Origin of the sequence: Acetivibrio cellulolyticus CD2 (assembly GCF_000179595.2) — a bacterium.
GTDB classification, from domain to species: domain Bacteria; phylum Bacillota; class Clostridia; order Acetivibrionales; family Acetivibrionaceae; genus Acetivibrio; species Acetivibrio cellulolyticus.
Genome location: NZ_JH556652.1, coordinates 19,392 through 69,146 on the forward strand (window position 1 = coordinate 19,392; position 49,755 = coordinate 69,146).

Annotated in this window: 60 protein-coding genes; 17 read left to right on the forward strand and 43 right to left on the reverse strand. The window is 32.0% G+C overall.

Annotated elements, in window-relative coordinates; translation table 11 throughout:
* Positions 1 to 9: 9 nt before the first annotated feature.
* The 9 genes from ACECE_RS0201925 to ACECE_RS30530 form a co-directional block, all read right to left on the reverse strand.
* The gene (locus ACECE_RS0201925; RefSeq protein ID WP_162862454.1) at positions 10 to 1,518 is read right to left on the reverse strand and encodes a hypothetical protein; all 1,509 of its coding nucleotides are present in this window, start codon (positions 1,516 to 1,518) and stop codon (positions 10 to 12) included.
* A gap of 49 nt (positions 1,519 to 1,567) precedes the next feature.
* The gene (locus ACECE_RS0201930) at positions 1,568 to 1,969 is read right to left on the reverse strand and encodes a TadE/TadG family type IV pilus assembly protein (protein ID WP_010243677.1); all 402 of its coding nucleotides are present in this window, start codon (positions 1,967 to 1,969) and stop codon (positions 1,568 to 1,570) included.
* Positions 1,970 to 2,887, reverse strand: a complete 918-nt coding sequence (locus ACECE_RS0201935; protein WP_162862455.1) for a type II secretion system F family protein — start codon at positions 2,885 to 2,887, stop codon at positions 1,970 to 1,972.
* A gap of 23 nt (positions 2,888 to 2,910) precedes the next feature.
* Positions 2,911 to 3,477: a PilZ domain-containing protein gene (locus ACECE_RS0201940; RefSeq protein ID WP_026073662.1), complete on the reverse strand. Its 567-nt coding sequence runs from the start codon at positions 3,475 to 3,477 to the stop codon at positions 2,911 to 2,913.
* A 20-nt stretch (positions 3,478 to 3,497) separates the two neighbouring features.
* Positions 3,498 to 4,850 carry a CpaF family protein gene (locus ACECE_RS26300; protein WP_010243683.1) on the reverse strand — a complete coding sequence of 451 codons (1,353 nt, stop codon included), beginning with the start codon at positions 4,848 to 4,850 and terminating at the stop codon, positions 3,498 to 3,500.
* Between the two features lie 14 nt (positions 4,851 to 4,864).
* Positions 4,865 to 6,103: an AAA family ATPase gene (locus ACECE_RS28935; RefSeq protein ID WP_010243685.1), complete on the reverse strand. Its 1,239-nt coding sequence runs from the start codon at positions 6,101 to 6,103 to the stop codon at positions 4,865 to 4,867.
* Positions 6,104 to 6,122: 19 nt separating this feature from the next.
* Positions 6,123 to 6,896 carry a Flp pilus assembly protein CpaB gene (gene cpaB / locus ACECE_RS0201955; RefSeq protein WP_010243687.1) on the reverse strand — a complete coding sequence of 258 codons (774 nt, stop codon included), beginning with the start codon at positions 6,894 to 6,896 and terminating at the stop codon, positions 6,123 to 6,125.
* A 6-nt stretch (positions 6,897 to 6,902) separates the two neighbouring features.
* Entirely contained in the window at positions 6,903 to 8,621 is a 1,719-nt protein-coding gene (locus ACECE_RS0201960) for a chromosome partitioning ATPase-like protein (protein ID WP_010243689.1), read from the reverse strand.
* 69 nt (positions 8,622 to 8,690) lie between these two features.
* Entirely contained in the window at positions 8,691 to 8,852 is a 162-nt protein-coding gene (locus ACECE_RS30530; protein ID WP_010243691.1) for an HU family DNA-binding protein, read from the reverse strand.
* 85 nt (positions 8,853 to 8,937) lie between these two features.
* Here ACECE_RS30530 and ACECE_RS0201970 point away from each other — a divergent pair, with 85 nt between their 5' ends.
* Entirely contained in the window at positions 8,938 to 9,117 is a 180-nt protein-coding gene (locus tag ACECE_RS0201970; protein ID WP_026073663.1) for a hypothetical protein, read from the forward strand.
* Positions 9,118 to 9,146: 29 nt separating this feature from the next.
* Here ACECE_RS0201970 and ACECE_RS0201975 read toward each other — a convergent pair whose 3' ends face one another.
* The 8 genes from ACECE_RS0201975 to ACECE_RS0202010 all read right to left on the reverse strand — a co-directional run bounded on the left by ACECE_RS0201975 (position 9,147) and on the right by ACECE_RS0202010 (position 14,280).
* Positions 9,147 to 9,605: a hypothetical protein gene (locus tag ACECE_RS0201975; RefSeq protein ID WP_010243693.1), complete on the reverse strand. Its 459-nt coding sequence runs from the start codon at positions 9,603 to 9,605 to the stop codon at positions 9,147 to 9,149.
* Positions 9,605 to 9,826 (reverse strand): hypothetical protein, encoded by a 222-nt coding sequence (locus ACECE_RS0201980; RefSeq protein WP_010243695.1) that lies wholly within the window; start codon positions 9,824 to 9,826, stop codon positions 9,605 to 9,607. The genes ACECE_RS0201975 and ACECE_RS0201980 overlap by 1 nt, the downstream gene beginning before the upstream one ends.
* Positions 9,827 to 9,845: 19 nt before the next feature.
* Positions 9,846 to 10,715 (reverse strand): type II secretion system F family protein, encoded by an 870-nt coding sequence (locus ACECE_RS0201985; protein ID WP_010243697.1) that lies wholly within the window; start codon positions 10,713 to 10,715, stop codon positions 9,846 to 9,848.
* Between the two features lie 45 nt (positions 10,716 to 10,760).
* The gene (locus ACECE_RS0201990) at positions 10,761 to 11,273 is read right to left on the reverse strand and encodes a hypothetical protein (RefSeq protein WP_010243699.1); all 513 of its coding nucleotides are present in this window, start codon (positions 11,271 to 11,273) and stop codon (positions 10,761 to 10,763) included.
* 317 nt (positions 11,274 to 11,590) lie between these two features.
* Positions 11,591 to 12,442 carry a tyrosine-type recombinase/integrase gene (locus ACECE_RS0201995; RefSeq protein WP_010243701.1) on the reverse strand — a complete coding sequence of 284 codons (852 nt, stop codon included), beginning with the start codon at positions 12,440 to 12,442 and terminating at the stop codon, positions 11,591 to 11,593.
* 4 nt (positions 12,443 to 12,446) lie between these two features.
* Positions 12,447 to 12,887, reverse strand: a complete 441-nt coding sequence (locus tag ACECE_RS0202000; RefSeq protein ID WP_010243703.1) for a GIY-YIG nuclease family protein — start codon at positions 12,885 to 12,887, stop codon at positions 12,447 to 12,449.
* 37 nt (positions 12,888 to 12,924) lie between these two features.
* Positions 12,925 to 13,581 carry a Fic family protein gene (locus ACECE_RS0202005; protein ID WP_010243705.1) on the reverse strand — a complete coding sequence of 219 codons (657 nt, stop codon included), beginning with the start codon at positions 13,579 to 13,581 and terminating at the stop codon, positions 12,925 to 12,927.
* A 51-nt stretch (positions 13,582 to 13,632) separates the two neighbouring features.
* Positions 13,633 to 14,280: a hypothetical protein gene (locus tag ACECE_RS0202010; protein WP_162862456.1), complete on the reverse strand. Its 648-nt coding sequence runs from the start codon at positions 14,278 to 14,280 to the stop codon at positions 13,633 to 13,635.
* Between the two features lie 168 nt (positions 14,281 to 14,448).
* On the opposite strand from ACECE_RS0202010, the gene ACECE_RS0202015 reads away from it, so the two are divergent.
* The 3 genes from ACECE_RS0202015 to ACECE_RS0202025 are packed head-to-tail and all read left to right on the forward strand — an operon-like array spanning position 14,449 to position 17,886.
* A complete protein-coding gene (locus ACECE_RS0202015; RefSeq protein WP_010243709.1) occupies positions 14,449 to 14,703 on the forward strand; it encodes a hypothetical protein in 255 nt (84 codons plus the stop codon).
* Positions 14,684 to 14,854, forward strand: a complete 171-nt coding sequence (locus ACECE_RS32515) for a hypothetical protein (protein WP_162862457.1) — start codon at positions 14,684 to 14,686, stop codon at positions 14,852 to 14,854. Before ACECE_RS0202015 ends, ACECE_RS32515 begins: the two co-directional genes overlap by 20 nt.
* A 59-nt stretch (positions 14,855 to 14,913) precedes the next feature.
* Positions 14,914 to 17,886 (forward strand): Tn3 family transposase, encoded by a 2,973-nt coding sequence (locus tag ACECE_RS0202025; RefSeq protein WP_010243711.1) that lies wholly within the window; start codon positions 14,914 to 14,916, stop codon positions 17,884 to 17,886.
* A gap of 3 nt (positions 17,887 to 17,889) precedes the next feature.
* Here the strand turns inward: ACECE_RS0202025 and ACECE_RS0202030 are convergent, their stop codons facing one another.
* The 5 genes from ACECE_RS0202030 to ACECE_RS0202050 all read right to left on the reverse strand — a co-directional run bounded on the left by ACECE_RS0202030 (position 17,890) and on the right by ACECE_RS0202050 (position 22,363).
* Positions 17,890 to 19,683, reverse strand: coding sequence for an Athe_2463 domain-containing protein (locus ACECE_RS0202030; RefSeq protein WP_010243713.1), 1,794 nt, complete (start codon positions 19,681 to 19,683; stop codon positions 17,890 to 17,892).
* A 79-nt stretch (positions 19,684 to 19,762) separates the two neighbouring features.
* The gene (locus ACECE_RS0202035) at positions 19,763 to 20,521 is read right to left on the reverse strand and encodes a copper amine oxidase N-terminal domain-containing protein (protein WP_010243715.1); all 759 of its coding nucleotides are present in this window, start codon (positions 20,519 to 20,521) and stop codon (positions 19,763 to 19,765) included.
* A gap of 45 nt (positions 20,522 to 20,566) precedes the next feature.
* Positions 20,567 to 20,701 carry a hypothetical protein gene (locus ACECE_RS32055; RefSeq protein WP_268871001.1) on the reverse strand — a complete coding sequence of 45 codons (135 nt, stop codon included), beginning with the start codon at positions 20,699 to 20,701 and terminating at the stop codon, positions 20,567 to 20,569.
* A gap of 92 nt (positions 20,702 to 20,793) precedes the next feature.
* Positions 20,794 to 21,531 (reverse strand): metal-dependent hydrolase, encoded by a 738-nt coding sequence (locus tag ACECE_RS28940; protein WP_010243717.1) that lies wholly within the window; start codon positions 21,529 to 21,531, stop codon positions 20,794 to 20,796.
* Between the two features lie 637 nt (positions 21,532 to 22,168).
* The gene (locus ACECE_RS0202050; RefSeq protein WP_010243719.1) at positions 22,169 to 22,363 is read right to left on the reverse strand and encodes a helix-turn-helix domain-containing protein; all 195 of its coding nucleotides are present in this window, start codon (positions 22,361 to 22,363) and stop codon (positions 22,169 to 22,171) included.
* Positions 22,364 to 22,562: 199 nt separating this feature from the next.
* Between ACECE_RS0202050 and ACECE_RS0202055 the strand changes: the two genes are divergently transcribed.
* On the forward strand, positions 22,563 to 22,874 hold the full coding sequence (locus tag ACECE_RS0202055; protein WP_010243721.1) for a helix-turn-helix domain-containing protein: 312 nt from the start codon (positions 22,563 to 22,565) through the stop codon (positions 22,872 to 22,874).
* Positions 22,875 to 22,879: 5 nt separating this feature from the next.
* Here ACECE_RS0202055 and ACECE_RS0202060 read toward each other — a convergent pair whose 3' ends face one another.
* The 6 genes from ACECE_RS0202060 to ACECE_RS0202085 all read right to left on the reverse strand — a co-directional run bounded on the left by ACECE_RS0202060 (position 22,880) and on the right by ACECE_RS0202085 (position 28,065).
* Positions 22,880 to 23,065, reverse strand: coding sequence for a helix-turn-helix transcriptional regulator (locus ACECE_RS0202060; protein WP_010243722.1), 186 nt, complete (start codon positions 23,063 to 23,065; stop codon positions 22,880 to 22,882).
* 196 nt (positions 23,066 to 23,261) lie between these two features.
* Positions 23,262 to 23,879, reverse strand: coding sequence for a response regulator transcription factor (locus ACECE_RS0202065; protein WP_010243723.1), 618 nt, complete (start codon positions 23,877 to 23,879; stop codon positions 23,262 to 23,264).
* Positions 23,879 to 25,300: a sensor histidine kinase gene (locus tag ACECE_RS28945; RefSeq protein WP_010243724.1), complete on the reverse strand. Its 1,422-nt coding sequence runs from the start codon at positions 25,298 to 25,300 to the stop codon at positions 23,879 to 23,881. Before ACECE_RS28945 ends, ACECE_RS0202065 begins: the two co-directional genes overlap by 1 nt.
* A complete protein-coding gene (locus tag ACECE_RS0202075) occupies positions 25,297 to 26,253 on the reverse strand; it encodes an alpha/beta fold hydrolase (protein WP_010243725.1) in 957 nt (318 codons plus the stop codon). The genes ACECE_RS28945 and ACECE_RS0202075 overlap by 4 nt, the downstream gene beginning before the upstream one ends.
* Positions 26,254 to 26,961: 708 nt before the next feature.
* The gene (locus ACECE_RS0202080) at positions 26,962 to 27,153 is read right to left on the reverse strand and encodes a hypothetical protein (RefSeq protein ID WP_010243726.1); all 192 of its coding nucleotides are present in this window, start codon (positions 27,151 to 27,153) and stop codon (positions 26,962 to 26,964) included.
* Positions 27,154 to 27,192: 39 nt separating this feature from the next.
* Positions 27,193 to 28,065 (reverse strand): hypothetical protein, encoded by an 873-nt coding sequence (locus ACECE_RS0202085; RefSeq protein WP_010243727.1) that lies wholly within the window; start codon positions 28,063 to 28,065, stop codon positions 27,193 to 27,195.
* A gap of 398 nt (positions 28,066 to 28,463) precedes the next feature.
* Between ACECE_RS0202085 and ACECE_RS0202090 the strand changes: the two genes are divergently transcribed.
* Entirely contained in the window at positions 28,464 to 29,462 is a 999-nt protein-coding gene (locus ACECE_RS0202090) for a ParM/StbA family protein (RefSeq protein WP_010243728.1), read from the forward strand.
* A 5-nt stretch (positions 29,463 to 29,467) separates the two neighbouring features.
* The gene (locus ACECE_RS0202095; protein ID WP_010243729.1) at positions 29,468 to 29,764 is read left to right on the forward strand and encodes a hypothetical protein; all 297 of its coding nucleotides are present in this window, start codon (positions 29,468 to 29,470) and stop codon (positions 29,762 to 29,764) included.
* A 127-nt stretch (positions 29,765 to 29,891) separates the two neighbouring features.
* On the opposite strand, the gene ACECE_RS0202100 is transcribed toward ACECE_RS0202095, so the two are convergent.
* From ACECE_RS0202100 to ACECE_RS0202110, 3 genes are all read right to left on the reverse strand, one after another.
* A complete protein-coding gene (locus ACECE_RS0202100; RefSeq protein WP_010243730.1) occupies positions 29,892 to 30,083 on the reverse strand; it encodes a helix-turn-helix transcriptional regulator in 192 nt (63 codons plus the stop codon).
* A 321-nt stretch (positions 30,084 to 30,404) separates the two neighbouring features.
* Positions 30,405 to 30,581: a hypothetical protein gene (locus ACECE_RS30895; RefSeq protein WP_162862458.1), complete on the reverse strand. Its 177-nt coding sequence runs from the start codon at positions 30,579 to 30,581 to the stop codon at positions 30,405 to 30,407.
* A 16-nt stretch (positions 30,582 to 30,597) separates the two neighbouring features.
* Positions 30,598 to 32,697, reverse strand: coding sequence for a methyl-accepting chemotaxis protein (locus ACECE_RS0202110; RefSeq protein ID WP_010243731.1), 2,100 nt, complete (start codon positions 32,695 to 32,697; stop codon positions 30,598 to 30,600).
* A 196-nt stretch (positions 32,698 to 32,893) separates the two neighbouring features.
* Between ACECE_RS0202110 and ACECE_RS0202115 the strand changes: the two genes are divergently transcribed.
* The 10 genes from ACECE_RS0202115 (at position 32,894) to ACECE_RS0202165 (ending at position 39,219) form a co-directional block, all read left to right on the forward strand.
* Positions 32,894 to 33,259 carry an ECF-type sigma factor gene (locus ACECE_RS0202115; RefSeq protein WP_117385711.1) on the forward strand — a complete coding sequence of 122 codons (366 nt, stop codon included), beginning with the start codon at positions 32,894 to 32,896 and terminating at the stop codon, positions 33,257 to 33,259.
* A 191-nt stretch (positions 33,260 to 33,450) separates the two neighbouring features.
* Complete coding sequence (locus tag ACECE_RS30535; protein ID WP_117385714.1) at positions 33,451 to 33,621, forward strand: Spo0E family sporulation regulatory protein-aspartic acid phosphatase; 171 nt, start codon at positions 33,451 to 33,453, stop codon at positions 33,619 to 33,621.
* 174 nt (positions 33,622 to 33,795) lie between these two features.
* Positions 33,796 to 34,161 carry a hypothetical protein gene (locus tag ACECE_RS0202125; RefSeq protein WP_010243734.1) on the forward strand — a complete coding sequence of 122 codons (366 nt, stop codon included), beginning with the start codon at positions 33,796 to 33,798 and terminating at the stop codon, positions 34,159 to 34,161.
* Positions 34,162 to 34,175: 14 nt separating this feature from the next.
* The gene (locus tag ACECE_RS0202130) at positions 34,176 to 34,562 is read left to right on the forward strand and encodes a hypothetical protein (protein WP_010243735.1); all 387 of its coding nucleotides are present in this window, start codon (positions 34,176 to 34,178) and stop codon (positions 34,560 to 34,562) included.
* On the forward strand, positions 34,553 to 35,152 hold the full coding sequence (locus ACECE_RS0202135) for a hypothetical protein (RefSeq protein ID WP_010243736.1): 600 nt from the start codon (positions 34,553 to 34,555) through the stop codon (positions 35,150 to 35,152). The genes ACECE_RS0202130 and ACECE_RS0202135 overlap by 10 nt, the downstream gene beginning before the upstream one ends.
* Positions 35,153 to 35,498: 346 nt before the next feature.
* Positions 35,499 to 35,633: a hypothetical protein gene (locus tag ACECE_RS32060; protein ID WP_268871002.1), complete on the forward strand. Its 135-nt coding sequence runs from the start codon at positions 35,499 to 35,501 to the stop codon at positions 35,631 to 35,633.
* Between the two features lie 817 nt (positions 35,634 to 36,450).
* Positions 36,451 to 36,729, forward strand: coding sequence for a hypothetical protein (locus tag ACECE_RS0202145; RefSeq protein ID WP_010243737.1), 279 nt, complete (start codon positions 36,451 to 36,453; stop codon positions 36,727 to 36,729).
* 727 nt (positions 36,730 to 37,456) lie between these two features.
* The gene (locus tag ACECE_RS0202150; protein WP_010243738.1) at positions 37,457 to 37,702 is read left to right on the forward strand and encodes a hypothetical protein; all 246 of its coding nucleotides are present in this window, start codon (positions 37,457 to 37,459) and stop codon (positions 37,700 to 37,702) included.
* Positions 37,703 to 38,313: 611 nt separating this feature from the next.
* Positions 38,314 to 38,742, forward strand: coding sequence for a JAB domain-containing protein (locus ACECE_RS0202160; protein WP_010243739.1), 429 nt, complete (start codon positions 38,314 to 38,316; stop codon positions 38,740 to 38,742).
* A gap of 126 nt (positions 38,743 to 38,868) precedes the next feature.
* On the forward strand, positions 38,869 to 39,219 hold the full coding sequence (locus tag ACECE_RS0202165; RefSeq protein WP_010243741.1) for a hypothetical protein: 351 nt from the start codon (positions 38,869 to 38,871) through the stop codon (positions 39,217 to 39,219).
* Positions 39,220 to 39,493: 274 nt separating this feature from the next.
* On the opposite strand, the gene ACECE_RS0202170 is transcribed toward ACECE_RS0202165, so the two are convergent.
* The 12 genes from ACECE_RS0202170 to ACECE_RS31605 all read right to left on the reverse strand — a co-directional run bounded on the left by ACECE_RS0202170 (position 39,494) and on the right by ACECE_RS31605 (position 49,356).
* Positions 39,494 to 40,198, reverse strand: a complete 705-nt coding sequence (locus tag ACECE_RS0202170) for an NPCBM/NEW2 domain-containing protein (protein ID WP_010243744.1) — start codon at positions 40,196 to 40,198, stop codon at positions 39,494 to 39,496.
* 165 nt (positions 40,199 to 40,363) lie between these two features.
* Positions 40,364 to 40,726, reverse strand: a complete 363-nt coding sequence (locus ACECE_RS0202175) for a hypothetical protein (RefSeq protein WP_010243746.1) — start codon at positions 40,724 to 40,726, stop codon at positions 40,364 to 40,366.
* 110 nt (positions 40,727 to 40,836) lie between these two features.
* A complete protein-coding gene (locus ACECE_RS28950; RefSeq protein WP_162862459.1) occupies positions 40,837 to 41,616 on the reverse strand; it encodes an AP2/ERF family transcription factor in 780 nt (259 codons plus the stop codon).
* Positions 41,617 to 41,663: 47 nt separating this feature from the next.
* Entirely contained in the window at positions 41,664 to 42,344 is a 681-nt protein-coding gene (locus ACECE_RS0202185; RefSeq protein ID WP_010243749.1) for a VIP2 family actin-ADP-ribosylating toxin, read from the reverse strand.
* A 97-nt stretch (positions 42,345 to 42,441) separates the two neighbouring features.
* Entirely contained in the window at positions 42,442 to 43,047 is a 606-nt protein-coding gene (locus ACECE_RS0202190) for a recombinase family protein (RefSeq protein ID WP_010243750.1), read from the reverse strand.
* Between the two features lie 169 nt (positions 43,048 to 43,216).
* Entirely contained in the window at positions 43,217 to 43,651 is a 435-nt protein-coding gene (gene tenpIN / locus ACECE_RS0202195) for a type III toxin-antitoxin system TenpIN family toxin (protein WP_010243752.1), read from the reverse strand.
* 329 nt (positions 43,652 to 43,980) lie between these two features.
* Complete coding sequence (locus ACECE_RS0202200) at positions 43,981 to 44,301, reverse strand: hypothetical protein (RefSeq protein ID WP_010243753.1); 321 nt, start codon at positions 44,299 to 44,301, stop codon at positions 43,981 to 43,983.
* 221 nt (positions 44,302 to 44,522) lie between these two features.
* Positions 44,523 to 45,929, reverse strand: a complete 1,407-nt coding sequence (locus tag ACECE_RS0202205; protein WP_010243754.1) for an MmcB family DNA repair protein — start codon at positions 45,927 to 45,929, stop codon at positions 44,523 to 44,525.
* A gap of 40 nt (positions 45,930 to 45,969) precedes the next feature.
* Positions 45,970 to 46,539, reverse strand: coding sequence for a recombinase family protein (locus ACECE_RS0202210; RefSeq protein WP_010243756.1), 570 nt, complete (start codon positions 46,537 to 46,539; stop codon positions 45,970 to 45,972).
* A 365-nt stretch (positions 46,540 to 46,904) separates the two neighbouring features.
* Positions 46,905 to 47,717: a hypothetical protein gene (locus tag ACECE_RS0202215; protein ID WP_010243758.1), complete on the reverse strand. Its 813-nt coding sequence runs from the start codon at positions 47,715 to 47,717 to the stop codon at positions 46,905 to 46,907.
* 684 nt (positions 47,718 to 48,401) lie between these two features.
* Positions 48,402 to 49,001 (reverse strand): hypothetical protein, encoded by a 600-nt coding sequence (locus ACECE_RS31600; RefSeq protein ID WP_010243759.1) that lies wholly within the window; start codon positions 48,999 to 49,001, stop codon positions 48,402 to 48,404.
* 121 nt (positions 49,002 to 49,122) lie between these two features.
* Complete coding sequence (locus ACECE_RS31605; RefSeq protein ID WP_010243761.1) at positions 49,123 to 49,356, reverse strand: hypothetical protein; 234 nt, start codon at positions 49,354 to 49,356, stop codon at positions 49,123 to 49,125.
* Positions 49,357 to 49,755 lie beyond the last annotated feature (399 nt).

Here is a 49,755-nt window from a genome sequence, read left to right on the forward strand (position 1 = left end):
CCCGTTTTATCATATCTGATGCCTTTTTTTCTGACGATTGTTTATTTCGTTATTTAAAAGTTTCCTCTCTGCATTTTCTTTTGCTTCATTAAGCCTATCTTTTATTACGAAACGAGGATGCACCATTCCATGTTTGATATCATCTGCAATTTCCTGTTGTGTATGACCTTGAGCTTCTAAAACTGCTCCTTGCTGAGTCAATCCACCCAAACCATATTTGGCGCCTACCTCTTGCATTTCCTTACCGATTTTTGCTTGCATTTTACCAAACGAACTTCTTGCATCTGCACCGGCGAGCTTAATTGGACTTTGTAATGCTTTTACTACCCAGCGGAACCAAAACCACGCTGCTATTGCTAAAGCAACAATAAATATAATACATACTATAAATTGTTTACCAGCTCCTACAAGTTTGAATTCATTCATAGAAACATCTTTTGTTATATATACTGATGCGATCCATGCCAGGTCGAAAAAGAGTGATAGCCCTACGGTTCTTGCAAAGAGATTAACCCAGCCGAAAATTGGATCTGTGTCTCCTTTGTAAGTAGCATAGCTGTACCAGAAGGGAGCAAACGCACCCAACAAACCGATAGTAGCATATTTAAGTAATCCGAATATTCCCATTAGTATCAAAATTAACATTGACAGTGACATTATAATAAGACCTCCACCGGTTTTTAAAAACCCAAAGAACGTCTTGTCGTAAAATCCTGTATATAGTTCATCGGAATCCCATTCATCCTTATTTTTGTTTTCTGTAAAAACCTCAAGTCCAAATGCCATCCTTACTATTTTGTCACCGGAGAAATCCGAAAAACTTATATTTTCTTGAGTAACAGGTTCATTGTTTTCTCTGATTAGTATAGGACTATTCTTGTCCTCGAATTTTTCTTTTTCGCTAGAATATTTATCCCATAAAGCATTTCTGGCAATGGCATTAAGTCCTGTATTTTCAATATGAATAACCAGATCGCATATAAACAATGAAAAGTAAGTAAGCAGGAGGCATGTAGCAATAGTAAAAAGATATTTTCCTGCATTAAATTCTCCTAACTCCTTGTCATTTTTCAACCTACCACTTTTAAGACTTAATGTAGAAAGTATGATTCCCAAAATAGTAAAGAGTAGTGAAAACACAAAACATATATTCCATAAGTTTTTTATCCAGCTTTGATTTATCAGCCTTGGAGTAAGGAAAACCCATTCACCCATCCAAGCAGAGACAGTATTATATAAGCCTTCAAACATGTCACCAAAAAATATATTTACAATAAAACCGATACCATGCTTGAATATCTTTTTAACGAAATCTAAAACTTCCCCCATTTTCATCATAGATCCTATAGTAGTCCAATCATACATGAAATCCTTTACTCCATCCCAAGCATTTGGGGTAGGTGTTGCCTGACTTTGTATATTGGGTGTTGGACTTGCAAATATAGATATGCTGCTAATAGTAATAATAGAAATAGTTATCAAAATTAATACAATTATATACTTCTTAAATCTTTTCAATTTCAATCCCCCCCTTTTGACGAAAAGTTTTCGTTTGCAATCGTAAGTATTATTCAGTTTCCTTTTTAAATTGTGATTTTGCTGAAACAATAAAGTAATCATCCCAGGCATCTCCTCCAAATAAGACAGGTAGCATAGGAACAAATGTCGGCTGCTTATAAGATACCTTAACAGTTACATAATTGTCTGTTTCACGTTTTTCAATAGTAAGTCTATCTGAGTCAGTATTAAGTCCTGAACCTTTTAAGACTTCTTCGGCCTTAACATCAGCAGAAGCCAGGCCTAAAGCTTCTGCTCTTGATGCTTCTCTGGCAGAGTCTGCAACAATTACCCAAGAAAATATTGTTAAACCTAGGATTATTACACCAAAGAGAATAAAAATTAAAATTGGAGACAGCATTACAAACTCTAATGTTTGGGAGCCCTTATTGTTATTAAATTTCCTTATCACCTAAATTCCCCCTTTATAATCTTTTGCGACATTGGAAATCCTGCGGACAAGATACATTCCTGATAACGATAATAAGCCTGCAATTACATATGAGATCTTACCAATTGGACTTTCAAGTGAATTTGCTACATACTCTGGCTGCATAAGCCTAATTACAATAAACATAGCCAGAGGCATTAAACCAATTATATATGAGTTTATCTTGCTTTCGGTATTACTTGCATCTATAGTATTAAAAAGATCTCCATTTTCCTTCATTTGTGAAGAAATATTCTCAAAGGTTCTTGGCCAGCCTTCGTTAGTAATTTCGCTGTGTACAGATATAGCCATACTAACCATTTTAAACTCTGGTATAGGTATTTGCTTTGTCACGTTTTCAAATGCTTCAGACAAACTTTGAGACTTCTTTATATTTGCAGAAACTTTTTCGAGTACAGATTTTAAAGGGTCTCTGCTTTTTTCGATGGAATAATCAAGAGCTGTTAATAGTGCTTTACCTGCAGTGCCCATACTAGACATGTAGTCTAGCCACTCAATAAGCTGTTCAGTCATTAGATCTTTTCTTTTTGATATTCTTTGTTTAAGCAATAGATTAGGTATAAAAAAACCTACTACAGCTACAGGAAGAGAAAAAACAATATCTTTAAGAAAAAGTTGACCTATAAAAAAAGTTAAAAGAATGGATACAACTTTGAATACTATATATATTTCAGGTGAAAATTTATATCCTGCCATTCCAATTCTGTTTCTTATACCTTCAAAATGATCCTTTTTGTTTTTTTTCCCTACATCAACTATAACAGGGTTCCTAAGTCGGTTATAGTATTCCTGGATGTCTTTTTGTTTTATGATCTTGCTAAATATAATTAGAGCTACTGATATAAATATCAATAGCTGCGCAAGTAAAATATATTTCAATTTTATCAGCTCCATTCTATTAATTAGCATGTAAACTTCTTTAAAAGTTTTTTTACTAATGAATCATATAATTCACGGTCTTTCGAAGACATAGAAATAATTTCCATACCATATTCGAATACTTTTTGGTTTATATCGGATTTATTAGCAATTCTTCCTGAAAAACTTATATTCATACTTTGTGTCGGTGTAACATTTACCTCTACTACATCACCAATATTGTAGATGTCTAACAAGGAATTGAGCCGTAGACCTGTATAGCTTACATCTTTTGCAACTGCAAATTCAAACTTATGATTCTTAGCAATGGCTGCGGCAATACTAACAGGGAATCTTACAGTATGTACTCTTTTTTCGTTTTTTAACTGAAACGCAGATAGAAGGATTTTTATCGTAGCTGGGAAAACAATATCAGTAATATTCCCAACGAAAATATTATCTCCGATATAACAAACTACTGCATCACCAATCTGTATATTATTGATAGGACCATTAAACTTTACAGTTATCAAGTTTCTATCTAAAAGGATGATTTTAGAGCTCGCCGGACTAAGAAAATTAAAATGTTCAATAATAATATCTTTTTCCACTTTTGATTCTCCTTTCAACATCACCAATTATAGCCTACATCAAGGAGCTTATCTTCTAAAAATGGTATAATGTTATCGGGTATGAAAATAAATTCATCTTTGTTCTTGTTATATTCGAATATGGGGAGGATAATAATTTCTCCTTTTTCATCAATACCATTTACAACCGAAATTGATATGATACGTCTCTTTATAAGACCATTAATTTTAACTCTTTGTATTTCAACCATTATATTTATTGCTTCGGCAATTTGACTTCTGATAGCTCTTATAGGTAGATCCATACCTGACATAAGAACCATAGTTTCAAGTCTGCTTATAATAGAATACCGATTATTAGCATGCCCGGTTGTAAGTGAACCGTCATGACCTGTGTTCATGGCCTGAAGCATATCTAATGCTTCTCCGCTCCTGACTTCTCCCACAATTATTCTATCAGGCCTTACTCTCAGAGAGTTTTTAATTAAGTCTCTAAGCGTTATCTCATTTTTTCCTTCAGAGTTAGGAGGACGTGTTTCAAAAGACAGTATATGTTTTTGTTTAAGCCTAAGTTCTGCGGAGTCTTCTATAGTTACAATTCTCTCATCACTTGGAATACAAGATGATACCGCATTTAACATAGTAGTTTTGCCCGATGAGGTGCCGCCAAATATTAAAATGTTAAGTCGAGCCATAACACATGCTTTTAAAAATAGCGCAATATCTTTTGACATAGTCCCTAATTTTATAAGAGTATTAAGATCAATTGAGTGATTAAATTTACGGATAGTCAGGCATGGACCATTTAATGAAACCGGTGGAAGAGTTACATTAATACGTGATCCATCACTAAGTCTTGCGTCAACTATTGGAGAACTTTCATCTACCTGTCTGTTTACGTTGGATACAATAGAGTTTATCACATTTTTTAATTGCTCTTCACTTATGAAATATGAATCAGAAACTACTATTTCTCCGCATTTTTCAATGTATATATTACCGATACCGGCACCGTTTACCATTATTTCTGAGACTTCAGGATCATCTATGTGTTTCTGCAGCGGACCATAACCAAATAGTTTATCAAAGACGGCTTTTTTACCAATCTCACGGATTTCATTTTCATATTGGATACCAAGACCAAGAACTTTTGCTTGATGTTCCAAAATTGCATTTACTTGTTTAATAATTGACGATTGTGTTTCTGGTTCATGTATTTTTGCCATAATTTCTTTACTTAAGGATCGGATATAATCTTCAAGTTTATTTTCAATTGTTTCCCTATCTTTATCGCCGAGTACAGTTCTACCATCATCGTCTATGTAACTGGTTCCAGATTCTTTTTGCAAATGTTCAAAATATTCTTCCACTGATAGATCATCAAGGTTTTTCACAAAGACCACTCCCCTTACCTACTGAAAATTTTGGAAAATATATTTTTGCTTGTTCTAGAATTATTATTAGATTTCTTTGCAAGGCTTGCTAGAGCGTCATTAGTTACCTTTTTAAAGTCTTCACGGTATTTCGAGCAAGAGAAATCTAGTGATGGTATTTTTCCTGTTTCAAGAGAACGTATAAACTTTTCGTCGTATCTAATATTACATAAATAATTTAACTTTTTTTCTTCCAGCAGTTGTTCAAGGACGATTTGAAACTCTTCACTGTTTTTTGTGCTGCTAGCATTATTGACTATAAGTTTGAGTTTAGGGAATATATAATTTTTTAGTAGGTTCCAGTTCGCAATCGTCCTCAATCCTTCGCCCAACTGATCTACAACAATATATCCAACATCACAAAATTCAAGGACAATACTCATTGGACTTAACAGCGAATGCGGAAGGTCCACAATGACTACATCGAACAATGGAGAAGCGAATTGCAAAATGTCTTTTATAACACCACGGGTTAAATTTTTGGCTTCTTTTTCATGCCCTGGACTTGGAAGTATGTAAAGGCCTTCTATTTCATGAGGTATAAAAACATTTTTGTCCGTTTCTTGAACATTACCATCAATAAAATCTTTTACTGTTTTGGCGTTTCCATAACCAAGGTGTAATCTGTCAGCTACACTCGAAGTGTTTTTGGTCGTGTCCATATCAATTATTAAAACTACGTTTCCTTGCTTTGCCAAAGATGCGCCCAAATTAATTGTAGTGGCTGTTTTTCCTGTTCCTCCTTTACTTCCTGTAACAGCTATTAGGTGTGTTGAAAGTTTAAAGTCCTGAACTTGAAAATCTATGGTATTTAACTTTTTTATATATTGATCCCTGTCAAAAGGGTTCTCAAAAGAACTGTCAAATATTTTATCAGGTTCACTATTTACATGTTGGGCTAATATACTAGATAATTCTTGGGTTGTATTGTCGTAATTAAGTATTTCTTTTATCTTGAACTTATCCATATCAGCATATAAAGTATAGTCCTCATCATTTGTAACCATATATAAATTTTTTGTGCAGCCTGATATATCTTTTGCATAGTCGTCCCATCCAGGCTCATTTCCTAAAAAACACACATCGAAATTTTTCTTTGGATAGTTGTCATGTATACCTACAACCGATATGAACGATTGAGGAAATATTTCTTTAATTTTGCCTACAAAAGAATCCCTTTTGGCTTGATTATCAGTCTTTATTAGAATATTCATTATTTTATATACCTCCTTCTCAGTTAAGAATATCGTTGGCATATTTCTGGATAAATGATTGCACTGTTGTTGTTGTTGTTTTACTTGCCTTTTGATCAGGATTGTATGGATTTAGAGCAACAGATATTTTACCCGCCTGAAGTGCAAATTGAATTTCCTGTGCTTGTTGGGGTTCTACTGCAACAACAATTCCTTCAATTTCAGTATTCTCACCTAACGTTTTAAGTACTAATACCTGACCAGCTAATAGTTTACTTATGACTTCCTTTTGTTGTGGTTTTGAAGACTGAGGTTGGTTATTTACTGATTCATCTTCAGGTATTACTATAGAGAACGAACCAATTATATCTACAAGATCACCTGGTTTCATTTCCCCACCGCAGCCAGATATTTGATCAACCGGTATTGTAAAAGCTCTAAGTTTTTCGTTTTGAAGATCTGTTAGCTTTGTCGATAACAAACTTGAACTGCTGCTACCTTTGGCAGCCAAAAACTCTTGTTGTATTGCGGTATCAGCAGGAATTATTGTTCTCGAAACTCTTCCAATAACAAGTTGTTTGTCTGAAGCTTTATTTTTAGCAAATTCTTTGGGAACGTCTATAAGTTTAATATCTGCTTCGTTGATTACGCTAAAAGCAGGAATTTCCTTTGATGCAGCAACAACCTTCACCATGCCGGTATAACTGCTTATTCCCATATACATTAATACAGCTGCTATCAGCCCCAAAACAATACCCGCTATAACTAAATAAATGCTTCTATTTTTTTTCTTTATTACACCGCCGTTTTCCATAAATTTTTACCCTCCTACTTTTTGAATATATTGATATATCTGATTAAAAGATAAAGCTATTTCAGGATTCATTATCGACGCCGGTTTACCAATACATCTGCTGATTGAAACAATTTCCGGCTTATCAGGAATTGTTATTATTCCATCAGTAATAGGTAATTCTCTTCTTTTTTGAGAAAACGTAACTGACAGAATGTCTTTTTCAGGTGAATCATTTATCTTAATGAATCTGTTTAAAACCATGACCTTATTTGCTTCGAGGTCATCAAATTTGTTTTTTATATCAGCTAGGCTCTGAAGATGCACAACGTCCATATCAGCTACAATTATAATGGTTGCTGCCATGGACAATATTGTGTCTGCATATCCTAAGTCAACGCTTCGGGGCATATCTACAACAACATAATCACTTGATGATGCCGCATATCTAATTAATTTAGATGCGCTAGAAGCATTTATTTTAGGTTTTAGTTGAGGTTCACAGCTGAAAATTCGGATTGTTCCCTTAACTCTTCCACCGAGATTGGTTTCGTAACCATATCTTTCGAATGAACCAGTTCTCTCAAGAGCTGCTTTGTATTCTTCCTCCCAATCCATAAATGATAGCTTAAAACAAATGTATTGGACTTGTTTATCCAAGTCAACAAGTGCAATATTATCAAAATGTTTAGCTAGTGTTGCAGCTGTGTTCTGTGCAACAAAACTTCTTCCAGATGGAGATGGAGAACAAACAACTATAAGGTTATTAATTTTCTTTTGTGTACCTTGCCCCAGGTTGAATGACAAATTAATACTCTTTACTGCTTTGGTAGCTTCTGTGACAGCTGATAGTGCATTTTGTGTAACATTTGTAACTGATCCTACTAATTGGTTTAGTTGATAGGATGGCCGCTTCCCGCGTTCCACTTTTTCTAATTTTGCCTTTTTAATACTTTTATCTTCTGTATCCTTAATTTTTGCATCTGGGTTTTTAGGGAAAAGAGCTTCTTTTAGATCACTAACCTTCGGATCCGGATCTATAAATATTACATGATTTTCTTTCAACTTCTTTTCGATTAACTCGTTAAGATGGGTATTCGTTTTTACAATATATATTTCTATATCCAAGCTTATATCATTACAGATATCAATCCAATTTCCATCTTCCTTATTAGGTAGATCTATAATTGATAAAACTGCATCAGGATTAACTTCATTTGCTTGCTCTCGAAGTTCCTTTTTGGTTCGCACTATTTTTACTACATCTACTCCTTGTATACCCCTGATTTGTTTTTCAAGTATTGTATGCTCTTCACCTAAAGCTAACATAACCTTAAGGTTATTGCCTTGTTCAGGTATAATTTCTTCGCAAATATCAGTTTTTGGTTCTACTTTTATATCAATTTCTGTTGTTTCATTATTTCCCGCTGCTGTCTCGACACTGATATTAAGTTTTTTACATTCATCTAAAAAACTTATAGGAGCTTTCTTCTTACACAAGAGATTTATACTTGATACATTGCAGCTTATTTCTTTTAAATAGCTTATCAAAAGGCTATATCTATCTTCGTTTTCATTTGTAACGGCCATATCAGATGCAATTACAACATCCGGATTCTTTTCTTGTATGTATTCTATTGCTTCTTCAAAGCTTAAACAGATATCAGCGGAGTTGCCTTTGCTTCTAAGTGTATCTGATATTTCGTTTGCAATATCATAATTTTCGAATATTACCAGGAACTTCATTTTAACTCACCTCTCTTTACAGTTTAGGGTAAGGTTATGATACCTTACCCCTCTAACTAAGAAGTCCATTTATTCGGGAATAATAGCCTTTGTAATCTTAGTAAACAGCTCAGGCGAATTAACTATTTGTGCATCTATTTCTTCGATAAAGGTATCGAGTACTTTCATAACATCTTGTGCTGATAAGCCTGTTTTACTACAAATATTTCCTACGATTTCGATTTTTTTCATACTTGATTACTCCTTTCACAGAATATAGAATTAAGCCTAGGAATCGGAGTTTTATAATTACATAAGCATCTTAAGGAGGGTCAAAATGAGTTTAAATTGCCCATATTTTAGTTCAGGATTCTTTTCAGGAGGATCCTGTAAAGTTTTAGAACAACCTGCAGGGTCAGCTATGATTAAAACATATTGCGAATGTGATGAACATGTAAAATGCCCTCGATTTTGTGAGGCAGAGCGTATAAAAACTCGAGAACATTTGAATAAATAAGTCTATAAAACTCCGATTCCTTATTAATGTTAACGTGTATTTACAATTACGGTAGACTTAATATCTACCGTTTCCGGAATTACAGGAATTACTCTAAAAAGCGTTATGCTTGCTATTATTGAGCCTTTGCATTTCTTTCTACCGTCATCGTCATAAATGAATTCTGTATCAAATGTATCCTCTTTAGGTTTGATTGTATTTTTCAAGCCGTTAATTTTAAGGTTGTTCTCAAATATGTAGTATGCTTCATCCCTGGCTTTTTCAGCGTCAAATTCTTCGAAAACCTCACCTTCCTCTTCGGAATATATCTGTACAGTATTGCTTGACATGGCTGTTATCGAAGCTTCGAGCGCATTGTTAACATGATGTTTATTTAATACAAGTAGTGACATGCCTATAAGCAGTTGTATCATAGGCAGCCCTATTAGTATGAATAACAGGACTGTCCAGATAGTAATGCTTCCTCGATTGTTTTTAAGCAAGCTCATCAGCTCCCCCATGATTCGCTTCCGGAATCATCCATTGTGCCTATTATTTTATTTACTAATTCCATTATTTGAGCCCCAAATAATTTACCTATAGCAAATATTAATACTGCAAGAACTAGAGCTAGTAGAACAAATTCAAGTATTCCAGTTCCTTTGTTATTTTTCATAACTCTTGAGAATTTACATTTTAAAAATTGACCTGCAAAAAATAAATGTTTCATAACTATACACTCCTCTTAATTAAAATTCTTGAATAATTTTCATTAATGTTATTAATGCTGGTGTAAGCGCTACAAGTAGAACAGACGGCAGTAAAAATAAAATCATAGGGAAAACAATTTTTACTTTAGCAAGTTCGCCCTTCTTAACTATCTCAGACTTTGCTCTGCTGCGGATGCTTCTGGCCTGATCTTTTAGTATGTCTGTAACTGGTGTTCCCATTTCAAGGCCTTGGCCTACTGATTCCATAAAAAGTCGGACTTCGTTGGTACCACACCGCTGTATCATGTCTTGAATTGCCTCTTCCCTTGTTTTTGTTTTGTAGGATTCCTTCCAGATCCTTTTTATTTCATCTGCCAGAATGCTATTGGTGTTGTCTGCAATTCTTTCGATTGCATTTTCGGTATTTAAACCAGCTTGACAAGCAGTAGATAATAATTCAACGTAGTACAAGATTGTTGCATTAAGTATATCCTTCCTTTTGTCCACTTTTCGCTTTATATATGCTTCAGGAATTTTGAAACCTGTAAATGCACCAGCGATAAAACCAAATACTGCTAATATATTGCCATAACCGGTTAAAATAATAGAGAATAATGTAGCTGCTATAACACTGGCTATTATACTTGTAAATAACACTGTTTCAACGCTTACGTTTTCCATGTCAGCTTGAAGCAACATTATTCTCATCTTTTCTTGATACTCATTACCCATAAGTCTAATAATCCTGTTCTTCAGTCGCTTTAAAAAGCTTTCTTCAACGGTTACTGCTTTAGAAAAATAAAGATTTGATGCAAAGTTTTTACTATCTATTTTCTTAATCACAGGTTGCAGCGAAAAACAGAATACACTTAAAAAAACAAGTATGAAACCTGCTGTTAAATAGACCATGCTTTGGCCCCTCCTCACTATTTAATTTAGATCTGCGTGGATCGCTTATTCAGGCTTTAGAGAAGGGTTAGGTTCAGAATATTGATTATTTTTTTGAGATTGCTCAGAACTGGTGCTTCCTGATTCATCTGTAGTTGTTTCTGCACCTTTTTCAATTGTTGTTATTGCAGTATCTATAAGTATATCTTTAGCAATTGCCATGATCCTGAAGCCTGAAACTCCGCCAAAAACCAAGCATAGTATAAGAACCAAAGCAGTTTCGCCAATCCATTTCTTACTAAATGAATCTTTACCTGTTTTGACTTTACCTGCCTTAGTTACAATAGAGAATATTGTAAATATAATTATTATTAGTGATACAACAGCTACAACGAAAGCAAAGAAAGCAATTATAGGTGAAACTGCGTGCACTGCATTTGTTGTTGTATCATCGGGAATATATTTTGCTACTTCCTTAAACGGATTTACCTCTTTAGGCTCAGCAAAAGCAGTTACAGGAAAAATAAAAGCCAGTATCGATGATATCGAAACCAGCAGGGTAAAAAGTTTGGTTTTCATTAATTCTCATTCCTTTCTATTTTTTTGATCATATCTCGGTATTCTGCTAGATCGAAAACAATTACATTTTTCTCTCCTAGTGATCTCACCTGAATTCTTTTGCCTGATCACTCGTGCTCATGTCAAATTTGTCGCCTCCTTTCTCCTTAATTACCAGTAAGATGCAAATCATGTGGATATATTTTTGTTGCATCTATAGATATATTTTTTTGAGTACTGACACTTTCAAGAGCACCATATGTAATGCTTTTACCACAAGTAGGGGTAGTGGGAGCATCCGTGTCACCAGGGGCAAAGTAAATGGTAATATTTCACAATCATAGTCGTTCCATTTTATCTATTAGTTTCTTTTTATCTGGATTTGTGTATAGAAGAGTGGTATGAATATTTGAATGTCCTGCCTGATTTGCAACCTCATGAGCCAACATACCTTTTTCAAGTGCATTAGTACAAAAAAAGTGTCTTAGTTGGTGAGGTGTAATACTATTACTATATTTTTTAAAGATTCTATTTACGGTAGTTCTATCAAGCTTTTTGTTTTTTCTACTTACAAATAAATAATTAGAACCATTAGCCGTAGAAATATTACTTCTGACTTTTAAATATTCTTTGACCGCTGTAATAACTTTACTATTGAGCATTACTGAGCGTTGTTTGTCTCCTTTTCCAGTCCGGATAATGCATTCCTTACCATCTAAATCGAAATCATCCATTTTTATATTTAATGCTTCTGATATTCGCAGACCTGTATAAGCAAGAAATACCATCAAGGCGTAATTACGAAGGTTTTTACTCTCAAGGATTGATTGTAAAAACTGTTTTACTTCTGTTTCTGTAACTTTCGTAGGTGATGCATATTGTAACTGAATTTTTATTTTATCATTATTTTCAATGGCAATTTCTTTCTGAATATTTTTATAAACTAAATAATGGTTATACTTTAAAAGGCTGCTTAATTTATGGTTTATGGTCTTGGCGTTGTTTCGTTTTATATTTTGAAGGTAACTTTTATACTCTAAAATATTTTGTCTTATTATGATAGTAAAATCTTTTGAAAATGTCTCATGAAACCATTTATTATAATCTCTAATATCTGCTATATATCCTTTTATGGTATTAGTACTTTTATTTTCATTTTTTAGAAAATTAGCAAACTCTTCAATATCCATATATTCAATCACCTTTATTTTTCATAGATTTAAATTCTTTAGTAATATTATCATAATTAAGATCCAGTTTTATATTTGGCTTTTTTATAGATATTTTATTTTCATTTGGGCTAACCATCTTAAGAACAATGTTTTTAACAACAGTTACAAAATCACAATTATAAGTATCAAAAGTCAGTTCTTTTTGAAAAGGACACGGACATTCGATACTATAATTGTCTTTCTGGTTCTCAGATGCCTTAAATTTGTTAATATAATAAATTTCATAGATTTTTGCAACTGTTTCATTTTCAAGAGGCTCTGATTTAAATACTTTACTGACATTTACAAACCATTCCTTATCCTTATGCTGAAAAACACGTCTTTCAAAAGTTGTAGTCATCCCAACATATATTACATTATCCAAAGAATCTTTAAATAAATAGATATAATACTTTTTACTCATTGATATATTCCTTTCAGTTATAAAACTTTTTCCTTTACTAGAATTCAATACCTATAATACAGTTATCATAAATAAATTGGTCTATTAAACTATAATCATTAGAATCATAAAAAGATACAAGCCGCTTGTTAAATTCACCTAGGTCATTTTCTTTTATGCTTAGAATACCTTTCCCTTCAGCTATAAGTATCTTATTTGCACATAGAGTACTTGTTCTCTTATTACCATCCCAAAACAGTTGACTCCTGCATCCCCAAAGGAAGTATTTAATGGCTTTTTCCGTTGTATTTTCTAATGCCATAATTTTATTTATTTGTTCAACTACATTTTCCTTTACTGGAATTTCGGGTTTATAGTCAGTTCCACCAATTCCAACCTTACCAGTCCTGAGAACTCCCCATTCTAGACTTTCGTTTCTAGCAACAAATTCATTAACCTTACAGGCATAATCTAGGTTAAACGGTTTTTCTACTGTTGATAGTAGGTATTTCCATGCATCCCTCAGATTTAAAATACACTCAACATCATTCATTTTCATATTAGCAACACTTACTCCATCCAGAATTGTTTTTGTATCTGGAAAAGTAACGTTACAGCCTTCAAGTCTTGCACTATGGTATATATTTTCTGCAATAAGCTTTTTGGCTAAAAATATGTTTTGTTCTTTTGTAAGACTATATTTATCTTTAAACATTAATCCACCAACCCTCTTTTTATTTGATTTTATCCATGTATTTACACTATCTTAAAAACCTTCATATTCAACACCATCAATATTAACAATTTTCTTAGATTTATTGTTTTGATTATTTTCAAAGAAATCATCCTCATTAAAAGTTATTTCAGAAGTGCATTGAACTAATTTGTTCTTTTTGTTTTTAGGTTGACAATCATATGAGTTTTTTTCTTGCTCAAATTTTCTTTGACCTACTAACATTTTCTTTATTTTTTGAAACAATAGCATTATTCTGGTTCGTAATGTAAGAGGATAAAGGTAACTTTTTTCCGGGTTTAATTCTTCATAGTTAAGTGTTTCAAAGTCTTTTTTATTAATCTTTATTGTTCCATCATTCAACTGGCAGTAATAAGGGTACTTATAACTTTTTAATTTCGGTAACTTTATTGTAGGAGCAATATAGGTATCGGAAGGTTCATCGAGTAAAGGATTTAACTTTGCCCTTAAATAAATCTCATATATTTTAGCATCTGTTATGTTTTTACAGGCAGATAGTTTAATATTCCATATTTTAATATCATTGTCTTTGTATATCTTAAACCTGTTACTTTTCAACCTTCTTGTAATTTGTTCGGGCTTAGATATTCCTATTTTAACAAGATTGTTATTAAAATCATAAAGGTAATATAAATAATGCATACCTATTTCTCCTTGCATAAGTTGTGTTGTGTAAAAAAATATGGCTTTTCAATAAATTGTGTTGCGTAATATATATAAATTTTACATTAAATCTTTAAATTATGCAATACAATTTATATTGTGTTGTATTATTGATTTTGATAAAATATGCAGTAGATAAAATAATTCTGTTAGGAAGTGATCAGTATGAGAATCAACTTAGGTAGCATAGGGAAACTTGGTGATGAATCAACTAGACTAAAAATAATGGATATGGCAAAAGACAATCCAAAGATACTTGAGCAATATGAATCCTTTTTATCACTGATGGCTAATGATGATACTCATAAAATAAAAGCAGATGTGGAAATATCATTGTTTGAAAAAGAAACTGACCCAAAGATAAAATTGATTCCTAAAAAAATGGCTCAAAAAGTAAATTATGAAATTTGGGATATATGAAAATAAACTTGAACTATTTGACGGTGAGGCTCTTCATGGTGATGAGCAAAGGGATAAAATGTTATTGATGCTTGTATATAACACAGGGTTACAACACTTTATTGACTTGCTCCCAGAGGAATCCAAAAAAATATTAAAAGAGCTTTTATAATAAGAATCCATTATCTAAATCAAAAATTTCGGGGGTTTAGGCTTACGGAGGTATAGCATATGAAAAGACATTGGGAGCTTGATGAATTAATTGAACAATTTACTTTTCTTCCTAACGAGTTATCTCAGTTAGGCAATAAGAGCGGTGCAACAAGATTGGGATTTGCAGCCTTATTTAAATTTTTCCAGCACGAAGCCAAATTCCCTACTCATAAAGGTGAAATACCTAAAGAAGTTTTATTATACATTTCAAAACAACTTAATTTAGATATTTTCCTTATTGATGAATATGACTGGAACGGAAGAACTATTAAATACCACCGAGCACAAATAAGAGAGTTTTTTGGCTTTAAGGAATCGACTCTTGAAGATACTGAACATGTTTCTGCGTGGCTAAGTAAACATGTTTTTTATCATGAAGCAGATATAGAAACCCTTAAAGAAGAAGCATATAAGAAATTTAGAGAATTACAATTAGAGCCACCTACACCTGACCGAATTGACCGTATAACAAGGTCTGCAATATATACTTATGAAAATCAGTTCTTTCAGGAAACCTATCAGAAACTATCAAAAGAGACTATATCTAAAATGGAAAATCTTATTAATGACCTTGCCACTTATGATGAATCGGAAGTTGACTATACTTCTGATGCAGACTCAATGTCTTTCAGCGAATTACGAGCTGACCCTGGACGTATTGGACTTGAAAGTGTATTTCGTGAAATTACAAAACTCAGAACTATTAAGCAATTAGAACTTCCTGACAACCTTTTTAGTAATATTCCTCAAAAGATTATTAAACGTTATAAACTCAGGGCGGTATCTGAAAAACTTCCAGAACTACGCAGACATCCAGAACATGTAAGATATTCTATACTTTCAGCCTTCTTTTGGCTTAGGTGCAGAGAGATAACGGACAACCTTATTGAATTACTTATTCAAATAATCCATAGAATAGGTGTAAGAGCTGAAAGAAAAGTAGATAAAGAATTATTGAATGATTTCAGGCGTGTTAATGGAAAAACAAACTTATTATTCCAGATAGCAGATGCGGCTTTGAATAACCCTGATGGTATAGTTAGAAACGTAGTATTTCCAGTAGTAAATGAAAACACACTAAAGGCACTGGTAAAAGAATTCAAGAATACCGGTTCTAAGTACCGTCAAAAAGTTTATACTGTCATGAGGGCTTCATATGGAACACATTACAGACGAATGGTTCCAGAGATTTTAGACACACTTGAGTTTTGCTCTAATAATGAAGTCCATCGTCCTGTCATAAAGGCTTTAGAGTTAATAAAAAAATATACTGGTGTTGCTTCACATTACTTTGCTGATGTTGAAGATATTCCTATTGATGGAGTTATAAGACCCAGTGTAAAAGAAATGGTTATAGAAAAAGATGATAAAGGTCAAGAGCGTACCAATCGTATTAACTATGAAATAATAACACTGCAAGCACTTCGAGACAAATTACGCTGTAAAGAAATTTGGGTTATTGGGGCTGATAGATACAGGAATCCAGATGAGGATTTGCCTACAGATTTTGAAGAACGTAGGGAAGAAAACTACAGGGCTTTAAAACAACCTTTGGATTCAGAGGAGTTTATAAACAAAATCCGTCAATCCATGTATGATGGTTTATCAAAGTTAGATATAGCTATGCCCAAAAATGATAAAGTTAAATTTACAGAAAGGGGCGGTAGAAGCTGGATTAGTATTACACCATATGACCCACAACCTGAGCCAATGAACCTTTCAAAACTTAAAACTGAAATAATGCGTTATTGGCCAATGACAAATCTCCTTGACATACTCAAAGAAGCCGATTTGAGAATTAATTTTACTGAACAGTTTAAAACCGTTGCATCTCATGAAAGGTTAGACCGCTCAATAATTCAAAAGAGATTAATATTATCCTTGTTTGGTCTAGGCACAAATACTGGTTTAAAGCGTATTTCAGCAGGAAAACATGGTGAATCATATCAGGATTTACTCTATATCAGAAGAAAATTTATAAATAAAGATAATCTTAGAAACGCTATTTCTACAGTTGTTAACGCAATACTTTCATCACGAATCCAAGAAATATGGGGCGAAGGAACAACAACATGTGCTTCTGATTCAAAAAAAGTTGGAGCATGGGATCAGAACTTAATGACGGAATGGCATGTTCGTTATCGTGGACGTGGAATAATGATATATTGGCATGTTGAAAAGAATTCAGCCTGCATTTATTCACAGTTAAAAACCTGTTCATCATCAGAAGTTTCAGCTATGATAGAAGGACTATTAAAGCACTGTACTGATATGGAAATTGAAAAGAACTTTGTTGATACACATGGACAAAGTGAAGTTGCCTTTGCTTTTTGTCATCTTTTAGGATTTAATTTGATGCCTAGATTAAAGAATATTGGAAAGGCAAAACTATATCGCCCTGATGCTGGTATATCAGATATGTATCCAAATTTGCAACCTATATTGACAAGAAATATCAATTGGGAACTTATAAGACAGCAATATGACCAAATGGTTAAATATGCTACTGCCTTACGTCTTGGAACTGCTGAAACCGAAGCCATTATGAAAAGATTTCAAAGAAATAATGAAATTAAACATCCTACATATCTTGCATTTATGGAACTGGGTAAAGCTATAAAAACTATTTTTCTTTGTGAATATTTAAGGTCAGAGGAATTAAGAATTGAGATTCATGAAGGTCTTAATGTTATAGAAAACTGGAATTCAGCTAACGGATTTATTTTTTATGGAAAAGGTGGAGAAATATCAACCAACAGGTATGAAGACCAAGAAATTGCAGTTTTGACATTACATTTATTACAAAATTGCCTTGTGTACGTTAATACTTTAATGATTCAAAAAGTTCTTACACAAAGCAAGTGGTATGATATTATGACACAAGAAGACTTCCGAGCACTCACACCACTTATCTATACACATATAAACCCATACGGAAACTTTGATTTGAATATGGAGGAAAGAATACCAATAGACATTGCCATAAATTAACATTTACTTTGCCCCTGGTGACACGGATGCTCCCACTACCCCTATTTCGAAGGATTTAGTGTCTGTTTGAGTTTTATCTGCATATGTTATCGTTGCATCAGCTCCTGAAGCAATATTATATTGGATTGATTTAAGGATCTTTCCTTTTGAGGTACATGTAAGATTAATTTTGGCTGTAGGTTTAGGATCATTTACAGCAACCCAACCGTAATCATCAACCTTCACATCTTTTGTACCAATTGCTCCCCAATTACCATCTTTGTCATAACCATATATAGTTTTGGTTACTGTGTGATGACCTATTACCTTCCACTCCTGGTGTGTTGTTTGATTCCAGTTATAAGATACAACTACCTTGTATTTTCGAGCATTCTTTACAGCAGTGTCCAGAGTTGACCAATTTATAGTTTTACTAAATGTAATGCCTGGATATGAATTGCGATCAATTTTACCAAGGTCAAATAATTGCCCGAATGTATAATCCTCTTCTATAAATTTGTTCTTAAAAGTATCAACTTTCCATTGCGGATGATAACTAAATTTATCTAAACCATCACTCTTAACTATTTTTACTTCTAATTCTCCTGATGTCGAAGTTGTTGGTGTCGATACTGGAAGTACTTGTGTTGTTGCGGTAGCAATACTGGAGGCTCCATTCTCATCTACAACCATATAGCAGAATGTGTATGTCCCCAGCGCGGATGCAACTACAGTGCCTGATACTATATTAAGCCCTGGGATATCTAAATCTATATTTCCAGCTTTGTAAAATACATTACTATCGATAGTTTGTTTTTCGGCACTTGAAGATGGTATAAAACCAGTAATTCCGTCTTCGGGACTTACAGCAAAATAGTGAGTCATTTTATCATTGTCTTTATCTTCGCCCTGAGCTCTAATCTGGATCGACTCTCCAACATTAACTTTATCAGGTACCCAAATAGATGCTGTTGGAGCATTGTTATCGGAAAAAATAAATGGTGCTAATGGTATAGTAAGATAATTGCAATATGAACCCTCCTGTCGCCAGACCCGACCTATTCCCCAAGAGAAGTTTGTCGGTGGTTGTATAATGTGTACGTAATTTTCCCAAGGTATATCTAAGAAATCACCGCTTAACTTTGTGTTTGAAGGATATTTTGAGGGTGTTTGTATATCCCGGATAACTTCGTATATATCCTTTTGTTCCAGGACCGACGGATCTAGGCATAATCCGTAGCATATTCCCATTCCATAGATAATGCTATTTCTGTAGTAGCTAGAAGGTTTGCTTAGATTTTTAACTAAATAAGCTTTATCAAAACGAAAATCCTTTTGGCATAACTCATATAAAGTTTTTTTACTTGCACTCTCCAAAAGAACACTTTTCCAGGGGTATTCAATCCAGTTTCTTTCGTCGTATTTCGTAGATAATTTTGTGTCATCCGGAAAAAACATATTAGGGTATTCCTCATCCATCATTGTATAGCCTAAATATCTATGTCTTATTCCGCCGGCAATAGATTTTTTATCACCAAAAGGTTCTCCATAGACAAACAGATATAGAGGATTTTTTGTATCTGTCATATTTCCCCACCATTTTCCAAGTGCCATTTCTGGATTAATATTCTTTGCTGACCTGTTTTCTGTTTCAAAATAATTTTCTATTCCAAACTCACTATTTAAATAATCATTTGCTGCTTTTAATAGTTCTTGAGTATTCGTATAAATAGGTATCTTATTAACCTCACCTAGAACAATGGACGGAATACTAAAAGATATTAAAATGATAAGCAAACCTACTATTTTTTCTTTCATTTTATTGCTCACCCCTTCATATTTTTGCAAAATAAAAAATCCGAGGTTTTTCCTTCGGATTTTTTATTTTAGAATTTATTTATTTTTTTAATGCTGAAATAGATATTATAGGATTGCCTGCTCCTGAGGAAGAACCCACCATGTATTTACCATCTTCTGTATCAAATGACTTAAACTTAAGCTCATAATCTCTAACCGTCTTTTTCTTGACATGTTCTAATACTTGGTTAACAAGTGTTTCACTAAATTTACTTGATAAAACTGTCTTTAAGTCAGAATACTGTTTTTCTAGAGCGTATTCACTTTCAACGTCTAGATCAAAGCAAACCATGTCACCAGTATCATCACCTATATATACGCTTATAGAACAATCCTTTGGAACTATGAATCCACTTTTTTCGTAAACTTCAGTTTTTATATCAACAGTTCTTGTTGCCTGTATCCAATTAACTGATGAGCCTAAAGCTTCTGATACAAATCGAAGAGGTACGAAAGTTCTGTCCTGTACTATTATTGCAGCTGCATCAAACGTAACTTCAGCACTATTAACAACAGCCTTTTTATATCCGATCACTAATGTTATGGTTTTATTCCCCTTTTTTATAAGAACTGTTTTTGCATTTGCCACCCATTGAACATCAGCACCCATTGATTCTGCCACAAATCTTATTGGTATCATTGTTCTGCTAGTATCAGGTTGTATAAATGGTTTTGCATCCGGAAATGCTACTTGGCTGCCATCTACCTTCACTGTAATATTATCACTTGTTGCCCATGTGTTTACTGAAAACATGGCAAGAATCAATGATATAAGCATAATAAAAGATAGCTTTCTCATATTAACACCTTCCTTTTAATTATTTTTGAACTTATATGTTAGAATTTAGTCATTAGAAGCATCATGCAATACTTCGATATTTAAAACTAATGGATTATCAAGCCATTGTTCATATTGTTCTTCGGTCAGTTCCATTACCTTATTTTCAGTCCAACCGGCACACAAAGCCCTAGCTCTCATTTATATATACCCCCTCCGAAACTTCAACTAAAATACTTCTAAACTATTTTCCATAAAATTCATTCTCCGCATAAGTATTATATCTTAAAATGTCATAATAATGCAAATACCAATACAACAATTGCTATACTCGAAATTACTTTTTCTAAGGAGCTTCCGGTTGTAATGGTAATAGGAAATGATATTTTCTTTTGTTTAGGAAACAGTAGCATTACTCCCTGCTCTGTAAACATATCTGCTATAACATGGCTTAGCATACCAAAGCAGAAATAAATCGAATAGTCGGCTATCTTATAATAGCTAAAGAGATATTTTAGTAAAGCAAATGTTACAACCACTGCCATAATTGAATGTGAATACCCTCGATGCGGAGAAAAAATTAAAGCACCTAATAACAAACCTACTAGGATAATTGGTGGCTGGTTATAAGCAATACCTATGATAGTAGTAACTATTGCAACTGTTATTGTTGCTATTTTTCTTATTATGCTGTAAATTTCTTGAGAAACTCTTGTTATAGACATTGCAGACAATATAATACTTCCCACAAAAATAGCTAAATACTTTGTGTTGTAGAAATATATAGAACCTGCAACACCAGCTACTATAAAAAGTAGCATTAAGAATTTGCGTATATATTTAAACTTTACAGGAGTAAGTGCATTGGATATCGTGGATGAGCCTGTATCAATATCACATATTAAAACACCAGCATAAACAAACACAAACGGCATTAATGTCTTTGGCTCTGCAAAGTCGCTATAATGTATATTGGATAATATTAAGCCTGCTGAGGAAAGAGCTATTAGTGTATGTGTCGTTCCTTTCATCTGATCACCACCTTATCTATATATTCTCAAATAACCGGTTAAACTGGAGGGGGATTATTTCCCCCCATGCCGGGCTTCACGGCATTACCCTTTGCCCGATTATTATTTTCGCTTTAAAAATCTTTGCCTATCAGTTCCCGCAGAGCCATCTGCCAATGCAGTTATCTCTCCAGTTTTGTAAGCTCGGTTATACCTTATTTAATTGCTGTGATCGCAGAATGCATATCTATACAGCACACTTACGGTATGACTTCGGCAGCTATATTACACATTCATATACTTTCGAATTATCCAGCTACAATACCTCACATACTCACTCAACTTCAAGCCCCTTTGCTGTTGGTATCTGCCAAATTAACCGGTTATATATTTCAGTGATATATTATGTTCTCAAGGTGCATCATGAGCTATACTAGGTCTTGTAAATCTGGAAATATAGCCCATTATATTGTAAAAGTTCAATGTTTAACGTATAATTAAATTAGGTAATAGGAAAGCGAAGCTACTTATTCATACTTTTATGAAAAGTGCTGTCAATATACCTTCCGAGTATGTCGGATATCGCTTTAATGTGTAAAGTTTTTCTCAAATACTCACTGTCGCAACCAGTGAGTATTTTTCATTTCAAGCTTATAAATTAATTTTCACTAATAAGTTCGGTGATAGCAACGCCTAATGCTCTAGACAATTTTTCAGCTGTTTCTAGCGAAGGTCTTTTTTTACCTGTTTCTAGTTCAGATATAAAACCATAGCTAACGTTACTTATCTTTGATAATTCATGCTGGGATATATTTCTTTGTTTTCGTAATTGTTTAAGTTTTTCACCGAACATCTTTTCCACTCCCTTATTTTTCTAATACAAATTATACTCTCTATAAAGAGCATTTAAAATATCTGTTTAACTCTCCATAGAGATTTCATGGCAGACTATCTTATGTTTTCTTGTTGTAGCTCTTTTTTCTATTGATTTAATACGTTTTAGTATCTATAATTATAAATAAAACTCTCTATAGAGAATTAGAAGGTTAACTATGAATAATATTGACTTAGGAAAACGTATAAAAGAGCTAAGAAAACAATCTGGTTTATCTACAACAAAATTATCAAATTTAACAGGTATTTCATCAGGATATATAAGCGAACTCGAAAATAATTTAAAGTCTCCCTCAGCTGAGATACTATTAAAAATTATTGATGCCTTAAATATAACTGTTGCTAGCTTTTTTTATGAATTTCCTTCTGAACCTTTATCTAGTGATCTAAAAGAACTTGTCACTGCAGCCAAGGATTTAAGTTCAGAAAATCTTGAACTTATCTTAAAATTAATTAAAAAATTGAAATAAACTTCTTATTCAAAAAGGTCTTCAACGCTTAAATTCAACACCTTTGCTACTCTTAATGCAACTTCTATTGAAGGATTCTTTAATCCATTCTCGATCAATGTATAGAAGCTTCTTGATATCTTTGACTGTTTTGCAACCTCCTGATGTGTCAGCTTTAACTTTAACCTTGCTTCAAACATTCTGTTTCGCATAATATTTCTCCTTGGATACTATTGGTAACAACCTTAGAAAATCATACATTATAAAATAAATTTTGGACAGGACCATCTTTTTGGGCCCTCAATAATTTTAGGGACCATTTTTTTGGACCCCCCATGGGGTATATAAGAGAATTTTTGACAAAAAAATAATGGCTTTTAGCCATTCCTTTTATCGGGAATATGGGGTTTATAATCCCTTTCTTTTAACCTTTTGGACAGCTTCTTTGCTACTTTTTACCCCAAGCTTTGCAAGAATCTGTTTAATTTGCTTTTTCAAAGTACTCTCCGATTTATTTAGCTTTTCTTGTATTTGCTCCCTGGTATATCCCTTCTCAATTAGCGCAAATACTTCTTTCTCAGTAAAATTCAAATCTTTTATCTGTTCTTGTTCTTTGAGTCTGGCATAGTCTTTTAGAATTACTTCGAAGGCACTCCCTGTTTTATGAGTCTTTCGTATCACATCTGGAATATCATAATAATCATCTTTAGTTATATAATTTACTGCGCCGGCTATAAACGAATCCCTGATAATATCTTCATCTTTGAATGATGTAAGCATTATAATTTTAACCGTTTTGCCCTCAAGGATCTCCTGAGCTGCCAATATTCCATCACACTTGTTTTCTTGCAAGTTTATATCCATAATTATTATATCCACATCAGTATCCTTACTTAACAAAACAGCCTCCGTTCTGCTCATAGCTGTAAACACTATTACAAAATCATCTTGTTTGCCCAGGTAACTTACTAGTCCCTGAAGCCATTTGATATCATCTTCGATAATAGCTATTTTTATTTTGTCCATTATATCACCTCCGCGATGCCAGGAGATAAAATAACTTTCTGATCAGGAAATCCAATAAGTACTCTTGTACCCACTCCCTCACCACTCTGTATATCCAAGGTTCCTCCATGCTTCGTAATAACATTATAACAGTAAGATAAACCTAATCCAAAGTTAAGGGTATGTTTTTTAGTTGTAAAAAACGGCTCAAAAATATGAGATAAGTCTTCCTTGGATATTCCATGCCCATTATCTGTTATTGATAAACAAAGTTCTTTTTTTCCCTTAAAACAGTCAATTTTTAGTTCTCCAATACCTGGCTCTATTGCCTCTATAGCATTTTTAAAAATATTATTAAGTACTTCAATAAAATGTACTTCATCACACTTTATAATAACATCATTCAAATGACACATAAATATTTTAACATCTTTCCTGTCTGCAATTGGCTTGATTACATCAATGGAACTCTTTACAATAACCCCTAAGTTATTTTCTTTCTCGTCAATAATTATGTCTTCCATTTGCTCACGGATCCTTTTGACCATTTCGTGTAAATGGGTTGCTGCGCTCGATATTATTTCAAGGTTTTTATTGACATCATCAATATCGATATTCTCTTTATTAATTGACATTTTAGCATTATCGCAGCAAATAGAGATTACATTAACCTCATTTTTTATCGTATGATTCAATATTCTGGTTCCGGATGTAATAGCTTTTATCGTGCTATCCAAGCGCAGCTTTTCAAACTTTAGTTTAACTCCCATAACACCATAATTTGCTGCGAAATACAGGAAGCCTAAGAACTGTATCGGCATTAGTATAATAAAGAATCTCCATGCATTATCTATTCCTAGAGCTCTCGCAATCACATTTGCCACAGCCGCATAACTAATAAGAGGAGCCGCCACTAATGTAGTTAGCAGTTTATACTTTTTTACTGGAGGAGATTTTTCTTTAACGTAGGAGTAAATAAGGAAAAAAGCACCTACAAACATATAAGGAGCCGCCCATATTGACAAATACCTGAAATGCATCATAACCTCATGCGGACTTCTCAAGTAATTGCTTTCGACAGGCAGTAATATCCAACTTAGCAGTGACGGTATAGCTAGCAATAAGTAAAGTTGAATCTTACGGTTCTTGGGTACTATATTCGCAAAGCTCAAACCGTACATAAGTATAAAATAAGGACCTATATTATGGCCTATATTTGTCATAATAGCATCCGTAGTCCACATTATCTTTATTACGCTATCTGAAATATGATAATTATTCACTAAAAATTCTATTATATTTTCGTGCCAAAAGGTCGAGAACGTAGCAAGACCTGTTACGAAAGTAACTGCTGCGCACCATCTCGTAGATTCTGTTTTGTAGTCTTTTACAATGATGATTGTCCCTAGTAGCCATAAAAGCAAAGCGACTATTATAATCACCCTTCTATCCCCCTCAAAAATTTCATTGTGTTATCTCTTATCTTTTTCTTTAGAAGTACTATCCCAGAGTGCCCGCAGTCATAAACGTACCTTTGCGGTCTCCCCCATGCCTCCCATAATTTATTTGTATCCGGAGGCAAAACATATTCATCATATCTTCCTGAAACAAGCAAGATTTTATTTTTATCGATTATTGGCTTACTTAAGCTCGGATTAATTATTTTCCAGCAATCACTCAATTGCTCCTCATAAAATTTGTTATTTACAAAATCTCTTTTTATGTATTTACCTGAAGTCGCATGAAATATTGTATAAGCCAAATCATTAGCATAAAACAATGATGCCAGGGCATCGACATCTTCATGCTCGCAAACAAGATTAGAAACTAACCCTCCAAGACTAAGACCTATTATATATACAGTTTCCTTCTTAATATCTTTTATGTATCTTATTAATGCTCTTATATCGCTCACAGCTTGCTTGAATGCATTTAAAGTTCGTATTGTATTCGCTGTCAGAAAATACTCTCCATTATAGGCGGATTCTTGTGGTGCTCTTTCTAGATGATATGGCAGAACATAACTATAAGCATTGAATCCTTCCTGCATAATGCCCTCTTTAAATATATTATCGAGCTTATTTAATTTGGATCTCCAGCCGTGAATCATTATAATGTTTACCGGTTTTTTCGTATTTTTTGTGGCGTAGTAGAAAACAGCATCTTTTCCGTCACCATCAACCTGGCTCGAAAAACTTATTGTTCCATACTCATAGTTATCGCTTGAATCGCTTTTCTCAAATTTTAATTCTGGAATATCTGGCCTAGCATAAAAGTCTATATTTACCTTCGATATCTCGCTTTTATCGTAATAAAATTGATCTTTTTTTGTATAATTTTTGTGTAAATCATACAGACCATAACGGTCTGCAATTTTTGCCATTAATTCAATCATTACTTTTCCTCCATGATCAAAAGTCATCGTAAATCCATCTTGTCTATAGTACAATCATATAAAATAATGTAGTGAACAACTACTTCTAACAATATTTCTCATTTAATACTAACCTTTTGATAATGCTGTGTCAATTCGACATTATTTTTGATTCTTATAACATCATAATTAAAAATGCAAGGGTGAAATCTCTAATTGATTCAAACCTTTAACTTAAAAATCCTATATTACATAAAAATGGACAAATCTCTAAAAAATTAGTATAATATAATAGTACATATTAAAAATATACCATTAAATCCTATGGTAGGGAAAGTGTGGTTTCATTTTCTTTGTTTTGTGACGTACTAAGCTCTAAACTCTCTAAATGAGCAATAGAGTTTAGAGCTTAGTACGTCACAAAACTAGGAGGTGAAAAATGTGGTTGTTTTGTCAGTACTTCAGGCTCTATATTACTTTGTCGGCATAATATGTAGCATAATAGTAATATACGAAAAAACGGCCCCATTCCACAAAGGCCGCATTTCTTAAACAAGGTGGAAGTATCCGAAAGGATACTTCCTATTATATTTATAATATACTTCTTGTAATATTATACCCACAAATTCATTTATTTAACTATTTATACCTTTATTATATCACTATATAGTTATATATACAATATTTATCTATATGCAAAGTTACCACTAATCTGTTGTAACCTTTCGTCTAACTATCCCATAAATCTATTTGTGCATGCTCTTCTAGTTCATCCTCATAACACAAGCGGTGTAATTCCATTTCACCACGTTTGAATTTTACAGTATATGCATTTTTGTTATCTTTATAATTTTCATAGCAAAAGACAACCTGACTTTCATAATTTTTATACATAACTCTTTGTCCAGGCTTAAACTTCATATTTTATCTGATCCTGAGTTGCTACCAAAACACCTCGGATTATTCCTCCTTATTTTTTAGTCCTTCCAAGTATTTTTCTATGTCTTCAGGAGTCGGCTTCTTATTTAAAATTTTCTCGATGAGGCTTCTCTTCTGTAAAGCCAAATACTCAGCCTTTTTATACATCATATTGACTTTAGATATTTCAAGTTTAACATTAATTTTATTTTTCTCTCTTTCACTTTGCAACTCGTCTTTTAGATCTGATATGTTCTTCTCAAGCTTGCTAATATTGCTCTGTACTTCTTCATAAAATTTAGCATTCTCTAGTAATAATGGAGATTGTTTCTTCAACTTTATTCCGGACTCATCTTTTTCAAACAATGTTGAAAACATTTCAAGCAACATTCTATTTTGATTCTCTAAGTATATATTTTTTTCTCTAATTTCATTTATGCTATTCATTATTTCATCATTTTGATTAAAAGGCATAACTTTAGAATTATTCGACTTACCAGCACAAATATTAGCTATATGATTCAAACTCAACTTCAATTCCTTTTGAACCATATATACTAGCCTAACCCTATATACAGCCTCAGCATCAAGAATATGAAATTTTCCTTCCCTACTTGCATTAATATACATTGGTAGTTCAAAACTATCCCTTCCATTGAGCCAACCTCTGAGGGTCCCTTCATTAGCATATGTAATTGCAGCTGCATCTTGAGGTCTATAGTTAAGACCAAATTTAAGCTTTTCATTCATTTCAGGGGTAATAATCTTATTAGCCAAGTCTGCTCTCTCAAGCATTTTATATAAAACATCATTCTTAAATAAGATTTCTAATCTGGAAATATCATCAGCACCTTGTAAATCTGAGCTGACTATTTGATCAACAATTTCTACATTCTCATCTAAATTATCACTCATTTTTATTCCCCTTTTCTTTTGTAATTGCCCAAATTACTATATCGAGTGTTAGTATCGGAAATTTGCGCAAACGTTATAACTCTGGAAATTTGCATTTAACTATAAGCTCTCGCACAGTATCGCAAAATTTTATAGTTAAATTATCTCTTAACAATTCAAATAAATCAATATTTTTTGTGCTAAATTCAAATTTCGAGCATTACAATCAATATTTTACAAGCTAAGGTGTAAAAATAGTAAGTAATTAATGGATTCCATTAACTCATTCGTATTCATCAATATAATTTTAATGGAAATCATTAAAATTATATTGATTTTTCATTAATTCTATTGTATACTTATAATAAATTAATGATCCTTTAGTATTAAATTAATGAATTTTTAAGGAGGCGGTTGGTTTGGTTATAGGTTTTGATTTAGGAAATAGATATGCAAAGGTTTTTGGAGAAGACTATAAAGATGAGTTATTTGTTGCCTGGAGAGAAGTGTCTGAGGAAGAATACAATTCGACAGAAGGAGTTGATGGTATTGCAAAAGTTAAATACAATAGCAGATTTTATCTAGTTGGTAACGTAGGTAATACTGGTATAAACATGAGAAACAAAGGAGCTATTGAGGTTAGAGATCAGTCAAATTTTATAAAACTCGTCATGATATCAAAATATCTTAAAACTCTTGGAAAAACCGATGATCTTGATTGTAAAATTGTAACCGGAACACCTTATGATGATTATGATAAAACACGTCATGATTATTGTTCTCTAATGCTTTCAAAAGATGCAGAACTTATAGAGCTGGATGGAGTTGAATATAAAATTAAGGTTACTGATATTGATGTCACCAAACAGGGAGCATGTGTTATTTTGACCTTACCTGACAGGAAATCTGCGAATTACTTGATTTGGGATTTTGGTGGTGAAACCTTAGACCTTAGCTACTTTGAGAATGGTATACGAATTAAAGGTAAAACAATTGATTTTTCATTAAATAGAATATTTGCTGATTTAGGCAAAGATTTGAACCAATATATTGATGTGGATAGGCCATCACTCTTAGATGCAAGATTTCAAAAAAGCATAGAGAATCTCATACTAACTGGAAGGTATAAGAATACAACTGTTATAAAAATTGAAGATGAGGTAGTTGAATTAGGGAATTATGTTCACTCATATCTTCAAGAAAGATCGGATAAAGTCATTTCTGATGCAATAAACGAACTAGATCTTAATAAAACAAGCTTGAGTAACCTGATAAACATTTTTGTAGGCGGAGGCTCTAAACTCCTCGAAAAAGAACTATTAAAGAATACTTTACTTAATAACAAAAGGATTCAGGAAGAACCAGAATTTTCAAATGCAAGAGCATACTATAAAATTGGGAAATCGAGATGGATGTGATCTGAATGGGAAAGATAAAAAATGTTAATATACAGCTAGATCATGATAAAAACCGTGAAAAAAAAATTATAGACCTATTGGAAAATGTCAAGAAAGAAGATGGCATAAGCCATAAAGAATATATTATTTCGGCATTAGAGAATAGAAATGACATTTTATTAAGAGAACTACAGGAGATTAAGCAATTACTACTTTTATTTACATCATCGCAAAAGCCAGAACTGCACCAAAGTTCTAAAGGTCATATAAAAAAAATTAGTGCTTTAGATGATGACATTTCTAAAGATGATATAAATTTTTAAGTTCACACTTTTTGATATTCCAAAAACTCAGTGAGGGACCTTTAAAAAGATGACTAAATTCTTGTATCAAGACGGTTTAGATTTGAACCGTCTTTTTTATTTTTTACTCATTGATCATTGATAAGGTTTAGTCCTTATCAATCTCAAATAGAATATATGGATCCACGTTATATAACCTTGCCATTTTTAACCCTGTTATAATGTTAGTAATAGACTTACCTTTTTCTATTTTCTGGTACTGACTTAGTGTTATATCTAAAGCTCTAGCTACTTCTTCCTGTGTTAGATTGCTTCGATTTCTATATTCTTTTATTATCATATTATCATCTCCCCAATTGCATTATATTAAAGTTTACATATAAATTTAAGTTAATTTTATGAGGTGTATTTTTATCTATTTATTATTATCTATTTACTATTTTATATGTAATATTGTTTGTTTTGCGAATTGTGAGAAAGGTCTATGATTTTATTTTCGGAACTTTGACTTTCAAGCATTGCGGAACTTAGGAATTGTGGGAAATTAAATGGCAAACGGGGCTGCTGCAAAACATCAAATCTCACATCATATTGTTCAGTTATGAAAAATTTAAGTACAATATGTATGTAATAAAATATCTTGCAGCAGCCCACGTTATTCTTATAACCAAAAGTGTTTTTCAAAAACGGATGAGTTAATATATACAAAGATAGCAAATGTTAAAAAGGTTGATATTTCAAGCATTATATTACCTATTGTACCTCCTATGAACACTCCTAAATTAGCCAATAAAGATAAGAAAAGACAACCAAATATTATAATATAACCTTCAAACATAATAATATACCTCCTATTATACAACGAATGAACTGAAGGAACTTTCTAATTCCTGAGATAAGGTGATAAGGTCATCAGACTTTTCAACCAAATGTTTATTCATGTTGACTTGGTCATTTTTTGCATCGATTATATTATCAACATTAGTAAGTATATCATTAGAGTCGGTATGTATTGTATTAATTGAGTTTACTATATCCAAACTTGAAGTTTCAATGTTTATAATGAATTTTTTTAGAGAAAGTATAATGTTAAGGGTATTGTCATGAAAGATTGTATTCTGCTCAAAACTATCTATTACAGAGCCTATAGATTTTTTGCTGTCGTTTACAATATTCTGCAGCTCCAGAGCAGAACTTTTTGTATTTATTATTTCGTTTGATAGTTGATTGATAATTTTATCAATGCTATAAGCCGAATTCTTCGATATCTCGGATAGCTTCCGGATCTCTTCGGAAATCAAATTGAAACTTTTTCCGCTGCTTTGAGTATCTATTTTGGCGGATTCAATAGCTGCATTAATTGAAAGCAGCTTTGTTTGACTGGAAATTTCCGTTATAACTTTTGTTATTTTTGAAATTTCTGTTGAGGCATTTATAAGGCTACTAATATCGGATATTATCTTGTTTATTGAAAGAATTATTTTTTCAAAAGTGCCGTTTAAAGTATTTATAGAAGATTGGTTACTACTATTTATTTCTTTAGATTTACTTGTAACAGCATCTATAGAGGATAAGCTATCTTTTGCATCTTTAATAATATCTATAATACTTACAATATTATTTTTCTCGCTGCTAACCTCAAGTTGTAACTTTTGCATTAAGTCCCTTATAGTATCTATCATAGATGATAGTTCTTCAGATATAGCATAATTTTGTTGGCATGATGAGGATAATGATTGTGAACAGTCGCTAGAAGTTACAGAAGCCTTTTGAACGTGAAAAATTAAATTCTTAATACAATCTATCATGTCAGAAAAACTATCCGTTAAAAAACCTATTTCATCCTTACGATCATTTACTAAAGCTACATCAAGCCGCCCTTGTTTTGCCTTGTCCATAGCATTAACAAGTTTTTTTATACTATAAACAAGATCTCTTGATATTCCAAACGATAACAAAGCTCCCAGGAGCAGAGCTATTATACTATAAAACCAAATTTGTTTTTTAACCGCACTAATGGTTGAAACTATACTTTTAATCTCAGTATATGATACTAGTGACCATTTAAGAGGAATCCCTTTGATATCATCTATTGTTACATAGGTTACCAGATGTTCCGTCCCATTTATTTTACCTGTGAAATAATTATTCCTTTCTTCTTGAATTCGGTTATAAATCTCATTTGGTATAAGGCCAGTATCAATATTGTTTCCATCTTGGTCTCTGTTTTGAGGGTCAAAAACGATGTTTCTATTAGATCCTACCAACATATACTTGCCACCACTTGAAAGCTGCAATTCTTTAAGCACGTTATTAATGGCAGACTCATTTATGTAGAATATAATCGTTCCTACAGAATTATTTAGACTTGTAGGAGAATACATTTTTCTTACAAGAGTAATAACATGCCCATTTTCAGAATTAGCTTTTATTGTAGGAACTGTTTCTTCGTATGTATCTATCCATAAGGCATTTGCTTTGCTCTCAATGAATTTTTTCATAACTGGATATTCGAATACTGAAGGTTGTTTAATTTCAAAAGTGTGATTTCCTGAAGTGACAATTTGCCCTGAATTGGTTACTATACTTATATTAACTATATCGGTTTGTGTAAGCAAATTTCTGTCTATTGACTTTGCTATATCGTTTATAATACTGGCAGCAACTAACTGATCCTGTTCTTTATCTAAATTTGTTACAAGGTTAGTTATTTCATCATCTCTTGAAAGCGATAGTGAAAGCTTTTCAATTTCGGTTAAAACAACTTTTAGATTAATTTGAGTTTGCTTTATCATTTCATAAGTATTTTTACTTTCCTGATTAATCAAAGTACTTGAAATCGTGTTTAAAGATATGAAAATAACAAAAAGCATAGAAGTTATAATGATTGCGAATGATAAGTTAAGTTTTAAACCAATTCTTAAAGATTTGAATAAAGACTTTAATAAATACATAATATCCCACCTCTCTTAAGATAAAAAACCTATGATCATCCAATAAACCTCTATAAATGGGGATTAAGCTAGATATGCGTAACTTAAGATATGTTATAGATATATTATATCACAAAAACTTATTTAATTTCATATATTTTATTAGCGCTCAAAATTATTATCCTATATTGACTACTCACAAAATATATGTTAAATTATGAATGTGGTTAAAAATAACAATGAAAGGAGTAAGATACAGTTTGTGAAAACATACACATTTGAAGTTTTAAAGTTTGAGAATGAAGAAGTACAAAAAAAGGTTGCTACGATAATTTATGATTCAAATCTTCCGGAGGACAAAGTTTTACCTGAAGTTACAAATTTGTTTAATAATCCAGTAGTAGCTCTAAAGCTCATAAATATAAAGGAGAAAAAAGAAGCAGGAAGGCCTAAAGCAATAAATTTTAATGATGTACAAGAATATAAAAGTAGAGGATTCACTCAAGAAGAAATTGCTCGACAAATGAAGGTGAGTTTATCAACTGTAAGGCGCAATTGGGACATAAGAAAAAAATTGCATTAAAAATTAATGGTTGCCATACCTTTCAATGCTCGGAACATTGAAAGGCTATGCAGGTATCACTCTACCTACACAAGCGATTAACGCTAATAGCAACCAACTATAAGGATATCATAAAAATAGCCTCCTTAAAAGTTGGAATTTGTGTAGGGATAAAAGTTATACAAAAACAACTTATTTAGGAGGTCATTTTTATGCTGAAGAAAATGCTGCAGGAGCAGAAAGAAAAACTTTACTTGATTATACTTAAAAACAAAGAACTTTGTTGCGATGAAGTGTTAGCTCAGTCTCATGAAGTTGACAAACTTATAGCAAAAGAACAAAGGAGATTAAATAGCCATCAACCAGTAAAACGCAGGAAATGACAGAGGAATTTTAAAGACTCCTGGTGTTTTCTCCACCAGGAGTCTAAGAAAGGTAATACCTACAAAGAGGCATAACCCCAGTACATAACTATTATATAGAAAAATGCGCTGTTTGTATATAAGCATGTTTTCGTGCCCTTGGTAGGATAAAAAAATTTCGTGGAGGTATGAAGCATGGTTAAAATCATTATTAGTCGTGAGTTGGCTTTTAAACTTAATTCTAGCATATCATTAGACATTTTTATATCTAAACGTTTAGAAGGCTTTTTAGAAGGCTTAGAGTTCCTTGAAGAAATCTTAGATAAATTATGTATCACATCACCTAATGAAATCATTATTGAAATACCTGATATTAAAGCTTTAAAACTGAAAAAATACATTGAGTATAAGATACAATCTTTATCAAACACTTACAAACAGATATCCGTAATAGTTCCGGAAGAATTAGATGATAAATATAGGGCATTTGCAACATGTGAAACAGAAGAATTACAACGGTTTTATGAAAAACTATGTAGGACGACTGAAAATATAAACTAAAGGGAGGATTAAATATGTTTGGTTTTTTAAAGAGACATAAAAATAGATTAAATAAAGTAGAGTTGATACATTTTATATTTAATAAAATTGAAAGTATTTATTCGCTCAGCGATTATTACCAAATGGAAACCCGCCCCAAAACATATAATGTAAATACTGTAATAAGAAACGTGCCTGTTGTAGTTGAGAATGGGAAAGTTCTTGCGAGAGCTAGATATACAGGTATCCCGGATGGTATTGTTTATTTTGTTTTTCAATTATCCAACATTCAAAAAAACTATGTATCGAGCACTAACACAATAGATGTCATAATAAATGCTACAATAAAAAGCGGGAAGTGCACACATTATAAATTCGAATTGGTCCCAATGTATGAAAGGAGGGTTTTGCCATGTACATAATACTTAGTTTTTTAGGTGTTCTTTATCTTCTCGATCTGCTCAATAAAAACGCTTATAAACTTCTTCCCCCAATAAACATAAGCGACTTCTTTGTTCGTAAGCTTGCAATAAAAGAGATTACTTCTGTTAAAGATTATATCTTAGCATTGGTTAAAATATATATAGATCTGAAAAATATACGCAATATAAATGATGATGATATTAGCAAATTTGATGCAGCTGCACTAATAGAGCTGAAACAATTTATAAATAGTGATCTAAAAAAATATATTGAAAAACTGATGAGAAATAATATATATACCCTTGACAAGATTAATAGTCATATCCAATGTACACTAAGAACCGGTACCCTTGATTTTTATTTATCGCAGGATTATGGTTTTGTGGACTATTCGAGAATCAAATTTCAATCTTTTTCAGAGGATAGCCCTATTTTGGACCTTTCTACCAAATCCGTTTCCTACACATATAAAATAAAATCGAAACATATAAGATTCCTGAATCCAGATGTGAAAACGATTTGCGAAATACGAGAAATTCTTAAAACATTAAATATTAGCCAGAGTTTTAGCTTGCAGTCAGCATCGTAAATTCTGTCTGATTTTCTGTCTGAAGGTCTGTCTGACCATATTTCCCTTAAGGAATTTTCAATATTTTTTCTTCAGACAGAACACTTTCAGACAGAAATATTTAACCATATACGGAAAATCCGTATACGGCTATTAAACAAATTCAGGTGGTTATTGAAATATTTATATAATAAATATAAAATTAATTAAGTCAATTAAATTATAGTAAAGGAGGCATGAATTTACTAAAAAAGAACTTAGAGAGATATTTGAAAATAAAGAAGAACTTATGAATCTTGGACTTGATGAATGGATAGAAGAAGGATTGCTTGATATTCCAAAAAAATAAATGGAACGAGGAGTATTTATGCCAACGTGTAAGAAGTGTTTGAAACGAATAAGTTGGAGAAAGTCGGTAATGGGCAAAATGATTCCTATTGAAGAAGATAAGTATTTGACATGCATTTCTGATAAAGACGGTACTGAGGATATGAAAGATTAGAAAATTTTTCTGACCCAAGATATAATGTATTAGCGAGATGCGAAAATTTACATCTCGCTAATATAATTGTCGCATCTCGAAAAGTATTGATATAACTGTATTTAGCGAAATGCGAAAAGGGGATGCGTGCAAATATACTTCCAGCTATTTCCGTAATTAAAGGTTTAAAATTTTTATTCAATCAAAGCACCATTTCTAAAGATGGTAATATTTAACTGCAATACAATTGTATTATATTTGCCGAATTTTATCGATATATGTCGAAAAAATTTTCTAAGGTTGTTAAAGTGCAGTGCAATAATTTTTTACACCTAAAATTACCAAATAAGAGTTCGACATAGTAAGCTAAAATAAAAGTAATTTTCGAAAAGTGAATTTCGCAATACGCCCCTTCCTATTGGATAAAGATTAGTAAAATATATTACAATTCGCAATGATAATAGACACACTATCGATAATGATATCGCAATCCAATACAATCGCCAATAATCGTCTCTCATTTCGATTAAATCAGTTTCATCAATTTTTCTAATTGTCTTCAATAAATCTGCGAAGGTACTGAGCAGCAGCACACTAAGGTTTAATTTTTTTCGATAATGTGATGGCTGCCGAAGAAAACAAGTATTTCTTAATCGAAATTGATTAATTGCAATCCGGCAGCACATAAAGCGGTTAATCAATTTATAATTATCGATCCGCCGAATCTCTACAATAAACGCGTATGTCAGGTTTGTTAATTTACAGCCATAAGTCATTTACTATTCACTTTAATTTTGATAAAATTAACTTCAGTTTAAACAAAGGAAGGTAAGTCAAAATGCGTGATGTGTTTCCGATTAAATACTACAGTAAGGAAGGTTTTATTGAACGGAAAATTGAGATTAATGAGGAGGACCTCCAAGAAATTATTGAAGAATACCTAATGAGCCATATGGATTTTGATTTTGACGAGGTTGAAATAGTCAATAATCGACCGATAAACATTTGGCTACATGCAAAATGCAGAACCTATGTTGACCCAGATGATGAAAAAATATCAGATGCAGAAGTAGAAATCAAAGGCGATTATGACGGAAACCCGTTGGCAGGGTTTTAAAAACGAGAAAGCTTACATGATTGATAATCAGCCACCTGCAAAAGGTTCACCTTTATGATCTAAATAATAGGAACAAAGAGATTTAATTTCGCTAATATTACTATGATTGCAGAGTAATACATTAGAAATTTATAATTTTCACATTCCTTCTTTCTTATGATACTATTTATGGTAAGGAATAAGAAGATTATAAAACCAATTGAACTAATTACAAAATAAATTCTACTGGTAAAGTAAGTAACTTCTAATGGACTCAATGATCATCATTCCTTTCCTACTTAAATTTACTGAGTAATGTAAAACATAGGTAAGAAATATTGTCTATAGTTATATTATATCACTTTTCAAGTTCGTACTAAAGTCCCAAATAAATACTAGAATCTATATAAAAAAATACATGTACTAAAGTGCTTAATTATTAATCCGCCGTTTGCCAATCTTTACGGTAAAGCAATTTCATATTATAATAAATATATCGAACAAACTAGGAAAAATCAATAAAGTATGTATAGCCTGCCTGATACACGCAGCACAAAGGAAAACAAAGTTGATAGATGATCATGTAGTAAGGCTCATAATTGAAGACGCATTTAGCTGGTAATTAAATACCCTGTTTGGGGAAGTATTCTCGGACAGGGTAATGAGCAAAATTTACGGACACAAAATTTGGGCAAAGATTATAATTGGGTATGCCGTAATAATGTTTTGAATAAGAGGTGTTTTGTGAGTGGATAAGCGGAATGTTGAAGTAATCGCACATTATAATTTAAATGGCGAAATTACCCCATTAAAAATCAGACTTATTGAAGAAAATGATGAGAAGGCTTACATGATTGATAAACCAAGTAAGCCAGTCAAAGGTTCTTCGCTAAAAATCGGGCTTCAGGGAAAGCGTTATTCTTGTTTTATCGATGGGAAAAAAGCCTACCTTTTTCTTAGCGATGAAAATAAATGGTATATCGAACCAACCTAAACGATAAGAACAAATTTGACCAGATTAGGGTGCCTGAATAACTCCGGATTACCTGCCGGAATTACACGGATTACTCACAAAACCAATATTGAGATGTAAAAAGGGGATATATTATGATATGTGCATATTGCAATAGTGTTAATACATTAAATTATACTTGTGTAGCAACAACAATTATAGATATTTACCAGATTAAAATTTTTAGTGCACACCATCTATCTTCTGTAAAGATTGCCAAAAATATTTTTTCTATAAATCTATTAATGATGTGATTTCATATATAGCAGAGCAACAACTTTACAAAGTAGAGAATAAATTTGATTATATTGATATATTTGCTAAATTAGAGGCCTCTAATTCTGAACAATAGAAGTGGTGCTATTAAAACAACAGCGTGGCAGCTTAAATGCAACCGTAATAAAAGTCCCTTTTCTCTAACCTCCCGATATTTGATGATTTAATTTTATATCATTATGTTGACTTTGTCAACATAATATTCTTATTATTCTTCCACCCAACAACCTATATTCCGTTATTTTTTGTTGACTTTTACAACAAATTATTATATAATTAATACTGTAATTAATAATAATTTGTTGGAGGTCATAGAAATGAAAATTAAAATTGTAAGCCTGAAAATCAAAAGAGAAAAAACAATAACAGCAGAGGTTATTGACAGTTCGGCAAAGGCCGGAAAGTTTCTTGTAGAACTCATAGGCAGCATGGACAGGGAACACTTTATTGTAATGGCATTAGGCACAAATAATGTAATAAATTGTGTCCAGACTGTTTCAATAGGTACTTTGTCGGAAGCACCTGTACATCCCAGGGAAGTTTTTAAAATAGCAATACTTTCAAATTCACTCAATATTATTATAGCACACAATCATCCTGGAGGTACACTGAACCCATCAAAAGCTGATATTGAATTAACAGAAGAAATAAAAAAGGCAGGAGAGCTTTTGCATATACCAGTAATAGATCATATAATTGTCACAGATACAAATTATTATAGCTTTGCAGAGAATGGCCTCTTATGAGGCCCCCCCTCCAAAGTGCTAAATAAAATATGTAACAACCCTATTGAGGGATAAACCTGAAAAAGATAATATTGATTACAGGCTTGCAATTTTATATAAAATAAAAATATAGAGGAGACTAGGGCTATGGTTAAATATCCTGAAAGCGAAGAAAAATTTATTACACCTAAAACTGACCCTTCAGAATGTCAATATAGGCTCGGGTTAGGCGAAAAGTTAACTAAAAGATTGACAGCTGCGGGAGTTTACGTTGACAAACGCTGTATAATTAATGAATTTAAAGAAGTTATTCCTCCACTATTAGGCATTACTGAAGTAGCTGCCATACTTGGATGGGACAAAAGAAAAGTCTCAGTTTACGTACAAAGAAACGTTCTTCCGGATCCATCCATTCATATTGGAGATCGCCCAATTTGGACCATAAAGCAAATTGAAGAGTGGATGAATGATGAAAAAAACAAGAAATATCTTGGTTAAAAGTCTCTTATGCTAACAGACAAAGATTAAAGGAGTCGTTGCCTTGTACCTTTATAAAATACGGTAATATAATATTGTTTTGACTAGTGGTGTAGAGAAACTTGATATATTCGATGATTACCCTATTCTGTACGTGTAGTAATGGAACAGTTAACGACTATAAGCGTGTAATTATTTTACAGTAATAGCCGCTCATTTATCCATTAAAACTGTACCATATTACGCAAGGAAAAACAAAAAATAGAAGGTTAAACACCTTCTATTTTTTCAGATTTTATTGTATCATCAAATTTGCAAGGTCTACGGTGCTAGAATCATATGAGCCATTCTTTATAAACTTTATATCCAGTTTAATAACTCCTTTTAAATCAATATTGAATTCCTTTGGTAGAGAACCAGGGGCTAAATTATATGAGGTAATCAATTTATCATCATTATAAAATTCGATAGAAGACCCTTTTTGGTTTTCTGTATCATCAAGGCCAATAATTCCCTTTAAAGCAGTATACTTTGAAGCAAGATTAAAAGAGTATGTACTATTACTGACATATGAATATAATTGAATACCTTTATTATATTCTTTTCCTCCCATTGTCATTGTTTTATTAGCATTATAATATGCGCTGCTATCTGTATAAAAAGGTAAAATTGTATCAATCATATAGCTCCATGTTTTCTCATTGTCTGAAATTTTACCAACATATATTGTATTGTTTTTATAGTCTACAGGTTGCCCTATTGATTCAGAAAAAAATCTCAATGGAACGTATGTTGTACCATTGTAAATTAAAGCAGTAGGAACATAATATTTTCCGTTCCAGTACATATTTTCTTTATCACTGCCCTTCTTTTCTTCACCATTAAAAATGAGCTTTACTCCAAATAATTCAAGATTATAATTTGTTGCTGCAAATGCAACACTTGAAAAGAATATTGAACCTATAACTAAACCTATAAGAAAGTACTTTGCTTTACTCATTTGTATTTACCTCCATTAAGTTGTTTGTTGTGCTGTTGAATTTTCGACTACACTTTCCTTCATTACTTTGTCAAACCAATCTTTTTTTATTGCTTGCGCCTACCTTCAGTATTGGAGACAGCTTTCGGGGAATTCTTTTCTTGAAATTTACTATTAAGCATAAAATTATTCCCTGCCTATTTCTAACACTAAGAATATTTCCATAAGTTTTTTAGTTATGTAATCAGCATTACCTTTATCAAACTCTTTCTCTCCTGTAAGCAGCTCTAAAAGGAAAACGGAAATTCTGGAAAAGTTATCAATTGCCATTCTGTACTGTTTTAATTCCAAATTCATATTTTCAGGAGTATCTACGGAAAAGTATTCCTGTAGTGACCTTATCATAGAATTAAGTTGTTCAGCGTTCCAAGGTTTTTGAGTTTTTAAATAATCATTAATGAGTTCGTTCCATAGGTTTTCTCTGTCCACCCTTAATTTGTTTACTTTTTCATCATCTGAAACATCATGATATTTGAGCGCTGTTATCATTTTGTATCCCCTTCCTTTCTTATATTTAAGCTTGTCTTTAGCATTTTGATAATTATATCAAAAAAAACATAATTATCATATAAATATATAAATATTTATGATTCCTATTATTAAAAATCAGGAAAATTCAATTTTGCATACTCACCAAAAAGTTCTAAAACTTTAAGGTCATAAGCTCTAGCTGCTTCCTCTTCGCTTACAAAACGACCTATAAAAATATGTTTTTGATTAAAATTTGTTTGTGCGATCCATTTTTTTCGTTGTTTATCCCAAGTAACACCTACAAAATGAGAAGAGCATTCTTTATATAATGTCTTGCGCCCCTGGTTACTTTTAGAGTTTTTTTCGATACTTGTATACCCATATTTGTATTGTAATTCATCAAAGAGACTCTCGATTTCGCTTCGATCCAGATTCGGAAAATTTCTCTTATCTACATTTCCATAGTATTTAAATGTTAAATAGTCTGCAGCTATAGCTGCTTCATCTTCCTGCAGGTATCCTCCGGCATTAATTATTTTCTCTCTTTTCTTGATTCTAACCTTCCAACGTTTGAACCTATTATCATAATATACACCAAAGTATTTCGAACTTTTCCCGGATTGCTTCATTATATAATGCATAAATTCACTATAATTACAAATCAAAATATTTTCTCTTGAGAAATCATATGAATCACCGTTTTTATGTAATAATCGTTGATTTTTCGAAAGACCAAAAATAACGGTAGAATATGAGACTCTTTTTCCGTTTATTCTCGTTAATATTTGAATAAATCCTTTTTTATTGTGAGCAGCATACCATTTGTATAAGTTTGCTTTTTCGTAATCCAACGGATCAACAATTATTAGTTCGCCTTTTTTACCAACAATGATAGGCATATTAATCACTTCCCTTACTAAACACATAACCTCAAATCTATGTATTGATTCTGGCCTTATATTACAGCGCAATGCATCAACCTTGTATTTCTAAAAAATAGCTTTTTAATAGATAATATTTTTAACTTAGTGTTCTTTTTTAGTAGCAGCTCCTGTTCATTCGGCCTATTACTGATAAGATCAAGATATATTGCATGGCTGCCAGTTGGAATAAAAACTTTCATAAGGGTATCCATATCATGCTCCTGAAGTAACGTTTCTTTAACCAAACCGACACCCATAAATCCTTGGTCAATAATAATATCACCTTTCCGCAAATTGCTTTTCCTTTGGGCGAATAATAAGTCTTTGTAACATAGGGTTCTGTATCCTATAATATTTTCTTTGATCACAAATTTATTAATTTCACTCTCCATTATTTGAATCATTGACTTGAGAGTGTGAGTATTAAAACCTATATCAGTATATCCTTTACGACATAGTTCATTAATTGCAAGACCATAATTTCCACCGCAATAATATGAAAACGCTTTATAAACAGATACTTCGTGCCTAAACCTATCAGCGTATTCCTTGCCTTTTGACTCTTTAATTACTTCATAATTTAAATCACTTAATTCATATGTGTGTCTATGTTTACCCTCTAGCTGAAAATCTTGTAGCCAAGTGCTGTAATATTTTTCTCCAAAACTTTTAGATTCCTCATATGACACAAATTCTTTAAATTCATTATACAAATTATCACCTACAATTACTTAATTTAGGCTGTATATAATTTTTAAACATTATAGCAAATTTAATGGAAGAAATAAATCTACATAGTACCAACCAGATTTAAGAGTTATCTTTCGATTTTTGTAAGTTAAGTAAATTATAAAAAGTAGTTGGTTTTAAATTAAGCTCTTTCATCGCAGCTCTTGCAGTAATCTCTTTATTAATCCATTTTTCATAAACAATGGTGAAATTTTCTGGTGTTTTAGTCTTTGGTCTTCCAAGATGCTTGCCTTGAATTTTAGCAGCTGCTATACCTTCTTCTTGTCTTTTCTTTATGTTATGTCTCTCCTGCTCTGCAACATAAGCAAGGACCTGAAGAATTAAATCGCTTATAAAAGTACCAAGTAAATCTTTGTGCAGGGTAGTATCCAGGAGAGACATATCTAATATTTTTATATCAGCTTTGAGTTCCTGTGTTATATATTTCCATTCATTTATTATTTCTTTATAGTTTCGGCCGAGGCGATCTATTGACGATATAACAAGTAAGTCACCTTCTCTGAGAGCTTTCTTAAGTAATTGGTATTGCGGCCTATCAAAATTTTTTCCACTTTGTTTATCTATTAATATAAATGCTTCATCAACCCCGGCTTCTTTAAGGCTCAATATTTGACGCGCTTCATTCTGGTCTTTATCGCTTACTCGTATATAGCCATATTTTCTCAATGTTGGCATCTCCTTTATAATTGTATTCTAAAAGGTGTGTTAATTTCCGAATATATTCATAAATTAATTTTATACTTTTTTGAATACAAAATAAATACCCTTTTGGCACTTTTTCAAGCAACCAAAAAGGTATACCTTTTTGAATGGTAGTTTTTATGAAATTAATCATTTATGTGATGTTCAACTCTTTATGATAGTACTGCAAAGTTGAATATTTACAAATCAGTTTGTTTCTATCAATATGGATATCTTTTAGTGCTTTCTTATATTCATTAATATATTTATCAAAACCTATCTTTAGTTGATGCTCTTTTTGAATTAAAACTCTATGCTCCTCAGGTCTAATATACGGATTTCTTGAATCTATATATGAATCATCAGGTATTAATACTGCTTTAGAATAATCTGCACCACAGTGATTTTGTTTATTTGTCCATAAGGCATTTGGATGATTTATTCCTGATCTTAAAGGTATACCAAAAACTACTCCGTTAATATTTACTGTAAGCATTACATATGGTCTTTCCAGTTTTCGTTCTATTTCAGGATAATTCTTTTCGTCAAATTGATTGTAAAATTTTTGATTTAGAAATATATACCTCATTATTTCCCACCCTTCCTTTAAGCAGAACAAAAGCTCCTTTATATTTCATAATAAAGGAGCTTAATCTTCTCAGTAAGCTTTTTTTATTTTACCCTGCTCGGGCTTTACGAGCAGATCTTCTCAGCGAGTTTTTCTTTATATTACCTTGCTCGTACTCTACGAGCAAATGATTTTCTATATTTAGTATATCATAAATTAAATAAAAGTAAAACACTTATTTTATCCTAATTTTCTATTTTTCTTTAACCCTTGCAAAGCTTTCATTTTAACAAAATTTAGAAGTTTGTCACATAAATAAAGCCCTCGGCCCAAATAAAAAGTGCATTAACCTATATTTCCGAAGTGTAACTAATACATTCTAACGTAACTGCATCTTTGCATTTAACAACAAGGCTCAAGAAATCCACTAAATTTCTGCCTACTAATTCCACATAGTTATCAGACATCGAAGGACTTACAATATAAACTGGCGACTCATGCAGCTCTTTATCATTCTTGACGATACAATAATGGATTCCATCAGTTCCTGAGTGAGCAAAAATAACCGCCTGCAAAGGTGTACAAAAATAGCTTTCAAAATCCCTGGTCATAATAAGACCTATCGCTTCTAGATCTTCCTTTATTTCAAATAACTTATCTAAAAGTGTCATTTTTACTTCCTCCAGCAATATTTAACTATTTAATTTCTTGATCTTATCGTTATCCTCTAAAATATTCTTTAAAAATACTTTTCGTTTATATCTTATAATCAGTTGTTAAATTTTCCATTTCATTAGATAATTGGGTATAATTAGGTTTCCCAGATTTCTTATTTTTTAATAAAGATGACTTCCTTAATATTCTCCTATAAACAAACTAGTGCACCGTGCACTTAATAACCATAAATAAGTTTCTTGCTTAGAGTTCTACCTATATTAAAAATAACATGAGAGGAATCACCTGGTTGTCTATTAAAAATAGATTCTTTTTTTAATTCCAACCTATTTTTATGACCTATCAATATTCCTGCTCCAGAAGCCTCAATCTCTTTTTTAATATCCCTACCTTTAAATGTATATGTAAAAATATATTCCAAATGGGATTCTACAAGAAAATAAAATGTATTGCAGTATACTTGGTAATTTTGCCATTTTGAATCCCTTAAAAAATCTTCTGCACTTGCCTTTACCTCGATTATTGCAATTTTGCTTTCATTATCATATCCAATACAATCCCATCTGTAATTTTTATATGAAACTTCAGCAGCTGCAATATAATTCTTTTCAAATAAGTACTTTAAAGCTAACTGTTGTAATCGGCCATGCTCCAGAAGTTCTTTAGAACTCAATGTATTTGTTAACTCTATTCTGTCAAAAAAGGTTTTAACATCCGTTTTTTTAATCTGTTTTATTTCTTCCTCAATGCAGACTTTTTCTTCTTCTAATTGCTTGATCCGTTCCTTCTGGTTTTTGATTTTTTCTTTTAAAGGCCCACTTAAGCCTCTGATCATTTTATTCCTATAAAACGGTTCCTTTGGGTAAGAGTCTCTAACAAACTCAGGAACATTATTGTAGTCATATTCAATTCTTCCTTTGAATTTTTTTCTTTTTCGGTATTCTTCTACAAACCTATCAACATCAGGTATTACCCAAATATAATTCTCATCATCGAATACTACCACTTCAAGCTTTTTAAGCTTTTGCTGCCAGCTGTAATCAAGACGTTTTATCAAAACCTTTACATTTTCTGTGGTTTCATCATTGTATTCAAGTGGGGCATCGGCAACACCGATATGCTCAAGTAAAAAATCCTGTTCCTCCTGGTTATATATTTTGAATTCTTTTATAGCATCTGATATAGCTTTCTGACTATCTTTCAAATCTTCTATTTCAGTCTTTATAGCATTTTCCCTTCTGTCTAATTCATCAAGCTTGTATCTAGCTCTTTCTTTCATTCTCTTAACTTCCTGCTTCTTTTCAAGGTAAGCAGGATACAAAGTTTTTAAATCAGATCTCCGGGTATTAGGGTTTGTGTTTCCAAGTACTTCATCTAATCCTTCCCATTCGTTATTATCAAAGAAGTCTTTTAAGACCAACGCTTTGATACCTAACTCTCTAAGATTTTTATAAGAAGCTTCAGAAACAATATTTTTTACTTGTTGGCACATGCTATTGAACTGAGATAATTTTTTAACTTGGTCATAACTCACATTCATTGAAAGTGATATGTCTTTAGGCTTTAGTCCTTCTTCAAGTTGTTTTAAAATAAGCTTACTTAAAGTATCTATACCATTAATCATACAATTAACCCCGTGTGCATCGTGCACTCCTTAATAATTATTAAACTTTTTTATCTCCTTTGAGCATATCTCTAACTTTATAATATTGCTCAATTGTCACTATTCCCATTTTTACATACCTTTTATTAGTTAACATATATTTCACTGTTGATTTAAACCATTTTCCGCCCCTCTTAGTTTCTACCCCTTCGGAATTCAATTTATCTGCAATTTCCCGCAGAGATCTGCCTTCTATATATGAGTCATATAAAAATTTTATTGTACTCTCATCTGCTAAAGGTTTAGATCCAGATGATCGGTTTTCAAGATTTCTTATTTTCTCTAAGAGCTGCTTTTCATTATTGCGACAATCATTATGAAATGTTGTTTCAAATATCCTGAAGTATGTATACCTATATCCTTGGTAAAGAATTGCATTTTTAGCGGTAGAACTTCCTTGAATAAGCTCTATATCTATTCCGTATTTTTGTGCTAGAGTAAGTCGCAAATTCAAGAAATATAGAGTGTCAAAACCTGTACCATGTTCCCATATTTCTGTTATTTTATATTTTTCTATGTTGTTAAATATCATTTTTATATAACAATCATTAATTTTCTCAACGTAATTCATATATTACTCCGTATAAAAATATATTTGTACTTCTCATCTATTATATATTAAATAATAGTAAAAGAAAAGATAATAAGACAGATAAAATAACCTCATTTAAGATAAAAGCAAAATAATTTAAAGCCCCAAGTATTACAAGAATTTTTAAAAGTCTGAATTTTAGAAGATACCCGTCTAAAAAGTATAATTGTAAATTTTTGGTTCTGACTAACATGGTGCTAAATAGTAAAAATTTGGTACACATTTACAATAGCCAATGTAAAAATTACCAGAAACTTGGATGATTAATAAGAGGAAACGAGAAAATTAACACATATTAATACATATTAGTAAAATTATGGAAGCAATAGGCGCGGAAAGCTATTTTAGTTTAAAGCGATATTTCTACATATAATCGATCTAAATATTCTGCCCTGAGCTGTTGCTTGATTAAGATGTTTAATACAATCAAAGAATTTATCTTTGTACTGATTCAATAATTGAGCAAGATCTGCTAGTGCCTTTGGAGTATATATAATTCTTTTCTTATTAAGTATATTGCGAACTTGATTTTTTGCCTTCTTATTGTGATCAAGCCTTGATGTACCGGCATATTGTATCTGGAGCTTTACCTGGAACTGATAATACAAATCACCTGTTAATTCATTTTCAAGACAGTTTTCAATTACATAAAACCAGTCATAACCGCCAAGCTGCCTTAGAACTACATATAACTTTTCGGGTCTGTTAAGACCAAGTATGTTTTGAAGAGTTTTGGCATTAAAGGTTTTATATTGACTTTTGGTACCACACAGCAAAAAATAGATAACAAGTCTTTTGACCTGAACCGGAGCTGACTGGAATTCGTAGTCATGAATGAAATTTGGAAGTTCGACATAGTTATTTTCATGAAAATCTAATTCACCACTAGAATTAACAAAGCTGTTTTCAATTAATACTGTATCTTTAGTATTTTCATCAATTACATAAAAACCTTTTTCAGATAGGGATTTTATGCAATTGTAGTGAGTGCTTTCAGCCATATGCCCCTCACATTTTACTTCTTTACGATTGACTCCGCCTTGAACGGTTCCATCATTCTCCTGGTATTGCATATAAGTAGTAACATGATCTATTTCTTTTTTTGAAAGCTTTTCTTGTATAATTTTTTTCATCAGCTTAATTGTTGCTTTAGCCATTTATTTACCTCCTTTCCTTCAATAAATATAGTGTAAAATTTATATTTCTTTACTTTCAAGTAAAAATGAACCCCTTGCTCTCAACCTTATATTAAAACGATATAAAAATCGCTCTTGATAAAAATAAATAAAGTGCATATAATATTACTAAATGGCAATATAATGCCCGAGGCTTATGTTATTGTTTCTTTAAAATAGCTGCTAACTACTAAAAGAAACCACATAAACCAGATTGATTTGTTAACCTGAGGCAAGGTTATATAATTTAAAATTTTTATGTTACAATAAAAAGCTTTAAAGCTTTTTTTTGTTTATCACATCCTTTCATAAATCCTTTAAAAATATATAAAAACATAAAAAACTTCTTCATGCGAATATGAAGAAGTTTTAACTTCTGGTTACTCAAAAATTCTAAAAATATATCGTTAATACTTGTAAATTTCGAAGAAATTGTATATAATATAACTAACGATATATTTTTCGGAATATTCGAGGCGGGTTGTTATCTCACTAACTTTGGTCGGTGAACGAGATTCAGCCCGTTTCTTCATGTCCACAAATATATTAAAATTTCATAATTTTTGCTATTTTTTATTCTAATTTTACCACAACGATTTATTTTTTCAACTTATATTTTTATTTTCCCACATTTGGTATCTATTTATGAAAGATTTTCATTGAATGTTAAATTCCTAAAATATTTTTTAAAGTTAGCATTCTATCAACATAGTCTTCAGGGGTTAGTTTTAATGCTTCTCCATTTTTTGATGATTTACGCATTTCTATTACATAGCTCATGGTTCCGTGTTTATCTCTAAATCCTAATTCGTTGAGAAGTTCTTTGTTTTTATTAAAGGCGTCAATATATTTTCTTCGCTTACTATTTTTTGCATCAGAACGAGAACGAGTGAAACATTCGAAACGTATGCAAAAATCTCTTGATAAAATATTAATAAGTAAACAAATGGGTGCATCATTACTTGGCGGATTATTTTTATTAACGTGAATGTACAATTCAAAGTTTGGGGCAGAATTGTCATCATAAGATTTATATGGATTTTTAGTACTAAAATCTTCACATGCGATGCCCTTATCCTTTAAAATTTTTTTTATTTTTTCAAAATAAGAATTTCTTATTGTTAAATCTTCAGTCGGCACATTTACTGCTTTTCTAAGTGTATCTAATGCCCATATATTTAAAGATTTTCCTTCAGCATATGCTTTATTTATAAATATTTGTTTTAAATCTTCTCCCACACTTAGCTTTAAAGTAAGTTCATCCATAAAGACCTCTCCTAACTTTGAATTAATTAATATGAAAAAATTATATACTATAAATTCAATCGATGTCAACAAAAAAAAGATATTACCGATAAATAGAGGTATACCTCGATTACTAAACGGATTATATTGCTGTTAGCTCTTCGATTAGATACTTAATATTTTTTATCATTTCCGCTTTATCATTTTGCGATAGATTTTTAAATGATTCTAAAAGCTTAGACCTTAAAGACTGTATTAAAATTGAAACTTCAGTTTTATTGTTTTCGATAGTGTTTGATTTAGCTAGTGGGCAGCTAATATTTATAGGTACTGTTGTATTTAATATGCTGCTGTCGCCAGCTTTTAGTTTTTCCAATACATTCTTTTGAGCATCTTTATCAAGGCGTGATATCTCAATTGCCTTGGCAAACCCTATATTATTTTCTTTAATTTGTTCTTTCAGGTCTGGAATTATATCTTTTGCTATTTTTATTTCGTTTTGTATGGTTCTTTGTGATTGATTAGTTTTTTCAGCAATGAACTCTGTGAAGGGTTTAACCTTAAGACCATCACAATTATTTGATATTGTATTAGTATTATTTAGTTCATCGTAGATTTCTTTTTTCGCATAAGATATATACCACGATCCAAATAGTGAAAATCAGAACGTACAAGGTTCTCATCTAATTCCGCAAGCTCTTCCCTAAGTATATCGTCGTGATCTAAATATTCGAATTTTATTTCTTCAAGATTCAGAAGCTTATGAGCCTCCAAC

Excerpts from the sequence above, each read along its gene's own strand:
- ACECE_RS28935 (WP_010243685.1), bottom strand. The coding sequence starts at position 6,103 with ATGAATATTCTAATAAAGACTGATAATCAAGCCAAAAGGGATTCTTTT.
- cpaB (WP_010243687.1), bottom strand. The coding sequence starts at position 6,896 with ATGGAAAACGGCGGTGTAATAAAGAAAAAAAATAGAAGCATTTATTTA.
- ACECE_RS0201960 (WP_010243689.1), bottom strand. The coding sequence starts at position 8,621 with ATGAAGTTCCTGGTAATATTCGAAAATTATGATATTGCAAACGAAATA.
- ACECE_RS30530 (WP_010243691.1), bottom strand. The coding sequence starts at position 8,852 with ATGAAAAAAATCGAAATCGTAGGAAATATTTGTAGTAAAACAGGCTTA.
- ACECE_RS0201970 (WP_026073663.1), top strand. The coding sequence starts at position 8,938 with ATGAGTTTAAATTGCCCATATTTTAGTTCAGGATTCTTTTCAGGAGGA.
- ACECE_RS0201975 (WP_010243693.1), bottom strand. The coding sequence starts at position 9,605 with ATGAGCTTGCTTAAAAACAATCGAGGAAGCATTACTATCTGGACAGTC.
- ACECE_RS0201980 (WP_010243695.1), bottom strand. The coding sequence starts at position 9,826 with ATGAAACATTTATTTTTTGCAGGTCAATTTTTAAAATGTAAATTCTCA.
- ACECE_RS0201985 (WP_010243697.1), bottom strand. The coding sequence starts at position 10,715 with ATGGTCTATTTAACAGCAGGTTTCATACTTGTTTTTTTAAGTGTATTC.
- ACECE_RS0201990 (WP_010243699.1), bottom strand. The coding sequence starts at position 11,273 with ATGAAAACCAAACTTTTTACCCTGCTGGTTTCGATATCATCGATACTG.
- ACECE_RS0201995 (WP_010243701.1), bottom strand. The coding sequence starts at position 12,442 with ATGGATATTGAAGAGTTTGCTAATTTTCTAAAAAATGAAAATAAAAGT.
- ACECE_RS0202000 (WP_010243703.1), bottom strand. The coding sequence starts at position 12,887 with ATGAGTAAAAAGTATTATATCTATTTATTTAAAGATTCTTTGGATAAT.
- ACECE_RS0202005 (WP_010243705.1), bottom strand. The coding sequence starts at position 13,581 with ATGTTTAAAGATAAATATAGTCTTACAAAAGAACAAAACATATTTTTA.
- ACECE_RS0202010 (WP_162862456.1), bottom strand. The coding sequence starts at position 14,280 with ATGCAAGGAGAAATAGGTATGCATTATTTATATTACCTTTATGATTTT.
- ACECE_RS0202015 (WP_010243709.1), top strand. The coding sequence starts at position 14,449 with ATGAGAATCAACTTAGGTAGCATAGGGAAACTTGGTGATGAATCAACT.
- ACECE_RS32515 (WP_162862457.1), top strand. The coding sequence starts at position 14,684 with ATGAAATTTGGGATATATGAAAATAAACTTGAACTATTTGACGGTGAG.
- ACECE_RS0202025 (WP_010243711.1), top strand. The coding sequence starts at position 14,914 with ATGAAAAGACATTGGGAGCTTGATGAATTAATTGAACAATTTACTTTT.
- ACECE_RS0202030 (WP_010243713.1), bottom strand. The coding sequence starts at position 19,683 with ATGAAAGAAAAAATAGTAGGTTTGCTTATCATTTTAATATCTTTTAGT.
- ACECE_RS0202035 (WP_010243715.1), bottom strand. The coding sequence starts at position 20,521 with ATGAGAAAGCTATCTTTTATTATGCTTATATCATTGATTCTTGCCATG.
- ACECE_RS32055 (WP_268871001.1), bottom strand. The coding sequence starts at position 20,701 with ATGAGAGCTAGGGCTTTGTGTGCCGGTTGGACTGAAAATAAGGTAATG.
- ACECE_RS28940 (WP_010243717.1), bottom strand. The coding sequence starts at position 21,531 with ATGAAAGGAACGACACATACACTAATAGCTCTTTCCTCAGCAGGCTTA.
- ACECE_RS0202050 (WP_010243719.1), bottom strand. The coding sequence starts at position 22,363 with ATGTTCGGTGAAAAACTTAAACAATTACGAAAACAAAGAAATATATCC.
- ACECE_RS0202055 (WP_010243721.1), top strand. The coding sequence starts at position 22,563 with ATGAATAATATTGACTTAGGAAAACGTATAAAAGAGCTAAGAAAACAA.
- ACECE_RS0202060 (WP_010243722.1), bottom strand. The coding sequence starts at position 23,065 with ATGCGAAACAGAATGTTTGAAGCAAGGTTAAAGTTAAAGCTGACACAT.
- ACECE_RS0202065 (WP_010243723.1), bottom strand. The coding sequence starts at position 23,879 with ATGGACAAAATAAAAATAGCTATTATCGAAGATGATATCAAATGGCTT.
- ACECE_RS0202075 (WP_010243725.1), bottom strand. The coding sequence starts at position 26,253 with ATGATTGAATTAATGGCAAAAATTGCAGACCGTTATGGTCTGTATGAT.
- ACECE_RS0202080 (WP_010243726.1), bottom strand. The coding sequence starts at position 27,153 with ATGAAGTTTAAGCCTGGACAAAGAGTTATGTATAAAAATTATGAAAGT.
- ACECE_RS0202085 (WP_010243727.1), bottom strand. The coding sequence starts at position 28,065 with ATGAGTGATAATTTAGATGAGAATGTAGAAATTGTTGATCAAATAGTC.
- ACECE_RS0202095 (WP_010243729.1), top strand. The coding sequence starts at position 29,468 with ATGGGAAAGATAAAAAATGTTAATATACAGCTAGATCATGATAAAAAC.
- ACECE_RS0202100 (WP_010243730.1), bottom strand. The coding sequence starts at position 30,083 with ATGATAATAAAAGAATATAGAAATCGAAGCAATCTAACACAGGAAGAA.
- ACECE_RS30895 (WP_162862458.1), bottom strand. The coding sequence starts at position 30,581 with ATGTTTGAAGGTTATATTATAATATTTGGTTGTCTTTTCTTATCTTTA.
- ACECE_RS0202110 (WP_010243731.1), bottom strand. The coding sequence starts at position 32,697 with ATGTATTTATTAAAGTCTTTATTCAAATCTTTAAGAATTGGTTTAAAA.
- ACECE_RS0202115 (WP_117385711.1), top strand. The coding sequence starts at position 32,894 with ATGAATGTGGTTAAAAATAACAATGAAAGGAGTAAGATACAGTTTGTG.
- ACECE_RS30535 (WP_117385714.1), top strand. The coding sequence starts at position 33,451 with ATGCTGAAGAAAATGCTGCAGGAGCAGAAAGAAAAACTTTACTTGATT.
- ACECE_RS0202125 (WP_010243734.1), top strand. The coding sequence starts at position 33,796 with ATGGTTAAAATCATTATTAGTCGTGAGTTGGCTTTTAAACTTAATTCT.
- ACECE_RS0202130 (WP_010243735.1), top strand. The coding sequence starts at position 34,176 with ATGTTTGGTTTTTTAAAGAGACATAAAAATAGATTAAATAAAGTAGAG.
- ACECE_RS0202135 (WP_010243736.1), top strand. The coding sequence starts at position 34,553 with ATGTACATAATACTTAGTTTTTTAGGTGTTCTTTATCTTCTCGATCTG.
- ACECE_RS32060 (WP_268871002.1), top strand. The coding sequence starts at position 35,499 with ATGCCAACGTGTAAGAAGTGTTTGAAACGAATAAGTTGGAGAAAGTCG.
- ACECE_RS0202145 (WP_010243737.1), top strand. The coding sequence starts at position 36,451 with ATGCGTGATGTGTTTCCGATTAAATACTACAGTAAGGAAGGTTTTATT.
- ACECE_RS0202160 (WP_010243739.1), top strand. The coding sequence starts at position 38,314 with ATGAAAATTAAAATTGTAAGCCTGAAAATCAAAAGAGAAAAAACAATA.
- ACECE_RS0202165 (WP_010243741.1), top strand. The coding sequence starts at position 38,869 with ATGGTTAAATATCCTGAAAGCGAAGAAAAATTTATTACACCTAAAACT.
- ACECE_RS0202170 (WP_010243744.1), bottom strand. The coding sequence starts at position 40,198 with ATGAGTAAAGCAAAGTACTTTCTTATAGGTTTAGTTATAGGTTCAATA.
- ACECE_RS0202175 (WP_010243746.1), bottom strand. The coding sequence starts at position 40,726 with ATGATAACAGCGCTCAAATATCATGATGTTTCAGATGATGAAAAAGTA.
- tenpIN (WP_010243752.1), bottom strand. The coding sequence starts at position 43,651 with ATGAGGTATATATTTCTAAATCAAAAATTTTACAATCAATTTGACGAA.
- ACECE_RS0202200 (WP_010243753.1), bottom strand. The coding sequence starts at position 44,301 with ATGACACTTTTAGATAAGTTATTTGAAATAAAGGAAGATCTAGAAGCG.
- ACECE_RS0202205 (WP_010243754.1), bottom strand. The coding sequence starts at position 45,929 with ATGATTAATGGTATAGATACTTTAAGTAAGCTTATTTTAAAACAACTT.
- ACECE_RS0202210 (WP_010243756.1), bottom strand. The coding sequence starts at position 46,539 with ATGAATTACGTTGAGAAAATTAATGATTGTTATATAAAAATGATATTT.
- ACECE_RS0202215 (WP_010243758.1), bottom strand. The coding sequence starts at position 47,717 with ATGGCTAAAGCAACAATTAAGCTGATGAAAAAAATTATACAAGAAAAG.
- ACECE_RS31600 (WP_010243759.1), bottom strand. The coding sequence starts at position 49,001 with ATGGATGAACTTACTTTAAAGCTAAGTGTGGGAGAAGATTTAAAACAA.